Here is a 57,671-nt window from a genome sequence, read left to right as displayed (position 1 = left end):
ATTATATAATATTTTTATTGCTACTTATATACTATATTTTATAATAGTGTTTAATTTAGCTATGTCTCTTGTACTACATTAACCTATGACGTTATATTTTTTTGCAAAAATAGGATGCAGTAGATTTAGTTGTATATTATTTAATGTTCATATTACAAGCGATTTAACATTGATAATGTTCATATTAGCTTAATGCTTCTTTGTTTCGGAGCCAGTTAAAGTTAGTGCTATAGTTTTAATCATCTTAATTATGATGCTGCAAATAAACTATAATGCTTTGAGAAATTTAAACTTAAATGATGAACGGGTAAATATAGATGATGTAATGCGTTTATAGAATGTTGAGTATAAAATATCTTACTGCTAATATTTATTTTCTGGTTTTATATCTATTTATTTTACTGATTTATAAGGTTAAAAAAAATATTAAAGTGATAATATTCCATTTCAATAACGCAACAATGTTGCGTTATTGAAATGGAATTTATAGCTTTGCTCTGTATTAAAATATGATTATATATGAAGAATGCTGTTATTTTTTTAATGGGGAGTTGTTTTATTTCATACTCTTCTAACCTGAAAGCTCAGGAAAAAACTACCGTAAAAGATCCGGTGAAAAATATTGAGTCAGTCAATGTCTCCGGAAAACAAAATCTGGATGCCTTAACTGTTCCTCGGAAAACTCTTGATTTTATACAATCCGGAACACTTGGTGAAACTTTAAGTAAAATTCCGGGAATTCAGAATTCTTATTATGGACCTAATTCCGGAGCTCCCGTAATTCGTAGTCTTAGCGGGAATAGGGTAAGAGTATTGGAAAATGGTGTTGCAGTGAATGATCTCTCGGGAATTAGCCCGGATTTGAATATTGATACTGAGATTAATAATGTGCAGAGTATTACAGTATATAAAAGTTCGGCGGCAGTATTGTACGGAGGTAAAGCTATTGGCGGAGCGGTTGATTTGGAAACAGATTATATACCACGACAGCTCCCTGCAAAAGCTTTCGAATTCAAAGGGTTTTTGGAAGGCGGAACTAATAGCGGTCAGAGGCAGGGATTTTCAGCCAAAGGTAAAGTTGGAAAAAACTGGGCATGGACGGTAGGTGCAAACAATTATAAACAGGATGTTGTACGGATTCCCGGATCGTCCAAAGATCCCCGTTGTTACGATCCCTAGCTGGTAGGATTTGACAGTGGACTACAGGCAATGTGCCAATTGGATGTGCGTTCCAGAAATGTACTGAATAAAAGTCTTTTTCCTTATATAGACCAGTTTGCAAAAGACCATTTTGTGGAATATGAACTTTCAGAAGATGATCTTTATACTTTCAGACCAACCTACAGGAATTCGAAAGACGGAAAGGATTATCCAAATCCTAAAAATGATCTATACATCCCCGGACAAGACGCTACGAAAGACCGTTACAGAAGAGAAGTAAACAGTATAAAAGATTTAGGTCCTGTAAAAGACGGAGAGATTACAAACAGCCATTCGGAGAGAAACTCTTTTCATATTGGTACCGGTTATGTTGGGGAATCCTTTTATGTAGGAGCGGCTTATCAGAATTCTTACTCCTACTTTGGTGCTCCGGGTTATGCAATGCCAAAGATGCCGGAACATTCACATGGTAATAAGCCTCAGGAAAAAATAGACTATCTTCCGATTAATGTAATGAGCTTAACGCATAAGGCCATGCTGGAATCTGCTTACAAATTCCGAAACTTTCCTTTGGCCGGTATAAAACTGAGCTATATGGGTGTTTTTTCTGAGAATACAGAAATGTTGGGCAGACGAAGAGCTAATCAGCTTGATGTAAATCAGCACAACGGGCGTGTAGAATTAGTACAGCAAAAGATAAAATTCTTAACAGGAACAACAGGTGTAGAAGTACAATACCGTGAAATGGATGGGAGTGGAAATCTACGTTATTTACCCAATAATATCAGCCGTGAAATAGGATTCTATACGATGCAGCACCTTAACTTCAATTTTCTTGAATTCGATTTAGGTTACCGCAATGATCATGTACAGCGAAGAGCGGATGCAGATAAAAACTATGTGAGAAGTCGTGGCATGTCTGGTGGAAAACTTTCTGACAGAGATTTTACCCTAAATCAGTATCATGCAGGAATGACTTGGAATATATTTAAAAAAGGCTATTTAAAAGCACAGTACAACCACTCTGAAAGGGCTCCCGAAATAAATGAGCTTTATGCAGGAAACAATCATTATGCACTAATGGTAGAGGAAAATGGAGATGACAGACTAGATAAAGAAGTTGCTAAAACTTGGGAAATTGGCGGCGGACTAAATCTAAAGAATGTGCGACTGGCAGCGAGCTGGTATCATACAAAATATGATAATTATATTTATCTGGCCCATACAGGTATCTCCAGAGCCGGAGGATTTTCGGTAAAAGAATGGCGTAGTGATAACACTGAAATCAATGGTATTGAAGCAGAAGCAGCATACAAATTTGACCTGACTAAATTTGGAAAATGGGAATTCGGTTCTTATTTCGATTTGGTACGGAATATAAGTGTAGCGGATTCTTCCATCAGAAAATGGAGTGATGGAGATTATATGCCGAATATGCCTACCAGCAGATTCGGATTTAATCTGGCGGGTACTATTAACAGGTTTAGTCTCAATGTGTCTTTGGATCATTATATGAAACAAAAATATCTTGGTAAAAACATCAATCCGGAACTTCCTATGCCGGCATATTCGCTTTTAAATACCCGTATTTCTTATGAAAGTACCTTAAGTAATTTGAATATTGAATATTATGTTACCGGAAATAATCTGCTGAATAAAGAAGCCAGACCACAAAATTCACCTCTGAAGTTTTTGGCTCCATTACCAGGTATTAATATTTCTGTAGGTGTAAAGATAAAAGTGTAATATACAACACTTTATTTAATGCTATAGTGGCCTTTACTTAATCTGGTAAAGGCCATTATATTTAGTGTTTAGGACTTTAGGCTTTATCAGATAATACCATTATCTAAAAATGTTCAATTTTAGCCTTATCTATGAGATTAGTTTTTAATTTTTATTCAATAAACAATAAAAAATGAATATTATAAGACTTATTAGTTTAATTATCAGATAATTTTATTAATTTTCTATATACTAATTAACTAATAACATGGACGAACGAATTGAAAAGCTTAAAAATATGCAGACTGGTTTGCTAATTGATGTTGTGAAGAACCATAAGAAGCACGGATATCCCTTAGAGCTTCGTGAAGCTGCAATTGAGATCCTTAAAGGCAGAGGCATAACTTCTGAAGAACTGAAATTATCAGGGAATCTTTATAACCTGCAATATGAATAAGTGATGACTGAGTATAGAAAATTTAATATAAACTCTACTCTTGGTTTTATTTTATATATACTTGCCGTATTAACAGCATTTGGAAGATCAGGAATATCAATTATTATTTATTTGGCTGCAATGCTGTTTATTGGTCTGGCATTTAATAACTCGAAGAGAATAGCACAAATAACAAAAGACGATCTTCCGGATTATTATATTGTTTTATTGCCAAGTTTTTTCTTTTACTTCATTATGTTTTTTATCACAAGAAAACAGGTAAAAGAAAGAATCGATCTGATGACATAGATCCCGATAAAGATAAGAGTGTTAAATATTTTTATTATTTAACACATCTCGGGCAAACGCCAGATAGGACAAAGTTCATATCCTGTACTTTATATTCCTTTGGAAGTTTATAAACAGGTTCTACATCTTCCAGACAAGAAACTGTCCCACACTGTGTACAGCTAAAGTGTGCATGGTTATGATGGTGCTGGGCATCACAATGATGACAGGCAGCAAATTTCTGATGACCGTCTATGTTGATAAACCTATGGATGTGTCCTTCTTCCGTTAATCTGTCTAGTACACGGTATATGGTAACTCTGTTGCACAATCCTTCCGTCAATTTTTCTATTTCAGAATGAGACAGCGCAACCTCAGAATGATTAATCAGTTCCAGTATTTTTGCTTTGGCAATCGTGTTTCTCATTTTTTTGAATATTTAATCTGCAATAGTATTGCAAATATAAAGATAAGTTTTATTTTTCACAGATAAATGAACATGAAGCAGTACTTACTTTTGAATTATTTCAGAAGCAATTAAAATTGCTTTACAAAGCCTATCGTAAATTGTTTATTACTATATCCGGGAAACAAAAAGGCCTGATGTTTGGCATTTCCGCCAATATGGATTTTATCATAAAGCCAGTAAGAAAGAGTAGTGGAAAGAATTCCTATTCCAGCTCCTGCTGCAACATCACCCAGCCAATGCTTATTATTATACATCCTTAGAATCCCTGTTCCTGTAGCAACGGCATAACCTGCAATACCTATCCATGGAGAAACATTCCAATATTCTCTGCGAAGAAATTCGGCGGAAGCAAAGGCTAAAGCTGTATGTCCTGATGGAAAAGACTGATTATTGCTGCCATCAGGTCTTTCCTGATGTGTTAATTTCTTAGTGGGTACTACAATGGCTGTAGAAATTCCTAAAGACATTGCATATACAATTAATTCTTTTTTTACCGAGCTTTCCCCTTTTACTCCAAAGGCCTGAAGAGCAAAGACTGCAGCGCCGGGTACAAATTGAGTATAATTATCGATTGTAGTTCTAAAGGTAGGATGGTCCTCAGTTATTTCGTTTCGGGTATCAAAGTTTATTTTTTTAAACCATTTGGTTTCTGTAGCCAATACGCCATAGGTAATTAAGACCCCGGGTATGATAAACTGTTTAGGTTTTAACTGAAAAGAAGGATGTACAGACAAACTATCTTTGGCTATGCTGCTATGTGTTATGCTAACAAGACTATCCTTAGCCTGTGTATTAAGGCTGTCATTCTGGGCAAATATTGCTAATGGCAATAAGAGAAAGATTAAGAATTTCATTCTTCGGTATGTTTTGATTGAATTTTGTTTAATAAAGTCGGAAATACAATAAGTAAAAGTGGCAAGGCTACCAGAAATCCACCAATTACAGCAATGGCGAGCGGCTGGTGCATTTGTGCGCCTGTACCAATGCCCAACGCCAAAGGCATTAAAGCTATAATAGCACCTAAAGCAGTCATTAGTTTTGGTCGGAGCCTTGTACTGATAGCATATATAATGGCCTGCTCTTTTGTTTTGGATGCAAGGCTTTCATGAAATTGTAAGTATGTGAAAATAGCATTCTCTCCAATAATTCCCACCATCATAATCAATCCTGTATAGCTTCCTACATTAAGCGGTGTATTGGTAAGGTATAAGAGCAATATCCCTCCGGAAATACCCAAAACAGAAATAAATAAAATAAGAAAGGCTACAGTAATATTCCTGAAGAGGAAAAGCATAACTGAGAATACTAGCAGACAGGAAACCCCCAGTATAACGAAGAGTTCTTTGAATGATCTCTGCTGCTCTGCGTATGCCCCGCCATAAACGATATTGTATCCCGTCGGTAGTTTTATTTTTTGATCAATTTGCTTTTGGATTTCTTTAATCGTTCCACCCAAATCTCCATTATCCAACCTGGCTGTTACGATTCCTAAAGTTTGTAAATCTTCTCTGTTGACTTCTGCAGAACCACTGGTAATATTGACTGTAGCAAACTCACTTAATGGTTTCAAAGTTCCGTTGGGTAATGAAATCATGCTGTTATTAATGTCGCTCAGGGACTGGTTAGTTCTGTTGTTGTATAACAGTCTGATAGGCGTGAACTGAACTTGATCAAAAATATTGCCGGCAATATTCCCATCCAAATTGGCCTGGAGCTGGCTTTGGAAATCTGGCAGAGAAATCTGATACTGAGCCAGCACTTGTAGTTTGGGAGTAACAATCATTGAAGGACCAGCGATAACAATTCCATCAAATACATCGGCAGTACCATTTACTTTTGCGACAATATCAGATACTTTTTTTGAGTAATTTTCAATGACCTTTTGATCAGTACCAAATATTTTAATTTCAATAGGCTGAACACTACTCATCAAATCACCCAGCATATCAGAAATTACCTGCCCGAAATCTACCGTTAAAGGAAGTCCGGAAGCTTCTATTTTTGAACGGATTTCATCTGTAACTTCTGCAGTAGTCTTATTTCGGTTCTTTTTTAGCTGGATCAGATAATCTCCGGTATTCGGCTCTGTAATAAAGAATCCCATCTGGGTTCCTGTTCTTCTGCTATAAGCCGCAACAGCAGGGTTCGCGACGATTATTTTTTCAACTACTTTTAGCTCCCGGTCTGTTTCCTCCAATGAAGTTCCTGGTGGCGATTTATAGTCTAATACAATACTCCCTTCATCCATTTCCGGTAAAAAACCTGTAGAGATGTTGGGCAAAATAAGAACAGTACTTATGATAAGCAGTGATATAAAAGCATAACTAAAGACAGGTTTATGGATAAAGAAACCTACCCATTTTCTTTCTTTTACATCGTGATGCTGAAGATTTTTTTCTTTTGTTTTTCCCGTAGAAAGAAGCAAATAAAGAATTGGTAATAACAGCCATGTAGCAAAGAAAGAGCAGACCAAAGTGATGATCATTGTGTTTGTCATTACTTTAAAATAAGCTCCTGCAACACCACTCATCAGGATGAAAGGTAAAAATATAACAATAGTACTCAACGAAGAACCTATCATTGCTTTTAATAAATAATTAATAGCCTTTTGCACCAGTGTTTTGGATGACTCTTCAGGGTGTTCCTCATGTGTACGATGTATCTGTTCCACTACGACAATAGCATCGTCTATAATAAGACCTATTGCTGCGGCAATAGCACCTAAAGTCATAATGTTGAAGGTTTGTCCGATGGCATATAGTACCAACAGGGTAAGACTTAGGGTAATAGGTATTGTAATTAATATGACAGCACTCGCTTTCCAGGAACGAAGGAATATAACGGCTACAATAATAGCGAGGAGAAGGCCTATCCAGAGTGCATCTGTTACACTCTTTATAGAATCATTTACAAAATCTGCCTGAACGTAATAAGGCTTTAGTACTACGTCTTTAGTCAGCGTTTTTTGCAGATCATTAATTTTCGCATCCATTGCCTTTGTCAGTTCTACAACATTTGCATTGGGCTGCTGAATAACAGCAATTAAAATACTTTCTTTTCCGTTAGCATTGACTTTAATATACTGCTTTGCCTGATGAATATTAATCTCGGCAATATCTCCTAATAATACAATTCTGTTTCCGTTATTGCTGATAACCAGATTCTTGAGCTGGTTTTCATTGCGTATTTGTGCATCGGTAAGGGTTAGGTATAAATATCTGAAATCAGAGGAATACCCATTAGATTTAATAAAGTTTGTATTGTTTATAGCCTGTTCAACCGAAGCCGAGGTAATTCCTAATCGGGCCATCATTTGCTGGTTCATCAGCACCCGAAATTCTTTGTCTTGCCCACCTATTACCCTTATCTCACTAACCCCGGGAACCTGAGAGAGGAAAGGCTTGATTGTATAAAGCGCAAGTTGTTTGAGTGCTATAGGATCTTTGGTATCAGAGTTCAAAGAATATCCTATTACCGGTAGAATGGAAGGATTCATTTTTTCTACCGTGATATTGGTCTCCGGAGGTAATTGATTCCGAACTTCATTAATGCTGCTTTCTACCTGTTGTTTTGCAAGATCAACATTAGTGTTCCAGGAAAGAAATGCTGATATTTCACAACTTCCCCGGCTGGTTGTGCTTTTTAGAACCTGCAGATCAGGAACTTTCTTTATAGCATTTTCCAATACCTTTGTTACGCCTACGCTCATCTGACTAACAGGTTGTTGTCCTACGTCTGCAATGATCTTTATTTTCGGAAAAGTAACCTGCGGAAACAAGGCAGATTGAATTTTGGTGTAAGAATAGATGCCACCTGTAAGGATGAGAAAAATCAGAATCAATAAGGGGCTTCTGTAAGTTACAAAAAATGACTTTTTCATCTGATTACTGTTTTTTTATTTTTACAGTTGCAGTATCACTCAATCCAAAGTTTCCGGATGTAATAACCCTGTCTTTTGTTGAGAGATTCCCCGATACTATTTGGATATATTTATCGGTTTCTGCTCCTTTTACAATTGGTACTTTTACAGCAGTTGTATCACCAAGCATTTTCATTACCCAAAAAGAAGATTGTGTTTCATCACTCAACACAGCCATTTTAGGTACGGCTAATCCGTAGGCTGTTGATTTGGAAAAGCTGACTGTACCAATTAAATTTTCCGGAATATTATCACTGTGAGGAACCTTTAAAAGAACCTTTACTGTTTGGGATATAGCATCTACTGAAGGCATTACTTTAGCAATTGTAGCAGGCAGGCTGCTGCCATCAGGTAATTTTATTAATAGGGCGCTTTTATCTTTTATCAGCTGCAGATATTCATAGGGCACATCTACTATAAAGCCGAAGCTGGAAGCATCGGTAATTGTTGCCAGAATTTCTCCATCCTGTACATAATCACCGATCTGATGGTTTAACATGACGACATATCCTGTTGCGGGGCTAACGACAGTTGTTGTTCCATTAAATCTAAAAGATTTATCCAGTTTGTTAATGGTATTGCCTAAAGCCCTGGCTTCTTTGGTTTGCAATCCAAAAAGTACAGAGCCCCGGGTTATTCGATCACCAAGTCTTACCGTCATACTTGTGATATAGCCGGTACTATTGGCCTTTGCATCCGATTTTAACAGATAAGTTGCTGTTGCATTCAAGGTTACATTGTTATCGAGATGGATGGTATCGGATGGATAAGCAATAACCACTTCTGTTTTAGATTTTGCTTCCGTTTTTGCTTCTTCAGTAGTGGTTGCATCATTTTTTTTGCAACTCAGTACGGAAGAAATAACTAATATGAGGTATAAAAACTTTTTCATGGCTATTGGATGATTAAATACTGCATTTGGTTCTGCAGATTGAATAAAGTTGACTTATACTGTATGACATTGCCTTTAAGGCTGAGTAAATTATTGATGGATAAAATAAAATCTACCATGCGTACATCCCCTGTAGGTAATTGCTTGGCATTAGCTTCCACCAGAGTTCTTGCATAATTAATCTGTTGATTGGCAGTTTTTATCATGTTATAGTATTGATCCATTTGATTCTGAATCTGAAAGATTTGCTGTTGGTACTGTCTTTCTGTTTGTTCCAGATATTTTTGACGTGTCTGTAAAGCCAGTTGGTTTTGTTGCAGGAGCATTTTCTTCTGATGGCCATCATATAGGGGAATGGAGACTCCCATGCCAATTCCTAAACCAAAATTTTTATAAGAGGTTTGGGCAAATGAGGTCTGATATCCTCCATCGGAAAATGCAGTGATTTTTGGTTTATAGTTGTATTTTATAATTTCACTGTCATTGGCAATTTTCAGGCTGTCGGCTTTAAAAGATTGAGTATATACACTTTTTCTAAAATCAACAGGAGAGAGTGCTTTAGTAATATCAGGAGCTTCTAAAGTTGGAAATTGAGTATCTACAATACCACATAGATAATTGAGTAGTGCATAATTGCTTTGCCATTCGGCTTGTTGCTGTTGTAAGGTAAGCTCATTTTGCTGTAAAGTAACCTTAAAAGTGAGGTAATCTGTTTGTTTAAAAACAGAACTTTGGGTTAGTTTTTTCAGAATTATATCTTCCTGATTGAGCAGGCTTATTATTTCCTGACTTAATTCATAGTGTTGCTGACTGGTATAAGTAGCTATATATTGATCTGTAATCTGTTTATTGAGTGTCTGGATGCTCAGATTTTTTTGTGCTAAAATTTGCCCAATGTTTGCATCATAGGCTTTTAATCTTGTGTTAAGGTTATTCCGGCTTATAAATTCTTTTACAACTCTTACACCTGCAAAAAGGGATTGCCCATTGGTTAGAGCATTGTCATATCCCCATCCTTTAATATTAGGCGAATAACCTGCGGTGGCTTCTCCGGTAACAATAAAACCATAAGTAGCTTTTAATTTCAGACTGTCGATTTTATTGGAAGTTACCTGATTGTTGTAATCATTGAGCAAGGGGCTATTTGCCTGTGCCGTTTTAATGAAATAGGGTAGTGCATGCCCCGTTTGTGCTTTTACAGAAAAACAGAGTGATAAAGCAATAAGGGCCAAAAACCACCAAGCGGGATATTTATTAATAGTGTCCATACAGACCATTTCAAATTGTTGATTCAAAGATGAGATCCAATTCTGTTGAGATTCTGAATTTTTGGACTTTAGATTGTTTTTTTATGAGAATATAACAACAAAAAACCGGCTGCTTCCAACCGGTTCCTTATCAATATTTCATTTTTCTATAAGATTAATCTTTTTTCAACGTAACAAAATTACCTTTAACATCAAATAATGCATCTCCGGATTTTACCTCGGCTTCGTATAACACTGTACCATTTGCTTTGGTAATTTTAGCTGCTTCTTTTATAGGGCCTAGCTTGTGCTGGGTAATGTATTGAGGAACTGAAGCGGGAAGTTGATCAGCTGCTATTTCAATTTCACTTTCTTCCATGGTACCGGCTGCAGTATATAACACGCTCATTTTTTTTCCGTTTTGCTTAAAGCCAGCTTCGTATTTTCCATCCTCTTTTTCCCATTTTGCTTTAATGTTCGGATGTTTTTTCTGAAATGCCTGCTCTACAACCGCAGGAACTTTAACATTTTCGTTTTTCTCTTTTTTTTCTTGTGCTAACGCCACTGTGCTGAATCCCGTTGCAAATACCAACGCTAAAATTGTCATTTTCATTTTACATTTTTTTAAATTGATTTTGTAAAACTCAGTAGACATTCTGTAGAGATCCTGAATTTTTTCTAATAAGTAGAAATTAATTAAAATTAATACTAAATAAGTGCATATCATTAATAAACTGGTATTGAATGTCGTAATGATACAAGTCACATATTTTTTTACTCATTTCAAGCCCTAATCCAATACTATTGGTGTTTTCAGATTGTTTTTTAAAACGTTGGAACAAATCCGTTTGATTGAGTTCACTATTCCCATAATTGGCAATAACAAGCTTTTGGTGGGATGTTCTTACCAAAACTTTTCCTGCATTTTCGGAGTGTCTTATGGCATTGGACAAAATATTGCCAATTAAAATATCGATGAGAATAGGATTGGCAATGATTTCAATTTCATTTTCTATATGGATTTCCCATTGTATATCTTTTTGTGCAGCCGGCTCTTCATATTGGCTCAGAAGTTTTTGAATACTGGTATTGATTTTTAATTTCTCGGTATCCGGAAACTGATTGTTTTCAATTTTAGTCAGTAATAATAGCGTACGGTTGAGGCGCTGCATTTTGTTTCCGGCAACAGAAATTTCTTCTATCAGGTCAGCTTGCTCCTGAGAAATTGGAGAAGTCTGCATCAGCAGTTCCAGATTGCTTTGCATTACAGCTATCGGAGTTTGCAATTCGTGAGAGGCATTTTCCGTGAATTCTTTTTGTGTTCTGTAAAGCTTCTGATTACGTTTGATGAGATCTTTAATGGAGTTTCCTAAATTTTTAAACTCTTCTATATTGGTGGGTATAAACTGATAATCGTCGTTGCTGTCGACTCTGTAAAGACTTAATTTATGAACAATATCATTGAAAGGTTTCCATAATTTTTTAGAGAGCTGGAAATTAATAGCGATCAGGCCGGCCAATAATACAATAACCAATACTAATTGAAGTACCAGTATGCTGTTGAGGAGGTCTTCATCCTCTATCATAGATTTCTGAATCCGTATTTCGTACGGTTTTCCATTTACAATTGTATTCGATACAGAAATCCGATGCATCACTGTTTCGTTATCATCGGGTATAAAAACTGGTTGATTGTATAAGGAATCAAAAACTTTGGGATTATTAGACGGACGGACAATAATGCTGTTTTCAAAGGAAATAAAATTGTCAGGTATTGTCGTTTTTAACTGCTTTTCAATCCATGCTTTCTGATGACTTATATTTTCATCCAGACTCTTCAGCATCAGGTACCGTAAGGAGAAATAAAATGCAGGAATAGCTATTAACAGAATAAGAATAGCATATATGATATAACGGCGCGATATGTAGCTGATTAATTTCATTTAGTACTCAAATTTATAACCCATTCCGTAAACAGATTTTAGATAGTCATTACAGCCGGCTGCTGCGAGCTTTTTTTTCATGTTTTTAATATGGGCATATATAAAATCATAGTTGTCATAGACATCTGCATTCTCCCCGGAGAGGTGCTCAGCAATTGCTGTTTTAGAGAGAACTCTGTTCTTATTAATCGTAAAATAAAGCAGTAAATCGTATTCTTTTCGGGTAAGGTCAATAGTCTGATGGTTAGCTGTAACCGTTTTAGCCAGTGTGTCGATGGTAATTTCATGGAATACCAGAATATTACCGCCATTAAACCGTCTGCGGCGTATCACAGCAGCTATACGTGCACTGAGTTCTGATAGATGAAAAGGTTTTGGAATATAGTCATCAGCACCCAGCGTTAATCCGGCTATTTTATCATCAATGGAATCTTTTGCAGAGATAATAATTACACCATCGGTTTTGTTGTTTTCTTTTAAGATTTTTAAAATACTCAACCCATTACCGTCGGGTAATGAAATATCAAGAAGAATACAGTCATAATCATATGAGTCTACTTTCTCAATTGCAGTATTGAAATTTGTAGCTATTTCACAAAGGTAATTTTCCTGCTTTAAGTAAGTGACAATACTTTTACTCAATGCAATTTCGTCCTCAATGATGAGTATTTTCATGCTGTCATTTTATTCAAAAATAAAATTAAAATCTGAAGGAAAACTGAATTTATAAAAATATTCAATATAACTGGCAGGAATTGTAAGAATCCCCTACAATTGTTTTAGCAAACCGACTTTTCTGTTTCTTTTAATCACGACTGCAATACTTACGGGATTTTCCTTACTTTTAGGCTCTGAATTTTCATTATGGATTCTATCTCTGTACTTCACATGGGCCTCTTTCAGGAGAATAATGCGTCTTCTGGTTTTTATTTTAATACCATGAAGGGACATTTGAAGAGTAGTCATAAACATATTGAAAAACCCCATCGTCATGACTTTTATGTAACTGTACTATTTACACAGGGAAGCGGAGTTCACGAAATAGATTTTCAGAGCTATGATGTACAGGCAGGTAGCCTATTCTTTTTGTCACCTGGCCAGATACACAGTTGGGAGCTTTCTGATGATACGGATGGTTATATCTTCTTTTTTTCTAAGGAATATTATAATATGCATTATGTAAATCAGAAGCTGAAAAACTTTCCATTTTTTGCCTCGGTATCTTTCCCCAGAAAACTTCAGCTGGATGATCAGAATCTACAAAAGATTAATTTCTTGTTTACAGAAATTCAAGAGGAAAGTTTACAGAAAAATCTGATGCAGAAAGAGAGTATTCTGGCTCTTATTACGAGAATCTATATTCAGTCAATTAGATTGTTTTCAAAAGATCAGCAACTACTGAACTCAGGTAGTGTTTTTTCATATATTCGCCATTATCAGGAATTTGAATCGCTTTTAGAAGAACATTTCCTGGTGCAGAAGTCCAGCTCTTATTATGCAGATTTGTTGGGAATTACGGCGAAGCATCTTAACCGTATCACTCAGACTGTGGTACAAAAAAAGGCTTCCGATATTATTACCGAAAGGGTAATACTGGAAGCCAAGAGAATGTTGATTTATCTGAACGAAAGCCTTACAGATATTGCTTTTAAACTGGGTTTTGAAGAGTACTCCTATTTCTCAAGAGTATTTAGTAAAAATACAGGGGAGACTCCTTCGCATTTCGTTCTGAGACATAAATCATAGAAAAACATAGGAATATAATTATAAAGCAAATTTGAAAGGACCTTCGAAAGTTGTATTGTAAGAGGTAATCATTTTTCCTTTTTCATCAAAGATGCCTATTGTAATATTTTGCTTACTTAGTCGCATTTCTTTTTCCGGGAAGGCTATACTGATATTCCCCTTTATAATTTCATTTTCTTTCAATACTATTTTTACAGGGCCATAATAGGTAATAGTTGCATTGGCCGGGTTCAATACCTTAATTGTGATAAGCTTTTTAGAGTTTTCCTTATTCAGGAAGGTATAAGTATAAAGGTTATTAATTTTTCCATCAGTTATCTGGAACGTAGTTCCCGGAACTTTCAGGAACTTGGCTTCCATGCTTCCTCTGTCGTACATCAGGTAACCTACTAGACCTACTAATAAAGACAATGCAACAGTAGTAGCCTTCATCCTTGGTGTAAATTTAAACTTTGTACCGGCTTCTATTTCCTGTTCAGTAGCATAGCGTACCAATCCCTTCGGTAAGCCTACCTTTTCCATGATTTCGTCGCAGGCATCGATACATGCTGTACAGTTAATGCATTCCAGTTGTTGTCCGTTTCTGATATCAATCCCTGTAGGGCATACAACTACACATTGGTTACAGTCTATACAATCTCCTTTTCCCAGAGCTTTCCGGTCTTCATTATTCCTCCATTTCGAACGATTTTCACCCCTTTTGTAGTCATAATAAACATTAATAGTCTGTTTGTCAATAAGTACCCCCTGTAATCTTCCGTATGGACATATCAGGGTACAGACCTGCTCTCTAAGCCATGAAAAAACAAAATAAAACAGCCCTGTAAATACAATCATTACGATAAAGTTTACAGGATGGGCTGCCGGACCTTCCTGCATAATTTTAAAAACTTCTTCATAACCAACGATGTACATAAACATAAAATGTGTAATGATAACTGCGATAAGTAAAAACACAGACCATTTCAGAAGACGTTTTCTTATTTTTTCGGCATTCCATCCCTGTTTATCCAGTTTCATCTGTTTGTTACGGTCTCCCTCAATCCAGTATTCTATTTTACGGAAGATCATTTCCATAAAGATAGTCTGTGGACAAAGCCAGCCACAAAAAATTCTCCCGAATACGATACTGAACAACATCACGAATATTACGGAGGTTACTGCTCCAATAGCCAGGATAAAGAAATCCTGAAGATAGAAAGGCTGTCCGAAAATAAAGAAGTGTCTGTCCAGGATGTTGAATAGAAAGAACGGATTATTATTGATTTTCAGAAAAGGAAGTATGAAAAATATAGCTAACAGTGCATAGCTGGTATAATTCCGGTAATTGGTAAATTTTCCTTTTGGCTTTCTGGGAAAAACCCATTTTCTTTTACCGGTTTTATCCATTGTTCCGACTTCGTTACGGAAACTTTCTTCCTGAAGATCTACAGGTGCCTGGAATTGAGTATTCATTACTTTTTCTTATTTTCTGAATTCAGAGAATAGGGAAGTGTTGGTAATAAATTTACCGGATTACTCCCTGTTTTTCTGATATTATTGTTCCTTATGCAAAGCTCTTAATTATAGGGTCAGAGCACTAACATTATATTCATCTGAAATTGTACAATTCGGACATTTTAACAAAATTAGATATGATATAGATCATGGAAGATTTCTTCACGGAAATAAAGGGTAGAACTTCATGTTGAAATGATTGAAGTATACCTGTTTTGTGAAGTATATGAAAGGAGAAAAACCATAGTAACGGCAGCTTAATATTAAATTTATTTTAATTTTAAAATATAAGGTTTAGTCCCATTCATAAGTTTCGTAAATATGTCTTATGAAAAGAATAAGCGTCTTAACTCTCGGTACCTGTTTACTAATTGTCTCCCAATTGGTATCAGCTCAGGATAGAATTACTGCTGAGCTGGAAAGCCATAAGGTAGGGCTCCCCAACGGATGGACATTAAGTCCTGTAGGAAAGCAAATTGAACTGGGTGATCTCCCATTGAATTTGGTAATTAGTCATAATAAAAAATTTGCTGCAGTTAGCAATAACGGACAAAGTACACAGACTATAGACCTTATTGATCTGTCTTCACAACAAAAAATTGATAGTATAGAGATCCCTAAATCGTGGTATGGGTTGGCATTTTCTAGTGATGATAATACATTGTATGCTTCTGGTGGTCATGATAATATGATCAGGACTTACAACATTAAAAATGGAAAGCTTGCCCCAAAAGATTCTATTGTACTTGGAAAACCCTGGCCAAACCGGATCGGTATTGCAGGTTTAGCAGTTGATGATAGAAAACAACAACAGCTGTATACTGTTACACGCGAGGACAAAAAACTGTACGTTATAGATCTGAAAAGTAAAGCTGTAAAATCTAGTTTCGATCTTGGTGCCGAAGGCTATGCCTGTTTGCTGACTCCGGATGCGAAACAGCTTTATATCAGTGTGTGGGGCGCAGAAAAGATTCTGGTTTGGGATGTGTCTTTAAATAAAGTAACCAAAGAAATTGCGGTAGGCAATCACCCCAATGAAATGACTTTTAGCAAAAATGGCAAATGGATGTTTGTAGCGAACGCAAATGACAATTCAGTTTCTGTTATTAATACCAAAGAGGGAGCAGTTGTAGAAACATTGAATGCAGCATTATATCCCAATGCACCAAGTGGGTCAACAAGTAATGGTGTTGCTTTGTCTGAAGATGGTAAAACCTTATATATCGCAAATGCAGACAACAACTCTCTGGCTGTATTTGATGTAAGTAATCCCGGGAAATCTGTTTCAAAAGGTTTTATTCCGGTAGGCTGGTATCCTACAAATGTGAAGGTTGTGGGAAAAACAATTTTAGTTACCAATGGTAAAGGACTATCATCAAAGGCTAATCCACATGGACCCAATCCAACGGACCAGAAAGAAAAAGTAGATCGTCACTCGGGAGATCAGAGTAAGCCTAAAGAGATACAGTATATTGCGGGACTTTTTAAAGGAACTTTAAGTTTTATTCCAGATCCGGATCCGGAACATCTGGCAGTATACTCCCGTGCAGTGTACAAAAATACACCCTACTCAAAAGATAAAGAACTGCTTACTGAAGGGGAAGTGGGAAATCCTATTCCGATGAGGGTAGGAGAGGCATCACCTATTAAGTATGTTTTTTATGTTGTTAAAGAAAATCGTACCTATGATCAGGTGCTGGGTGATGTAAAGCAAGGGAATGGTGATCCTTCACTTTGTTTGTTTGGAGAGAAAATAACACCCAATCAGCATAAAATTGTAAATGAATTTGTGTTACTGGATAATTTCTATGTAGATGCAGAAGTTAGTGCAGACGGACACAACTGGAGTATGGGGGCATATGCTACCGATTATTTAGAAAAGACCTGGCCTTCAAGTTATGGTGGCAGAGGTGGTACATACGGCGGAGAAGGCGAGCGTGGAATAGCGAATAATAAAGGAGGCTTTATATGGGACAATGCCAAAAGACATCAGGTATCTTACCGTACTTATGGAGAATTTGCAGACAAAGGAAAACCAAATGTAAAGTCTTTGGAAGGTCATGTAGCACCAGGTTATACAAGTTATGATCTGAGTGTAGCTGATACCACGCGTTTTAGCCAATGGAAAACAGATTTCGACCAGCTGCTTAAAGAAGGTAAAATGCCGCAGTTAACGACAATCCGTTTTAGCAATGATCATACGGAGGGAATGCGTGGCGGCAAGAAAACACCTTATGCCCATGTTGCAGATAATGACCTCGCTGTAGGGCTATTTGTTGACTATATAAGTAAAAGTCCTATTTGGAAAGAATCAGCTATTTTTATTCTTGAGGATGATGCCCAAAATGGTCCCGATCATGTGGATGCACACCGTAGCCCTGCTTATCTTATAAGTCCGTATGTGAAAAGAAAGTCTGTAGACCATACCATGTATTCTACATCAGGTATGATCCGGACTATAGAACTCATCTTAGGTATGAAACCGATGACGCAGTATGATGCGGCAGCTACTCCTATGTGGAGATCATTTACAAGTCGGCCTGATTATACAACATTTGACCATCTTGCGGCAAATGTGGATTTGAATGAAAGAAATCCGACAAAAGGAAAGTTAGCAATACTAAGTGATAAATATGATTGGTCCAAAGAAGATGCCGTTCCTGATTTGGTATTCAATGAAATCCTCTGGCAAGGTCTAAAAGGAACCTCGGCACCATCGCCTAAAAGAGCAGCTTTTCTAAAAGTAAATAATAAAAATGAGGATGACGATGACTAAAAAGCCAAAGACCATCCTCAGTTAGTTTATGAGCAGATAAAAATCTGCTTATTTTTTTAGTGGAATTTCTACAAAACTCTCATTGTACCATCTGATTTCCATAGGTACTTCTGCGTCTTTTATGGTTTCGGTACTTATGTCTTTTCCGGTACCATAATTAATCTGCCATGCCGGGCTTTTCTTGATTCCAATTTTCAGCAATAATTTACTGCCCTTTTCTATTTTTTTACTTACAAAAGGTGTATCTGTTACAGGAATTGTTTCTTTTTTACCAGGAGTCAATAATTGGCGCTTACTTCTGTCTTTAGCATAACTGGCTCTGGTAAGATAGCTGGAAAGAAGGAAATATTTTCCGTCAGGAAGAACCTGATATAGCTCTGCAACAATGTCACAGTCTTTTTTATTGATTGAGAAATTTAAGCTGGCTGAAAAAGAACCGGTTAACTCAGTGTCTTTATCAAAAGCTTCTGATATAAATATAGTACTGTTGTCTTTTTCCTGTATTGCAGTACTAATAAGCTGAGGTTCGTCCGTTAGTATAAATTTATCGACATCACTTCTGTCTTTAAGATTTACATTTAAAGTAGTGAATGCAGATTTATTTGCTTTGTGTTCACCAAGTTTTAAATCTTCACCTAAATAGTATTTTATCTTTGTCTGGTCAAATTCCTGCATTGAATTGGCACTTTTCCAGATATTGTCACCCATTACTTCATAATTGATTTTTCCTTTCAGAAAATCTGGTTTGTTTTTACCTTTTAGGGTATAATCAAACCACTGATAGCAAATTTCATTTAATTCAAATTCTGCAATCGGATCTATTTTTACACCCATAACTTCGGATGTAATATAACCCTGAGGACCATAATGATCATAAGGTCCTATAACGACATAGTGATCAGCATTTGGATTGTACTTTATATGATTTTTATAATAATACATAGCACCTAGCTGGTCGTCGTCGAAATAACCTGTTGTGGTAAGAATAGGAATGTTTATTTTTGAATATTCCTTTGGATCAGGAGTCATGCTCTGCCAATAAGCATCATATGAAGGATGTTTTAACCAGCGCTGGAAGATTTCATTTTTTTTGCCATTAATGGAATCTAGCTTATTAAAAGCTAAACCACTAGTGTACCATTTTTTATAAAGATCATTCCATTTTTTCTCATTAGTGAACCCTGCGCTATCTGTGAGTTTGTTTACTGTAACATAGTCAATCCATCTTAGCATATAGCTCATAAAAACATTACCACTCATGGGATAGTCTATTCCTATGCCTACAGGAGCTTGCGGGATAATTGTTTTAAGTGCCGGATGCAATTTCTTTGTAGCTGCCCATTGGCTGAATCCCAGGTAACTGCCGCCAATCATTCCTACTTTTCCGTTGCTCCATGGTTGCTGAACAATCCAGTCGATTACATCGCTAATATCCTGATATTCATGTTCAAATGGTTCTATTGTTTCCTTACTGTGGTATTTGCCTCTTGTATTAATGTATACACAAGAGTATCCATTACTAGCCAGCTGCTTTGCGGTACCTATATTCCCGGGAGAAGAGTAAATAGTGTTGACAATGATTACAGGTCTAGGATGCTGTATTTTTTTATTGATAACCGTGGATATACTTATTTCTTTTTTATCTTTTGTGTAGACAATAACACTGTCATTTACTGTATAGCTTTCCTGATCTAATTTTTCCAGAAGGGGAAGACCTTTGGTATATGTTGCTTCAGCAATAAGATTGGATCCGTACTTTCTGAATAGTAATAATGCAGTTTTCAGATCGATACTGCTTTTACCTGCAATATCACTTTTGATGAAGCTGCTAAGATCTTCTTTTGTTTCTTTTGGTGTAAGACCAAAGAAAAATGGCATAAAGACCTGAGTGCTGCTCGCCAAGGAATTATATTTTTTGAGCAATTCCGCCTGATATGTTTTATTAAAATCCTGTTTGTTGTTTAAATGCTGTAAGGTGTTCATGTACACCTCATACTGAGCTCCCATAGCAGCGGCCATTTTGGGATTACCTTTCATGAAGCTATTTCTTACAGTATTAAGCTGCTCTAATGATGTTTTATAATCCCCCATAACGAAATTCATCCGGAACAAGTTGTCATTATCAGAAGTATCCTTATTATTAGTAGTCTGTTTTTTTACGATAGGACCCAGATAGTTTAAAAGAGATTTTATATTGGAAGAATCTACTTTTTTAAACTGACTAATCGATATGTTTTGGGAAAACAGTAACAGACTGAAAAATAGCGTAGCAAGGCTTAGTATTTTTTTCATAATATCTTTTTTGGCGGGTGGAAATTACAAAATAAATTCCTTGCATAGTGAAATAGATGTAATTATTTTCTGTATAGACAGGCTATAATAACCATGGTAATACTAATTACTGCTGAAAAGGTTCTTACCGTATTCCAGAAATTCCAGGAAATTTCGAAACTGTCCCGCATTTCTCTGATTGAATTTTGCGAGGCGTTGGAAAGGTCCAATAGATCCAGCTTATTATTTAAAGGAACATTAAATATCGAGGTGATTCCAAATACTCCTATGATATAAAAAAATGATGCAGACAATAACATAAAGAATGCAGTTTGGCTATGATGGTATTGCTGAAAAGTTGCTATTGGCAACGTAATTAATGCCCCAAAGAAACATGCGAAAAATATTGGGTTTAGTATTTCCCGGTTAATGCTTTGCATCGCCTGTAAATATTCATGGTCTGCTAATTTTCCTAATCCCCAACTAACAGATACAGAATAAGAAAAAAATAGACCGGCCATTAGTGCTGTGGTTATACCGGTTAGTATAAGTGTGATGTCCTGAAATTTCATTGTATATTGTTTTTAAGTTTACAGGACAAAGTTGTACAATCAGAAACTTAAAAAATAGAATAAAAACGACACTAAAAAATCAGGATGAATAAGATTTGGGTGTTTTGCCTGTGAATGCTTTGAAAACCCTTATAAAATGAGACTGGTCTGAAAATCCGTTTTCATAGACAATATCCGAAAGTTTATTGTAATCTTTAGAATTGAGTTGCTGAAGAGAAGTCTGAAACTGGATTATTTTGGCAAATTGTTTTGGAGACAAGCCGGTTTCGGTAAGAAATCTTCTTTCAAAAGTCCGGATATTAAAATCCAATTCCTTAGCAATTTGTCCGATGTTTTCTGTTCCATTTCCGGCGATAATTATTTCTAAAGCACGGCGGATTTCAAAATCTAAACTATCTTTTTTCTTTTCAAAATGGTCCAGAAGATAAGTTTTTATCAATTCCATACACTCATCAATAGTAGCTGAAGATCGTAAGCTATTGAGTACTTCCTGTGTATTATCGGGAATATAGCAGTTATCATTAATGCTTTGTGGATCTATACCATAAAAAGACCTCAGAACAAATGGATAAAGCTGGAAAACAATAACGGAGTAGGAACCTTTTATTTCTAACTCAACAGGGTTAATGGTTTGTCCGTAAATAAACAGATCCGGCATTTCTTTTTGATGCGGAATTACAGCTAAGCCTCCTTCTGTCCTATGAAATAAAAATCCAGGATATCCATCTGCAAAAAAGGGTAGCTTGGTTATAACAGGTTTCCCACTATTCTCAAAGATTAATATACTTTTTATAAAAAGTGAAAGAGGCTCGCTTGGGATTAATTCCTGAAAACTATTCATAATAATTTAGTAAAGTATATTATTTGGTTTCAGTATTCAAAGTGTTAATCTTTAGCATTAAGCTCTGCATATTCTGTTGTAACGACCGGATACTAGCTTGCAATTCATTATACATATTTGACATAGTTTGCAAATCATCCGCTCGAAAAGTTCCTCCATTTCCAAAAAATAGTTGTAAGGTTTCAGCATCAGGCTTTCCATCGAAAGCATAAAGAAGCCATCTGTCTTTTAGTGTTTCACGCATCGATTTGTTCCCGGAATTGCTGAAAGATTTTTCATTGAGTATATTCCATATATCAGGAGGGAATGCCTGGTCACTATTATCATTATTCCATATATTGCGAAGCAGGTTTCTCTGAATACCCATTTGTACTTTTCTTCCTTTGGGGTTTAATGTAAGCAATCCCAATGCTGCTCCTGCAGCTCCACCACCAATATTAATAGCTTTATTGGTATTGTTGTTATTAATTAGCGAAGAAGAAACGGCAATACTTGCTCCCAGAATAATAGAACCTACCGTAAGTTTCCGGATATTTTTATTGTTGATGTCTCCAAGGTAATTCGAAAGTTGCTGGATCCTTTCACCATTACAATCTGATTCAGCAGCCATAGCATTTAATCCGGAATTGGTAATCATCAATTGATCAGAAATTTTTTGTTTTGCTATCAGTATCTTCAGAGGATCTTTTGCTTTATTATATTGAGAAAGAAGGGGAAGTATACCGATATTTTTACTTAATGCATAATCCGATGCCGGAAGCTTTTTAATCAAGGCACTGTCTTCCTGATTACCAGTATTAGTCATAATTTCAGGATACTGATAAGTGAAATTTGGTTTACAATAATCTGTAGTTAATGTTGCTGTCTTCGAGCTTTTAATTACAGAAGAGCAAGACAAACATAATAGGATAGACACTATAAATACAAGTGTATAAAAACTAAAATTATAAATACCAATAGTTTTGCCGGACATATTGTAATTCAGTTAGGATATTTTTCTAAAGTTCAGAAAATTTCAGCTGATATACAAGGTGATGAATCTTTAAATATTAGTAAAAAAAACAAGCGACAAAAATATTTCCGCCGCTTGTAAAAAACTGCTAACAAACAAAAATAGGATGAGATTAAAAATCCGAATAGATAGATAATCCGAACACTAAACAGTTTTTTGATATATTAAGTAATAAATAATTATAGATTTTAAAAAAGGACAGTCAATATAGCATTGACTGTCCGTAACCTATACAGGTTTCTCACACTATACTACTATTATTTTGTTGGACAAAAGTATTCAGACTTCGGTGTATTAATATAATAAAACAACTTCCGATAGGGGGTAATGCAGGGTTCGATAACTTGTGGTTTATCAGAATAGATAATTGAGTACAGGTTCAGGCTAAAAATTATATGCAATTAGAACAATTATGCTATAAGTTCTTACTAATGAAATAAAGATGATATCAGAAATTATATATTCTGATATTTTAATAATATGCTTACATGTATGGTTCTAGGCTTGTCGTAAGTAATCGTATCTCTTGGCGCATAGAAGTATTACTCTTGTTTTGTTTTTTTCTTTCCAGGGAATTGTAATTTTATTTAAGGTAACAAGGATCAGTATATTTTCGTAGGATATGATGTATAGCCTTTGTATCAACAAATATTTTTTACAGCTTTTATCTGTTCATTGTACATCTCGAATCCCTCATTCTCAAAATGTTAATTATACAAGCTTATGCTGAACTCTTGTTGCCTTTTTTTAGATATAAATGTGAAATCAGATATATTCAGTACGGGGGTAATACAATGTATAAGACTTTCTGTACTGTTGGAATTAACCAAAATACCAGATAAATATGCTATAGAAAACCATTAATCAATTCCTTTTTTATTCTTAGACCTTACTTTTAAAGTAAGGTCTTTTTTAGCATCAGAACTTTACTATAATATCAATGTTTATAGGTTTTGTCTGTAAGATTTTTAATAAAGGCAGAGGGCGAAATATTCTTTTCTTTTTTAAAGACCTGAGCAAATTTGTTCTGTGAGGAGAAGCCGCACTCCTCTGCAAGAGTAGCAATTTTGAATTTCCGGTACTGCGGATTAGTTTCCAGTTTTTTGATGATATAATCAATTCTCAGTTCGTTAATATAATTACGAAAACTTTTGCCTTTGTGAGTATTGATAATATGCGATAAATATCTTGAATTGGTTTCACAAAAAGTAGCCAGATAAGAAAGAGAAATAGTTTTCCTTGTAAACTGTACGGTAGATTCAAATTCCTGTAATTTAGATAATAATCTGGCCTCTATTTCAGACGTCATCACTATTTTTTTTTCAGAAAAAGGCTCTGTTAAAGAATCAGAATCAAATAAGATGTTGGAATTCCTATATTGGATAGTATTGGGTATTGATCTCAGCTTTTTTATGGTTCTTTTTTGTTTACGGATGTAAAAAAAGAAAAAGGCAATGATAGTATAACAAGGTATAATAGTGAGTAGTATAGAAAACATTATTAATAATCTATTTTTGGGGTTGGTATAAAATTTATTTGTTGTAATGTTTTGAAAAAAACGGGTGACCAGTATACTGGTCACCCGAAAAACGTTAACGTTTTTTACACAAACAAACGACGATGATCTCGTATTTCTTTTATTTAATCATTTTTTCTGTAGTCAGGTAAGCGGCTAAAGCCCCGTTATACTCTTTGATCCTCCCGGAAGCTATTACTACAGGTGCTATAGCACGGATATAATCCTCTTCTTTCTGTTGGGTAAGGTAGTAAGCTGTTCTCCCTGCAAAATCAGTATAAAGCTCCGGAGACTTAATCTTTGAACTTAGTTTTTCCACATCACTGGCAAAACCTTGTTTATTTTTTAATACCTGGGTGTGTATACTAACCCATGCGTCGATTATACTGCTCCAGTGTCCAGAAGTATACAAGTAGTTCCAGTCCATTTCATTAACGATATACCGGGCTATGCTTTCGGCTTTATCTTCTTCTCTTTCTGAAAGCAGAGGGGCTATTCCCCGGGTAATATTTACAATCTGCAGAAACTGGCTGATGTAATCCGGTTTTCTCTTAAGCCCATCCTGAAAAGTCGCATAACTTTTAGTCTGATCCTGAAGTTCTTTTGTAAAAACAGAATAGTTCTTATCTGCTTTAGAGAATACTTTTGTAGCCTGTAACATGGTTTCATACTGCAAAAGTATTTTTTCCTGTTTTCTATAGAGTTCGCTTAATTCTTTATTGCCGTTATTATTCTGGTAGATCACATTCTTTTCCGTTGGATTGGCCTCAGTACAACTTACAGAGAAATCTTTCCCGGGGATATACATATCCAGTCCGCCACCTTCCCGGGTACCGGTAATAAGCCATCGGCTCATTCCGGTATAGGGAGAATATCCTTTAGGGATACTCAAAGTAAACTTACCATCCGAAGGAATAGTGCCTTGATGCAGAGTTATTTGTTTATCGCCCTGAAAAATAATAAAGTCATAGTTTTTTCCGGCAAAGTGAGGGAAGTTCATATCAATAGACTGGGCTTGTAAAACAAATCCACCTGCAATCCACAATAATAACATGAATAAATTTTTGTTCATCATTTTGTTGTTTTTAATCCACTTTAATGCAGCGAACAGAATTACCGTAAGTATAGATCAGTTTTCTTACCTCTTGCGTGTTTACCTCTTGCGTGTTATTACCAATTGTTATAGCATATGCATGGTGTGTATAAAGGCCAAGGACTAAAGGAGGTGTTTGTTCAACAATATTTGAAGAACTCCAATAGACCCCGTTTATATTATTAGGTGAACCATCAAATGCTTTGGTTAATTGAATTCCACCCGTTTGATAACGTTGGCCAGCGGCAATTAAAAATAGCCCTTTTCCAAAAAGGAAACCTGAATTACTCGCTGTATAATCAGGAGACCACGTTCCTATGCTGCTTATCGGATTGTTATCTATTACACCCTGCCATTGCTCTTTGCTTGGTACTTTGTATCCGCTGGGGCAAGGGTCCTGATCTGTTTTAATATTATCATTCCATGCAGTATCCCATGGGAGAGAGGGAATTGTATTTAGTGTTTCTCGGTTTGCAGGATACCATTCAGGGTTGGCGGTAAGGAGCTGATGACTAGTTAAATCCTCCGCTTGTGAGAGATATTGTTTTTTTGGAGAGCCTGCAAGATCTCTTGTAGCATTAGTCAATACACCCCATTGGTATTTAGCACCCCGGATAGCTTGCGAAGGTGCAAATGGATCGGCAGAGTAATCAGCGCCCAGATTATGACACATAAACTCTTTCCATACTCCCGGTGCGATATAGGCTCCGCAATGGGTTAAATTAAGAGTAAAACTCTGTGTATTCCCTGGTGTAATACTCAAAGCATTTGGTACATTGATGGTACGGGGATTTCCGCCAACAATTGCATTGGCCGAGAATGAAGCTGTAACAGCTCCTCCTGTATCGGCATTTACAAATATAGGTGCTGCAGTTATTGAAGTAGCTTCAGTCGACAAAAAGCTAAAATCAATAGCCGCACTGGCTGCATTGGTACGTCCTGTAATATTCCCTGAGGCCAGAGGTATTGTACCATTGGTAGCATGTGGGGTAATTGCAGCATTGGTGATTGCAGTAATGCCATTACCAGGCATGTTGGATATAATAAAGGTGGTAATCTTTGCTACTTTATGCCTTAAGGTAATATCCAGGGTATTTTGTGCATTTGCTGGAGTATAGCTGATATTCTGGTACATAAAATCCCTGTTGTTGTCATCATAATTCACTACAGCGCTATTAAGATCAGTAGTTTCTCCGGAGCTTATAGCCGGAAGGGTAGAGTTTCCATAGGAATAAGCCACCATATTGTAGGCAGTTCCACCATCCAGCATAAGCGGAGCAGCAGGCTGTCCTACAGTGTAATCCTGATGTGTTTTGTATTGCCCGCTTCCCTGATCATAAGCAATGACACGGAACTTTATCCCCGATCCTAAAGGGTCACCGGGAACAGCTGCCGAAAGATTTTTTCCGACAGAAGCCTGAGGACTGAGGGATTCATTAACTGGAGCTAATCGTGCTATGATAAAGGTACTGGGGTTAATCATAATACTTTTGGATTGTATTCCGCTACTTCCTAAATCTAATCCTTGTCTACCAACAGAAGCTGTTGGTTTTGTCCCTTTAGAATTAGCGAATTCGGTTCCTAAAAGATTGATTTTTACGGCAGCCGGACCGCTTGTCAGATTATTCTCGGCATCTGATGTACGGCAAGAGATCTGAGATAATAGAAATACGACACCTAAAGAACCTGTAAAATTTCTTATTGTTGTTTGTTTTGTAAATATTTTCATCATAATTTCTTTTGTTTTTTAATCAAAAAAGGGTGCATCTACCGTTGTATCACTCGTTCCTTCCCAATCCGTTTTTACAGGATCAACATTTCCGTTGGTAGTGCCCGGGGTTACACTTGCAGAGGCAGAGCCAGCTGCAATGCCTTGTTCCATTTGCAGAAATACAACTTCCATTACCGGAGGGGTATATTCACGTTTTGGTTTGTCAGGCAGCTCATTTTTTTGTTCTTCTTTTGTCATTCTGTTTTTCTTTTTAATTTGTTATTGTTAAAAAGCCGTGTGCTTTTTCACCTATCATTTGTGTTCAATTATATCGAAGCATTTGTGTTTTTTTTAATATAGATATGACAGGAAAGACATTATATTTCACACGGCCCGGCAAAAGTATTCTGGCTTTATGTTTTTGTGAAATAAAGCAGCTTCTGATATGGTCTAATGTATGGTACGATTCCTTGCGATTCGTGTAAACGCTTATTGGTATTGGGTTTATTGGGTGTTAACAGGATTGGAAAAAATTATCCGAAAACATGAAATTTAAAAAATCCGGAGCTTGTGCTTAGCAAAAAATGATCAAAACAAGAGTTTGTTTTGTGGGAAAAGAGCCGGGGAAACAGATTAAAAAAACAAATAATCTCATTCTTGTTTAATGTGATTTGTGCTGGGTACGAAAATTTTGAAAAATGCGGATAACCGGAAGGCAGAAAATCAAAAAATAAATTGGATTTGAAAAGCTTCGTGAACGGAAGCTCTAAGTTTTTTTAACTATTAATTTATTTTCTATCTTTATGGTTCCTAAATTATACGACTTCAATGATTCAAAAAATTGCCCGCATGGTAAGGTGGCGGTATGTGAAAGCACCGCGACGCTCGTATAAGCGTAGGACACCTAAGCTGTTCGGGCTTTACTATTCCTAAATTATACGTTATGAACCCAAAGAAAACAGCCGTATTCCTAAACGGCAAAGAAATCGAACTGAAAGACTGGCTGGTTTCCATCAGTCCATCTGATTTTAGCAGCAACATTACCAATATCGGGGTGCAGAACTACTCTGATATAGGCTTCAAAATCAAGTCTGTTTTGGCTGTATGTATGCAGGCATTGGAAAGTCTGGCAGAAGGTTCTTCTACTGCAGATGCTTCCGATTTTTGCAACATTTTACAGATTGCCTGTGATTTGATTCCGCATTCAGAACTGGAATTGCTGACCGAAATTCGGAAGGCTATGTAAAATCAATCTTTTGTGAAAAAGTCCGAAGCTTTTATTCAAAAGCCCGGACTTTTTTATTACGAATTAACTTTGCTAGTTATTTATCCATCAGCCAGATGTAAATATCCTCTTCGGAACTGATGTTGAGCTTTTTTCTTATCCGGTGTTTTTTACTTTCCACAGCTCCGGCAGATATTTTTTTGATAATGGCTATTTTCTTGGTATCGAAATTCATTTTCATCAAAGCACAGTATTCCAGATCGGACTGGCTAAGTTTGGAGCTTATCTCTAAAAGATTCTGACTGAAATATGGAAAAATTTCTGTGAATTTGAGATAAAAAGTCGGATCATTATTTTCTGCCAGCTGAGCGGCATGATTTATTTTTTCATGATCAGGGTCTTCATTCTGATCTGTAATATGGGGTTGTATCTTTTTCACAGTCCTGTATCGGGTAATATAATACCCTAAAGCAGATATACCCAAAAGAATAGCGATAGCGTAATAAAAAATACGGGCTTCTGTAAGGTATGTTTTTTCTGTAATAGTTTCTGTTTTTAATACAGTGTTTACGATATTACTTTCGGCTATATTTATACTGTCGTTAAATTTTTTGCTTTTGCTCAGAAAATAAGATTCCTGTTTATAATTTTCCTGATTGTGGTAGCATTCTGCAAGTGCCGAATAAAGTAATCCCATATGGGCAAACCATTGGTATTCTTTAGATATGCGTATAGCAGCATTGTATTCTTCAATTGCTTTTGCATAATTTTTCTTTTTCTGCTGTATAGCCCCCGAAGATTCATAATGAAAAATTTGCCACAGAGATCTTTCATTCTTGTCAACTTTGTCGCCAATAGACAGATATTTTTCGGCTTTATCCAGCTGATTGTCCCCTGTATACAGTTTGGCTAGTCCATATGCAACCATTGTTGTTAGCGATTTCTTTTTAGAATCATTAATGCTGATCTGCTGTAATTCTTTGTAGGAACTAAGCAGGTAAAATTCTTTTTCTTTTTTGCTGAGCGTGTGCTTCTTATCACTTGCGAAAGATTCCAGGGTTAAATAAAAGGAAGCTGCCTTAATACTATGAACTTCATTACGATCACGTTCAGGTGCTGTTTCAGCAAGCGCTACTGCTTCCTGTATTTTTTTTCTTCCTTCTTCAAAATAGCCAATACTGTATAGTGCCCTGCCTTTTAATAATAAAAATGAAGAGGAGGCTATAGTATATCTTGGATTTCCTTTGGTTAAGTCCAGTCCTTCATTGGCTTTAGCCAGTGCTTGTTTCATATTATGGTTAATAGAATATACCTGTGCCATATATTCTAAAGCTTTTACCTGACCGTCTGTATAATTTATTTCTTTGGATTTGTAATAGATTTCAGTACATACCTTTAAATTTTTCTCGGCATCGCCTCTTACATTATAAGGAATTGTACTGCTTATGGTTTTATATAGACTATCTATTGCTTTTTCTTTATTATTTTGAGCGATAATAGAAAAAGGAGTAAACAGGGTAATCAGTGAAAATAAAATCTTATACATGATTCAATTAAGATGTTTCTTTTTTTATATTGTTTTTAAGTACGAATTACGAATTACGAATTACGAATTAACTTTGCTATTTGCTAATTATCTATCCATCAGCCATATGTATATGTTTTCCTCAGGACTTATATTCAGTTTTTTTCTTATTCGGTGCTTTTTACTTTTTACAGCTTCTGCTGACATTTTTTTGATAACAGCTATTCCTTTTGTATCAAAATTTATCTTCATCAATGCACAAAATTCCAGATCAGATTGTGTGAGCCTTGGATTGATATTTAAAAGATTCTGATTAAAAGCCGGAAAGACCTCTGCAAATTTAATAGAGAAAGCCGGGTCATTGTTTTGTGCCAGTTCGGTCACCAGACTCAGTTTTTCAAAATCAGTAATTTCCTCCTGTTCAGGCTGAGTGTTTCTATGAGTTTTATTAATAATTCGTGGAATAATCTGCTTTATGATATAAAAACTAATTAGGCAGAGAATCAGAAGAACGGCGATGATATAATAAAGGTTAATTTTTTTATTGGCGGTATTATTTTTTACTTCGTCTTTTAAAATATTGCTCACTGTATTTTTATTTACCAGAGCTATGCTGTCGTTATATCTTTTGCTTTCACTGAGGTAATAAGATTCTTTTTCATAGTTATGCAGCGCATGATAGCTTTCAGTTAGCCCTGAATATATTATATCACGATCGTATATAGCTTTTAGTAAATCATATTGTTTCGATTGTATTAATGCCTGCTCATAGTGTTTTGTAGCGCTTGTATAGTTTTTCTTCTTTTCTGCTATGGCGCCTAATATAATGTTGCGGGATAATGGCCAAAAAGAGCCTCCGCCTTTGTTGATAACCTCTGCCTGAGCCAGATATTTTTCGGCTAAGTCAAGTTTATCCTGATCGATATATGCCAAAATAAGTCTCTGAATACATAAGGTTGATACAAACTTCTTCTTAGGGAAATCATTATTGATTTGTTGTGTCTGTTTATAGGCATTCAGCGCATAATATTCAATCTCCTTATTGCCTAAAATGTGATTTGTATCTCTCTCATAAGACATTAATGTACAGTAATAGACATAAGCTTTGGCGTAATGTATAGAGTCGCTTTTGTGTGGGGGTACTTTGTCTATAATTGCCGATGCTGTCTGAAAATCTTCTCTTGATTTTTCGAAATAGCCCATCTGAAGAGAAACAATACCTTTTGCCAGTAAAAAATTGACCCGCTGCAGGGCATATTTTTCTTTTCCTTTAGTCAAAGATAGCCCTTCATCACACTTAACAATGGTATTGTCTATATCTCCACGTATGCAATAGGTTGCTGCCATATAAAGCAAGGCGTTTACTTGTCCTGTTGTATAACCTATCTCTTTGGACTGGAGATAGAGGTTTTCGACTAATGCTAATTTTTTATCTGTTTCGTTTTTAACATAGAAAGGGACTTTATTAATCCTTATTGTGTCGAGTGCATAATTTATTTCCTTCTCTTTGCTGTACTGAGCAGAGATACTAAATGAGTAAAGTATTAATAGAAATAATATTTTTCGCATGATTAAATTATTATTTACTATATATCCAAAAGTGTGAAACAGGCCATAGAACAAGCATATTTCCTTACTGTTTTAAACTGATATTCTTTTATGAAATACTTATATAAATTTAAAAAATAAATCTTATATCTTAATGGTATAAGGGTATTTGTTGTGATGTTTGTTTGCATATGTTTTATTTTATATTGTTTTACTATAAATAATTGCGATATATTAGTAAAATAGAAATGATTCTGAAAAACTTAATCATACCAGTTATCATATAAGACGATATACAGGCGTGTTTATTCAACATGCTTTATAGTTATGCATAAAGTTTCTTTTCGTAAGGAATCGTATACTGATAAGGAGCCGGCGGGAATGTGTTTTTTTCTATGACTGGTATTCCGCAGCCGGACAAGTGAAGAAGATAAAATTAATAGGCATCATTTGTGAGTTTTTACAAACAAAAATATAAATTAAACAAGAAGTAACAGTTCTGGCTAAGTCTTTTTTGCTATAATGATTTATCGAAATAGTGAATACGGACAATTCAATGTATTAAAATACTGATTAATAGTAAATTTGTTTATGTTGCTGAATCTACTTGTCCATCAGCCAGATGTAGATGTTTTCTTCTGTAGAGATATCCAGTTTTTTTCTGATTCTGTATTTCTTACTTTCCACAGCACCAATAGATAAACGTTTTATAGATGCGATCTTCTTGGTATCAAAATTTAGCTTCATCATTGCACAATATTCTAAATCGGATTGTGTAAGTTTTGGGCAGATTTTCAAAAGGTTTTCGCTAAAATCAGGAAATGTGTCATTGAATTTAAAATAGAAAGAAGGATCATCCTCTTCGGCCAGATTTATTAGTTGGTTTAATGTTTCGTGATCCAGTTTTTCAGTTTCATCTTCGTTTTCAACAGGCTTTTCGGTTATAACATCAGCGGTGTTACTTTTTATAGTTTTTCGCTTCAGGATAATAATTAAAAGTACAATCAGGAAGGGTATTGCAATGATATAATAAAGTTTTGTAACGTCCAGAGAAGAATTTGTTTCATTTTTATTTTTTGATTCCTGCTTCAACACATCTCCGGCAGTTGCTTTTTCATTAATATCAATACTCTTATTTAAACGTTTGCTTTTATCCAGATACAAAGATTCATTCTTATAATCTTTCAATTCGTGGTAGCATTCCGCTATCTGGTTATAAATTTGTGATTGTTCATATTTTCGTTGATATTCTCCTGCAGTTTTCAGAGCATCATTATAAGCTTCTATAGCTTTTGTATAATTCTTTTTCTTTTTTTCTATATTACCCAGCAGGAGATTTCTTTTAATAAGCCAGACAGGGAAATCAGAATAAAGAGAATCACCTTCTGCCAAGTATTGCTCAGCTTTATTTGTATCGTTCAACTCAGTATAATACGAGATAAGAGAGCGCAAGCTGCTAACGTATAATATGGTTTTTATATCAGTATTATTCTTAATCTGTTTTACTTCCTTATAGGTATCCAGTAGATATTGCTCTTTTTGTTTTATGTTCCCAGGAATTTGGGCTTTCTTCTGTTCGTAAAAAATAATGTATGAAGCATGTTCTAATACTCTTTTATAATGCTCTTTATCAACAGAATATTCCGGAACTTTTTCTATAGTTTCCGCAGCATTATTATAATTTGCTTTAGCTTCATCGGAGTATCCTAACTGAAATAAGACAGATGCTTTGAACATAAAAAAAGAAATCCTGTATTTTTGTAACTGATTTTCTCCATTTGTAAGAGCAAGCCCTTCATTTATTTTTTCCAGAGCTTTTTTTAGTTCTCCGGTATAGATATAATTTTTTACAATGGAATGCAATGCCCTTGTTTGGCCGTCTTTATAGTCAATTTCTTTAGCCTGATAATAAGCTTCAGTACCCATTTTTAGTATCTTATCTGTCTTGTTTGCATTTGCCTCAATATGGGTTTCTGGTTTTTCCAATCGGGCAATATTGCTGAGCAAACTATCAATTTCTTTTTTCTTTTGCCCTATACCCAGACATGAAAAAAAAACAAGAAGTAAGAGTACTATTTTCTGCATAGTCCTTAGATACTGTATTTTAATAACGTTTAAAAAATGAATTTACCGGCATCAAAGATACTATTTGTTTTGATATAGTGTAGTATTTACAGAAAAGTTGACATTAAAATATTATGATTACGTTTAATATATTTCCAATTGCATAATGTAATTATTTACATATAATATGAGAAAAAATAAGTAGATGAAAATTGGATTGTGCAGAATTTTAAAGTGTATTATTTTATAATTTGATTACTAAAAAGCCTTCCCAAAAGAGAAGGCTCATAAATAATCTGATATAGAAAAATAAAGTAAAGATCCAAAATGTGTTTAATGGGATACAGCCTTTAATCCTACAATAGAGCTTACCAGTGTAAACAGGAAAAACAAACGCCAGAAACCAGCAGGGTCTTTGAAAACAAAAATTCCCATGAGAACAGTTCCTACTGCTCCCAGGCCAGTCCATACGGCGTAGGCTGTACCTATTGGCAATGTCTGCGTTGCTTTGATTAACAATGCCATACTTATAGTAAGGCAGGCGATAAATCCTCCATACCACCAGTAAGATTCAGTTCCGGTTGTTTCTTTTGCTTTTCCGAGACATGATGCAAAGCCTACTTCGAATAATGCAGCAATAACTAAGATGATCCAGTTCATATGTTTATGTTTTGTACAAAAATCAGGACTTTACAGCAGATTGTATTTTACATATGATAAAAAATTAGACAGTCGGAATATTCCGACTGCCTATTAAAACTGTTAACAAACCAAATTTATTGTTATTATGATAGAATTACTCCGCTGAAATAAATTAACAGTTTTGTAGCAGAATATGCTTTATAGTATTGTAACTGTGTTTTTCTAACTTCTATCCGATAGGGCTGTGGCTTCCAGCATGAGGTAATGTAAATCAGTATTCTTGACAAAAGGTTTCAGAAGTTCGCTTCCCGGGCCATACATGGCTAATTCTACGTAATCTCCGGAGTGATCCATACTGATCCAGCCTACAGAATTGTGTTTTTTCTGAATTTCCGAATAAGCTTTGAAAGGCATTTTTTTATAGTTATACAGACCCTCTTCCTGCTTCTCCGCACCTGTATAGAAGCTGAGTAGATGTTTTGCTTCTTCGTCGGTAAGGCTGAACTTGTTGGTTTCAAAAATCCAGTCTTTCATCTGTTGAAGGTTGAAGTTCTCGTTGATATTGTTGAGTATATACTCATTGGTATATTTATAGTTCGCTATTGTATTGAAATTTTTAGTTGCTTCGTTACCATATATAGTTCCGGGATTGGCGTTCCCGTGATCGGTGGTTATGATGACCAGGGTATTTCCATCTTTTTCAGCAAAATCTATTACTGTTTTTAGAGCTTCTTCAAAAGCTAACTGATCATGGATAAGTGCTGCAACATCATTAGCATGGGCTGCCCAGTCTACTTTTCCGCCTTCAACCTGTAATACAAAACCGTCTTTGTGATCTTTAATCTGATCAATTGCAGTTTTAGTCATCTCAGAAAGAGTAGGGGTGTTTTGCAGTCCGGGGATATTATTTCTGTCAATGGTATACGGAAGAGCACCAGTACTAAAAACACCAAGTAATTTTTTTCCTTTTTCTGCTTTTTGTAAATCAGAGCGATTCTTTAGAATTTGGTAACCTTTTTTCTGGTATAAACTGTAAATATCTTTTTTGTCTTCTCTTTTTGCAGCATTAAAGAATTCGTCTCCGCCCCCCATCATTACATCAAATCCCTCCTGTGCATATTTTTCTGCAATCTCCGGTTCTGCATTTCTTTTCTCAGAGTTGATACAAAATCCTGCAGGCGTTGCATGGGTGATAGTAACTGTAGTTACACAAGCCGTTTTCTTACCGGCTTTTTTAAATTTTTGCCATATCGGGGTATGTATTTCACCATTAGCACCAATATTCAGAACGCCGTTTTTTACCCGTTTCCCGCCACCAAAAGCTGAACTGGCTGCAGCAGAATCTGTAACAATAGAACTGGCAGAGGCTGTATCCATCAGAGCACGGCTTACTTTATTTTCCAAATAAAGCCCAATCCAGTGGCTGTTTTTTCCAAGTGTGTTCAGGGAATACTGATTTGCCATAGCCAGAGTTCCGGAGCTCATTCCGTCACTAATCATAAAAATGATGTTCTTGGCTGTCTTTTTACTTACTGAATTAGAATTTGTATTACCTGCGAATAAACCGATAGGGTTTATCGTCAGAAATCCTGAAAGTACTGCTGTTCCTTTTAGAAACCTTCGTCTGTCCATTTTGTAATTGATTAACGGACTGCAATATAAGAGTTAAATTTAATTAATGCAATGTTGTTGCGTTAATTAATTGTAAACGAATATTAATTTTTATGTTGAGCTATTGTTGTAAGGCCCATTAGGAATACCAATACTTCTTTTTAAAGTTTAGTAAGAGGAAAACTACGGATATAAAAGAACCCGGCTGATAAATGAGCCGGGCTAAAAGATTATCTTTTTGGATTAATCATTACTATGTTAATAGAGTACTTTTAAGCTTTCTGCAGAAAAATCGGAAAGTTCCTCTGTATTTCCGGCTTTAATTTTTTGAACCCATTGGTAGTCACTCAATATAGCCCTTCCTACTGCCACAAGGTCGAAATCCTGTCTGTCCAGCCTTCTTAGTAATTCAGAAAGGTCGGTTTTTTCAGTTCCTTCACCTGCAAAAGCAGAAAGGAAATCACCCTTTAAGCCTACTGATCCTACTGTGATAGTTGGCTGGCCAGTGATTTTTTTAGCCCATCCGGCAAAGTTAAGATCCGAACCTTCAAATTCAGGTTCCCAGAAACGGCGCTGGGAGCAATGGAAAATATCTACACCGGCATCTTTTAGCGGTAATAGCCATTCTTCCATTTCCGCAGGTGTAGTTGCTAATCTGGCTTTGTAGTCCTGTTGTTTCCATTGGGAAAGACGGATAATAATTGTGAAATCTTCACCAACAGCTGCTCTTATAGCTTTTACAACTTCTACAGCAAAACGGTTTCTTTCTTTTAATGTTTTTCCGCCATATTCATCGGTTCTGGTATTGGTACCTTCCCAGAAAAACTGATCGATAAGATATCCGTGTGCACCATGAATTTCCAGACAGTCGAAGCCAAGGTCTTTGGCGGCTTTTGCAGAAGCAGCAAATTGTCTGATCGTATCTTCTATATCAGCAATGCTCATTGTAGCAGCAGCTTCCATAGCGACTTCAGGATATTCTTTGTTCATTCTGGTATCACCTACATGCCATATTTGTGGTCCCATTTTCCCGCCTTCTGCATGCACCTGATCAATTACATTCTTCCAGCCCTGTAATGCTTCATCACCATAAAAATTGGGAATATTCAGTAAATTTTTAGATGCAGGCCTGTTGATCACGGTTCCTTCGGAAAGAATGAGCCCGACTTCTGAGGCTGCTCTTCTGGAATAGTAACCGGCCATTTCAGGAGTAGGGATTCCTGCAGCTGACTGCGCACGGGTCATTGGTGCCATTACAATTCTGTTTTTCAGATGAAGGTTTTTATAAATAAAAGGACTAAATAATGAGTCTGTATTCATTTTTTGACAAAGTTTTTATAAGGTTGATTTTACTTTTGTTACACAAAGTAACTAATAATAATTCATTTTTGTACCTATTAACTAAAAATAGTGGTAACTTTGCTGTAACCAACAATAGTAACAAAGAGGTAACTTATGAAACAGAAACGAATGGCAGAGTGTGATTGTCCGCTGGTAAAGGCAATGTCGGCACTAGGAAATAAATGGAAACCAGTAATCGTAAGGGTTATAAAAGATCGTACACTGCGTTTTGGAGAAATTGCAGCGCGTATCCATGTGATATCCCGAAAGGTGCTTACCGATCAGTTGAGAGAAATGGAACAGGACGGACTGATTACCAGAGCTGAATTTAAAGAACTGCCTCCAAGAGTGGAGTATACCTTAACTGAAAAAGGGCTGGCGCTGCTGCCTATTCTGTTTATGCTTGAGGATTGGGAAAAACAATATGAAACTAAAGAAATTCCTGAAGTAGCAGAGGTGTAATATTTATCTCTTAGTTATTTATTTCCGTTCTGGAGTAGTTCCTTTCTGTAATTAATACCCCACTTGGACATAGTGTCGATAACATCATGAAGGCTTTTTCCAAAGTCTGTAAGTTCATAATCGACCGTCACCGGCATGGTATTATTCTGGGTTCTTGATACAAGGTTGTTCATTTCAAGCTCTTTCAGCTCTTTTGAAAGTGTCTTTGCCGCTACTTTTTCCAGTTGTCTTTTAAGGTCCATAAACCTCATTTTACCGGTAAAGTATAAGTGGCTGATGATAATGGTTTTCCATTTTCCGCTCAATAAATATACCGTATCTTCCACACCACGCAGGTGCATTTTGCAGTCCGGACCCAATTCAGTTCTTTGCTTTTTCATAACTTAAAAATGAAATGACAAAATTAGCTGTTTCATTGTACAAAAATTTACCCTGTTACTAAGAGGTAACTAATTGCCGGGTATATATTTACTATAGCCTTAATTCAGTTTTTGATTCATCTTTGTGACAAAATCCATCCATTGCTTGTCCAGATAGAGAATAGCCTCTTTCTTTTCTTTCTCGTTTAAGGAAGAATAATTAACCGAATTATAGACTAACTTTTTCAATGCCTTTACATCTAATTCCCAGTATACAAAAGCAACCCAGAAATCATAACTAAGTCCTTCGTAACCATATACTCCCGGATCATCACTATTAATAGAGCATTGTACTCCGTTGCTTAACAACACTCTTGCAGGGTGATTTCTCATATCGCTGACATATCCCAGAATCTGATTGCTGATCGGGCTTACCTCAACCAATTTGTTTTGTTTTTTAATCAGTTCCAGTGTTTTTGGAAAATAGATGAGATTAAGACCATGGCCTATTCTTTTGTTGTTGAGTAATGCAAGATCCAGAACATTTTTATTAAAAACAGAATTGCTTTCACCAGCATGAAGGAAAAGTGGCATGTCTACACCATATTTTTTTGAAAGGTCATTTAGTTTCATCCAGCTTTCACGGAAGTAATAAATGCTATTTCCGGCAGCTTCATCCGCAACAAGATCAAATCCAGTAATCATGTCCGGAAACTCTTTCTTAAGTTGGAAAGCTGCTTCCAGTTGTTTATCAACACCTTTAGGGTCCAAAAACTTAAAACTTGAATAAATCAGTTTCAATGTAAACTGTGGAGCTGTTTTATGTATTTCCTTAAGAATATCCTGCAGATCTGTAATGGATGTATTTAAAGAATATTTTTCATGTTCAAAATCATAAAGCTGATCAAAAATAAATCTGATTTCTACATGCTGCACATTATCCTTTATTAAATCCTGAAATCCTTTCAGATAATATGCTTTAAAGAAAGGACGATATGATAGTAATGAACCTGTGCGCTTAAAACGTTTTTCGAATTCTATCCAATAATCCGTGTAGTTGCAAAGCTGATCCCGCTTCAGCAATAAAAGTTCTTGTAGCTGCTTTTCAAAACCAGGATCGGAGCTTAATTTCTCATCAAGATTCACAAATCCCGCCGGAACATTGTCTTTTGCAAAAAACGCCATCTGTCCGAAAATATACTGGTCATTATCCTTCTGAACGTAAACGTAGCTTTCTTTATATTTTCTCACTGTTGCAATGATCCATTTTGCATCTGTAATACCGCCACTGTGTGTATGCAAAAGCCCGCCTTTAGGCATGGACTGGATAATATCAAATAATTTGCTGTTTTCAATCAAAGGTTTTATCTGGTTGAAAGAACTGCTGTACAATGGGATTTTTTGATTTTCGGTTTCAGTAAGGAACTCTTTGCGTAGTTGAAACAGCTTTCTATCTAAAGCATTTTCTGCGTCGGACAATTTTAGATCGGAATCAAAGTTTAATGCCTGATTCTCTTTGTCCAATAAACTTATTTTCTGCTGATATGAAAGTTCCTGAGCGGTAATATGCTGATTCCCCGTAAGAGGAAGCCCTAAAAGTAATATGTAAATAAGAGTTTTTTTCATCATAATATTGTGGACGCACAAGATTGTGCTTAAAATGATTTAATTATTATTTCCGAAATAAAAAATTGTGCAAATAACGGGATTTCATATTATTTATGAAAATCTGTTCTCTGAATGCAAAAAAAACGCCATGATTTCTGCTGAGATTATATTTTTGAGAGCAGTCAAAACAACATGAGGAATACCAGATCGATAATAGCATATAGTTACTTATGGGTAACTGCTTACCTTCAGGTAACAGGTATATATAAGCAACATTTTGTCATGTAACTTTGCAGGGTAATAATGAGAATTAAAAATTTTGGATATAGAATCTCATTATATAATCTAAGAAATAAAAATAATAGAATTATGTCATTACAAAAAACACTGAACTGGAGATCTGCTACCAAAACTTATAACGGAAAAACTATAGAGAAAGAAAAGCTGGAACAAGTTCTGGAAGCAATACGCCTGGCTCCGTCCAGCTCCGGTTTGCAACCCTTTAAAGTTTTAATTATTACAAATCAAGAGATAAGAGAGAAGCTTCAACCAATTTCCTGTGATCAGGATCAGATTATAAAAGCATCTCATATATTGGTTTTTGCCGCATGGGATGAATATACAGCAGAAAGGGTAGATTCATTTTTTGAATATAGTAATAAGGTACGGAATTTACCAGATACTGCTACAAACGAATACCGCCTGAATTTGTTGAACTTACTAAGCAAAAAAACAAAAGAAGAGCATTTTGAAAATGCTTCAAAGCAAGCCTATATAGCTTTAGGATTTGGCCTTCTTGCTGCAGCGGACCTCAGAATTGATGCTACTCCGATGGAAGGTTTTGATAATAAAGCTGTTGATGAGCTTTTGGATCTTCCAGCGAAAGGATTAAAAAGTACTGTAATGATGGCTTTAGGATACAAAGATGAAGATACTGACTGGTGGAATAAGCTGGAAAAGGTGAGAAGATCCAAAGAAGAATTATTTGTTGAATTTAGTTAAGGTAGAGCCTTTACAAATAAATAAAGAAAGAAGATTTATAGTCTTCTTTTTTTTATTCTTAAGTGAAATTAAATGCAAGGACATTAGTATTAACTATAGATTTAATGAGGGAAATTGCAAGGTTTCTATTTCTCTTTTACGTGATATATGCGTATATTTGCAAAAGCTTTATGAATGAAAAAAAATGACTTTATCGGGTGGTCTATAATAGTCCTGATAAACTATTCTTATACAAATGATATTCTGTGAATTTTTAAAGTTTTAAATAATACTATTTAATTCCGGAATCCTTTTTATAAACCCAATTTCTTCCTGATCAAAGCTATAATTTGTAAAATAAACAATTAAAATATATGGATATTAAGACTGAAGATCCTAAAGGATTCAGCCTCTCTTTTTTGAATTACAAAACTAGTTTTTGGTTACTATTACTCGGGTTTTTAATCATAAGTGCCTTACTTCTTATTCAGACCTATAACAGGGCATTAAGAATTCCTGATGGTAATGATTTTACACTTTATCTTAATGCTTCCCGAAACTTCTTTGAACTAAAAAACCCATATATTATTGAGAGTGAATTCGATTTTCTCTATCCTCAGACCCTTTGTATTCTACTTTATCCTTTAACCTTGATTAATTATAAAGTAGCCATTCTTATTTGGTATTTTTCCGGTCTTATTGCTTTATACATATCTTTTAATGAATGCTTTAAAATGGCAGACAGTAATGGGAAAATAAATAAATATTCACTTTTTTTCCTTTCTTTTATAATGTTATTTGCTATTGCTCAGGATAATTTTTTAAACGGGCAAGTCAATTTTATTGTACTGTGTTTCTGTGTGTTATTTTTTAAATACCTTAGAAAATCTCAGTACATTCTTTCTGCATTATTTTTAGCGCTGGCTATTTCAATAAAAGTAACACCCTTAATCTTTTTAGGATTTCTGTTTTTTTATAAAGAATTGAAGATTACTGTTTTAGCTGTAGTGTTTTCTGCTATTTTAATTATCGGAATTCCGGTACTTCTCACAAATTTAGATTTTGTATTTTCAAATTATAAGCATTATTTAGATATTTTCATTTTGCATAGAACAACCAATTTCTCTGAATCTAATCTCCATTCAGGCTACTCTTTAACAATGTTTTTGTCTAAATACTTCGGGAAATATGCTCTTATAGTATCCGCGGCGGTAAGTTTGGTATATCTGCTTATAAAACAGCTGAGAGAGAAAACCTTAAGTCCTTTAGTTTTTGCGGGATATCTTTTATGTATACTACTTATCTCTCCAATGAGCGAACAGCACCATCTGATATTTACATTTCCGTTGTTACTTCTGCTTTTAACAAGTAACGTCAACCGTATTATTAATCTCATTGTAGTTTTATTATTTATTACATTTTCTTCTCTAAAAATAGAAATCTTTATAAGCCTTCTTATATTATATGCAGCACTCGTGCTGCAGGGAAGTAAAGAAGGTTCTAATGCTTACAGCAAAATGAGGAATGCCCAAATTCCGGTATAATTTTCTGAGAGGATATTATTTTATCTGAAAAAGGTATATGGTTGCTAATTCTTTTTGTAGAAAATGACAGCTATACCTGACCTTTTATTTAAATTCTGATCATAAATTGTAATGTGATTTTATCAATGAATAAGTCTGAAAAATTAGAGAATTTATCATTAAATTGCTGTGTCATGTTAAAATATAAAAGTAAAGTTTAAAAAAATGAATTATCAGATTCTTAAAACTATTATTGATACAGAATTAAAACGATTCGAAACTATTTCTGAAGATGAATGGTCTTATAAAGCCTCTCCGGAGAAATGGTCCCGAAAAGAAATTATCGGACATCTTTGCGACAGTGCTTTTACAAACATTCGGAGATTTGTAGTTACCCAGTATAAAGAAAACGAGAATATTGTATATGACCAGGACCATTGGGTTAAAGCTCAGAACTACCAGAATATTCCTACAGCAGAAGTTATTAATCTTTGGAAATCTCTGAACTATCAGATTGTTCATATCGTAGAAAATATGCCTGATGAAGTACTACAAAGAACCAGTGATACCTCAAAAACAACGCCTGAGATTTTGACCCTGGAAGTTCTTATCAAAGGTTATATAGATCATCTGCATCATCATCTAAAAACAATCTAATTATAACTGAAAAATCATCACAGATAACTGTGGTGATTTTTATTGATTTTTAAATCTTCGGAATTAAGAAGAACCTTTTGTTTTTCTTAAATCTGATGGTCTTGATTGGGTGAATTCATGAAAAGTATCACTAAAGGTACTGATACTGCTATAGCCGACTTCATCAGCAATTTCATTAATAGACTTATGAGATTTAAGAATAAGCTCTATGGCTTTAACCATTCTCAGCGTTTTCAGATATTGTAAAAAAGAGATATCCAGAGTGGATCTGAATAATCTCGACATGGATCTTTCACTCATTCCAAAACGATCGCTGATACTAACCAAAGTATGCTTGTCACCAATGTTAAGATCCAGATACAGAAGAATTTTATTCATCTGATAATCATCTGTCATAGGCAGGACGATAGGTAAAGCATATTGGCTGACTTTGGGAAGTATATTCTTTAGAGAAATCAGGAACTCAAAATTGTGGTCTTTTGCTTTCACATGTTTTTCATCCCATACTTCGGTATACTTAATCATCTGAATGAGAAGTTCGGAAGCCGGGTAAATTCCTAATTTAGTATAAAATGGATCTGTATCATCATCATGCGCATAAAAATAAAGTGAACGAAGCACCGTGGCAGAGTGCCCTATGCGTAAAAGATGTTCCATGCCCTGAGGAATCCAGAAGAAATGCCGGGCCGGAACAACATAAGTTTTGTTATCCGTTGTAATATAGGCAATTCCGCCTTCTACATAACTCAGCTGTCCTTTTGTATGTCTGTGAAAAGGGATCAGCTTTTCAGACTTTTCATGCATTACAAAAACACTTCTGGAGTGCTTGTCAATATCTGGTAATGCTGCAATTAGCCCCATAATTTCACTTATAAGTTTAAGAATCCAAAGGTACAATTATATTGGCCGAAATCAGGTAAAAATTGACTATTTTGGATAAAAATAATATTCCGAGAGAAAATAGCTTTGCACTCTGATAATTCATAATTTCTCAATGAAAATTTTTTCTACCCTGGCCTTTATGCTGGGGACACTATTTCCGGCATTAGCCAAGACCCAGGTTCTTAAAAATGACACACTTTATCTCTCCCTAAAGCAAACATGGCAAAAGGCAGAAGAAAATAGCCGTCCTATTCAAATGAGTAATGTGGACGCAGATATTTCAGCTGCAAGAGTAAAAGATGCTAAATTGGAGCGTCTTCCTGAACTGCGTATAAAAGGTTCTGTAGAGAAGGCATCTAATATTCCTGTCTATGAAAATGGACTGTTTTCAAAACCAACACAGCATGAAGTCATCCATACACTTTACAGAGCCGGAGCCGACTTTTATTTTAATATTTATAATGGTAATAAGCTTAATCTTAAGGTAAAGCAGGAAGAAGTTCTGCAGAAGATCAAAGAGATCCAAAAAGACGAGAGTGTTTCCGATATTCATTACAAAGCAGCTTCACTGTATCTCGATCTTCAGAAAAGTTTGATGTTCCGGAAACTTATAAAAGAGGATATCGAGGATCAGAAGTTACAGCTGAAAGAAATACAATCTCTTTATAAAAATGGGGTGATTTTGAAAAGTGATGTTCTCCGGACAGAACTCGATTTATCTAAAAGGGAAATGACTTTAATAACTATTGAAAATGATATATTAATTGCTACACAGAAGCTTAATATTATCATGGGAGTTCCTGATGAAACGGTTGTAGTTCCTGAAGATATTGATATCAGAGGAGAAAAGAATATTACATATGATGAATATCTGGAGCAGGCATTCCGGTATTCGTTTGATTATCATATATCCGGACAGCAGACGGAACTTAGTAAACTTCGTTTGAAGGAAGTTAAAGCTAATGTTAGACCACAAGTCGGCTTATATGGAGAGTTTTATTTTGCAAATCCACAGATTTTCCTGTATCCCTATAATCCCAACTGGTATTCGTTGGGTATTATTGGTTTAAAGGCTTCATTTTCTATCTCTTCTCTTTATCACAATACGCAGAAAGCTCAGGCGGCAAAACTGGAATTAGAAAAGGAAGAAATTGCACATAAAAATACTGAAGACAAAATCCGGCAGGATGTAAAAGAAGCTTATTTACGATATACTGAGGCTCTGGAGCAGGTGAAACTGGCAGAAATTAATGTTTCTCAGGCAAAGGAAAATGCACGGATTATTAAAAACACATACTTCAGTCAGACATCTCTTATTACAGACCTTTTAGATGCAAACATTCAGCTTCTTCAAACCCGGTTTGAGCTTGAAAGTTCAAAAATTATAGCTCAAAACAAATATTACTTATTACAAAACGTTACAGGAACTTTATAATACGATGAAAAAGAAATACACTGCTACCGATAAGCTTATTACAAAAATCACTGGTTGGATTACCATACTTGTAGTCCTGATATTAGCCATCTGGGGAGGAATAAGCCTCTTTAGTTATTACAAATACGAGCAGACCAACGATGCGCAGGTTCAGGAATATGTAAATCCTGTAATTGCAAGAGCAGGAGGTTTTATTGTAGCTGTAAAATTTGAAGAAAATCAGAATGTAAAAAAAGGCGACACACTTTTAGTTATAGACAACAGGGAATATATTCTGCAACAGGAGCAGACCAGAGCTCAGCTTATTAAAGCACGTGCACAGTTAAAAGTTCTTGAAAGTACTGTCCATACGATGAGTAAAGAATCTTCGGCATCCAGAGAACAGATTATGGCAAACAGTGCCAAAGTAAAGAAACAGGAACTGGATTATAACCGGTATAAAAAGCTTTATGATGAGGAATCTGCCACAAGACAGAAGCTTGAAGATGTTGAAGCAACACTGGAAGTGAACAGAAGTGACTATAAGTCTTCACAGGATGCCTATGCTGCCTCTGTTTCGAAAATAGAAGATGTAAGAGCGGAAAGGGAAGTTGTAAAGGCTGAAATCGTAAGGCTGGAAGCATTGCTTGGAAGACATAAACTGGAAACCAGTTATACCGTTGTTACGGCTCCTTATAACGGAAGAATGGGCAAACGTAGTGTAGAGGTAGGGCAGATGATAGATGTGGGGGAGCCTCTGGCTTTTATTGTTAATGATCAGACTGATAAATGGGTGGTGGCGAACTACAAGGAAACTCAGATTAGCGGAATGCATATTGGTGATAAGGTGAGAATCATTGCAGATTCCTATCCGGATAAAGAATTTAAGGGTACAATTATATCACTTTCTCCGGCTACCGGTTCCAGCTTTTCTTTGTTACCGCCAGATAATTCTACGGGTAACTATGTAAAGATTGTTCAGCGTATCCCTGTAAGAATAAGAATCGATGGACAGAGATCCGAAACAGAGATTTTAAAAGTCGGAATGAATGTGAATGTTTATGCTCCCAAAAAACACAGTAATGGTTAGAAGGAAAATTCCTTTTTTTAAGAATTGGGCACCAGACTGGTTTGTGAAGTTCTTTCTATTTCTGATGACGCTTCCGGGGATTGCAATTTTCTTTCTGCCTCTAACCAATATTGAAGCAGCTCGTGGATATTATGGATGCGAGACAGGGGATATCCAGTTTTCCGTAATTTTGTTTTATGCAGGTTATGTGGGATTTTATAGTCTTGAAAGAAGGTTTTTTAGTTTTTTAGCGGCCAGAGAATACCTCTTACTGTTTGTATGTCTGCAAATATTCAATTCCCTTATTTGTTATCTTACCCATGATATTTATATCCTTTTTCCTGTCCGGTTTATTCAGGGGGTTCTGTTTGCCTGCAATGTAAATCTCTCCCTTACCTTATTCTTTTCAAGACTTGGCAGTGAGCGGGGAAGGGAAATAAGCTTCTCGATTTTTTTTGGACTTTTAATTTGTGCTGTACCGGTTAATAATCTTTTAACAGCAGGGATTATCGACGCTTATAACTTTAATATTATCTATAAAGGCGCTATATTCTCTTATATACCCTGTCTTATTTTTCTGGTATTTGCCATGAATCATTACCGTAGTGGTAAAAGATTTCCTCTTTATAAACTAGACATTCAGAGTTTTATGTTGCTCAGCGGATGTCTTGTACTTTTTGGCTATATTATGATTTTTGGGCAGGAGTACTACTGGCTGGAAGATCAGAGAATACTCCTGAGCGTTATAGGTATTTTTATACTTTCGGTATTAATGCTTATCCGCTTTAGGGCAATGAAGCGTCCCTATATTGATCTTAGAGTTTTCAGGTACAGAAACTTCATTATAGGTCTTGTATTTCTCTTTATTCTCTATATCTGCAGATTTGCTTCAGGAATTACCAATACTTATTTTACTTCGGCTTTGCATTTTGATCCTTTTTATCTGTCTTATATCAATATCTTTAACCTTTTGGGTATTATTATAGGTGTTATTTTGGCCTGCTGTATGGTTATAAGGAAGATCGGAATACGTTATATCTGGTTTTTAGGCTTTTCACTGCTCCTTGCTTTTCATGTAGTGATGTATTTTTCATTTGATATTGAGGCCAATCCTTTTAATTATTTTATTCCTTTAGCGCTTCAGGGGCTTGGAGTAGGAATACTAATGGTACCTACTATTATATATATAATCTCTGCTGTTCCCTTTTTTATAGGCCATTCAGCTGCTGCTACAGCGCTTACCATACGCTATCTGGGGTTTTGTGCCAGCATCGGGATTATTAATTTCTTTCAGCTTCTTGGGAAAAGCAGGCATTATAATGCTTTTCAGGACCATTTGACTATACTGAATCCTGCGGTAAAAAGTATTTTGAGTAAACAAGCTGGGAAGCTAAGTGCTAAAGGTGTGAGTAAAGATCAGATAATAAGAGCATCGGATAAATTATTGTTGAAGAAAGTAGAGGAACAGAGCCTTTTAAGGTTTAGTATGGATTATTATGAAATGATGAGCTGGCTCCTTTTTGCTACGCTCCTGTTAATCCTTCTTTTTCCCTATCTGAACAAAACGATATTACACCTTAAATCCAGAAGACTTTCTCCGGCCTAAGTTTTATGACTGGCCAGTACAAATATTTCTAAAGAGGTAACGAATATTGACAGAATCATTTCAAATATTAATTCCCATAGTTGTGAAAGAGAATAATTATCCAAATTTGAAATGTAAAAGAAATGTGAAATATATTCCTCATCTAGTTATATTCCTATTCACCAAATCCTTAATTTTAACTAGAAAAGTAAAGGGAGGCCTAATAGCCTCCCTTTCTTTTTTACATAAGAGCTATGAAAAAGAATATGTATATAAAATCACTTTTTCAGTATGATTAGTATTTAAATTATCATAAGACTTACTTATCTTGGTATAACCAAAATCAAAAAATGCCAAATTGCTTAAAACTCAGACTCCTATATATAATCTCCATTTTCTCTCTGTTATTGGCCACCAGTTGTAATAAAAAAGCTAAAGAACAAAATATTGCAGGTAAACAAAATACGGATAATGACTTTATCAGCTTTGCTATAAAGACAGATGCCATTTCTCGTCAAAAGAAAGAAAAATTATTTAGTAAGCTCGATAGTATAACTAATGGTTTTAATAACAAGGATAAAGCTTTATACTATAGCTTTATGAAATATATCCTTACAACAAGAGATAGCTCAATATATTATTTAAATAAGATTGATACGATTGGAAAATCACAGGACATAAGGGATTTAGTAGACCTGTATAATTTTAAAGAAGGCTTTAAATCGGATGCTATCGGACCCAAAATTACGGAGGCTGTCTTTAGAAAGATTAACAGTGAAGAGAAAAGGAAAAGCCCTCTTCTTTTTAAATATTATGATCTAATGGCTCAGGCATTTTATATCAATAAGAATATGGCTAAATCAACTGAGTATTTCAAACTCAGCTTCGAGAACAATCCGGAAAAAGATATGCCTTATGAGAAGCTAAAATACTACGAAGTTTTATTTTTATATGCCATGGAAAGTTCCAATATAAAAGAGATGGAGGTTAATCAGAAGAAAGCAGAGCGTATAGCCCGAAAGGAAAAAAATGAATATGAGCTTTCCAGAACCATGGATTATAAGGCAATTATTTATGGACTTAAAAAGATGCCAGACAGTGGAGTCTATTATTCTAAAAAATCCTTTCAATATCTTGAATCTACCAACAGACTAAATCCGGTAGCTTATATTAATCTTGTTATCAATTATCAGATGAATAAAGAATTTGATAATGCTATTAGATATGGAGAAGAAGGAATTAAATGGTCGGTAAAACAAGCAGATTCAAGCAGAATGGCGGAGCTCTATATTGCGCTATCCGATGCCTACAAAGGAAAAAATGATTATAAGAATGCCTTAAAAAATCTGGACATCTATTATAAGCTAAAGCTAAAGAACATCAATGATATACAAAAGGACAAAGTTTATGAAATCGAACAAAAATTTAAGTCTGAAAAAAAGGATTTAACAATTAGTAATTTAAAGACCAGAAACGAGCTCAATAACAGGATTATCCTGCAGCAAAAATGGATCATGTTTATTATTGCCGGAGCATTCTTACTGGGTGGTTTTTTCCTTTACAATTTCCTGAAAAGAAAAAATCTGCAATCCAAGGCGGAGAGGCTTCTGGTTGAGAATGATAAACTAAAACTAGAGCAGAAGACCTTCCAGCTAAAAATAAGTCCGCATTTTATATTCAATACTGTGAGTAATCTTCAGGGATTGATTAGTGAGAAAGAAACGACTAAGTCAATTAGCTATCTCACCAAATTTGCAAGACTTATGCGTAATATCCTGGAATATGAAAAAGAAGATTTTATTTCTATTGAAGACGAGATCAGACTTCTGGAAGATTATATGCAGCTACAGCAAATGAGGTTTAAAACCAGTTTTGAATACAATATAACAATAAATGATAATGTCCGCCCTTATTTCCAGTTAGTTCCACCAATGCTGCTACAGCCTTTTGTTGAGAATTCTATTATACATGGATTTGGTAATATAGATTATACCGGAAAAATTAATATTATATTTGAAAATAAGACGGACTTTATGGAAATTATTATTCAGGATAATGGCAGGGGAGCAGCAGCGCAACATACAGTTGTAAATAAGCAGTCTTTATCTACATCAATTACCAAACAAAGACTGAATGTTCTCTTCCCGGGAACCAATTCTTCTGTTAAGGCTGAAGCTTCGGATAATGGTTTTAGAGTAGAGATTAATATTCCAATTTTAACAGAAGACTAATGAGAGTATACGTTCTTGAAGATGAGGAGAATATTCGTAATTATATTTTAAGTATCCTTAAAGAGATTCCTGAAATTGTAGTTGTTGGATATGCAGATCAGGTTAAGACAGCATTGGAAGAAATTCCAAAGCTGGAGCCACATTTAATTTTGGCAGATATTCAGTTAAAAGATACCATAAGCTTCCGGCTATTCGATACACTTGATATCGAAAAATATAAAGTAATCTTTATCACTGCTTTTAGCCACTATTCAATTCAGGCACTTAATTTAGGTGCTATTGGTTATCTGTTGAAACCTATAGCAGATGATGAGCTAAAAGCTGCAATACAAAAAGTTATTGAAAAAAATGAAGCATATTTAATTCAACAGTCCCAGTTTCAGTTAGCTAACGGCTATATTGAAAAGCCAAAAGAAGTAAACAGAATTGTTTTAAAAAACCGCGATTATCTTCAGATTGTACTTTGTGATGATATTGTATACTGTGAAGGAGACAAGGGCTATACTACATTTTTTCTGAATAACGAACCGGGAGTTTTAGTTTCTAAAGTTCTTAAAGAGTATGAAGCTTTGCTTTCTACCGCTAATTTCATTAGATGCCACCAGTCTTATCTTGTTAATATGAATTACGTTACCCGCTACTTTAAAGAAGGCTATTTACAATTGAAAACAGGAGTTAAAATTCCCGTATCAACAAGAAAGAAAGATGATGTTCTCCGATACTTAGAACAGCTTTTATAAGTTTTATATATGACAAAAACTATCTATATAGATAGTTTTTATTTTTATAACATAATCTTATCGTGGCTGCTGCTGTGTAACACAATGTACCATACCACCGTTGGCAAACAGGTTCCGGCAGTCGATTCCGACAACTTTTTTGTCCGGATACAGCTGTTGAATGATGTTATTTGCAACTGCATCATTAGGGTCATTATAATTAGGAACCAATACCCGGTTGTTGGCAATATAGTAATTGATGTAGGATGCACGGCCAACTTTTTTTCCATAGGTAGTTGTTACTTCATTTTTAGTTAAAGGAACTTTTACAAACCGATAAGCAGTATCATTTTTTCCTGTGGCATTGTAAAGATTATTAATGTCATTATCAGGAACCTGCCAGTAAGCAAGATCGCTAGAATTCATTGTAATAATCGTAGATGAATTGGCAAATCTGGCAAATCCATCAATATGCATGTCGGTAATATCAAGACCAGCTTTTCCTTCCAGCCATATGAATTTTGTAACACCTAGATTTTTGGTAAATATATCTTCTGCCTGCTGTTGCGTCATTCCGGGATTTCTGTTGCCGTTAAGAATAGAACTTTTGCAAGCCATTAATACTCCGTTTCCGTCAATTTCAACACTTCCGCCCTCATTTACCATTACCGAGTTGAGGTCAATTTTCGGAACATTAGTGCTTGCAGCTATTTTAGAAGGAATAGCGTCACAATTGCTATACTGAGCTTTTTTACCCCAACCGTTAAATCCCCAGTCCTGAATAAATAGCTTGCCATTGTTATCTTTTACATAAATAGGTCCGTTATCTCTCACCCAGAAATCATCTGTTTGATAAATTTTAAAATCGATATTGCTTAATGATACTCCGGCATCATTTAATAGTGTTGTTATACGATCTTTTTCCCTATTGTCATAAGCGACAATGTGCACTTTTTCACTCTGCACCAGCTCTCTAGTCATGGCTACCCAGGTTGGATCCAGACGATCACGATAAGTAGTCCCATATTGATATTCGTGAGGCCATTGGAGCCAGGTTCCTTCATGCGGAGTGGACTCTTCAGGCATTTTATAAAGAACAGCGGACGGATCGGTAGTCCCTGATGGTTTATCGGCTTTCTCATCCCGGCTGCATGATAACAGAATAAAGGGTAGTAATAACAGTACTAATTTTCTTCTTTGCATAATTGATCTTTTTTTGACAGGGCAAAATTAGATCGGGAAATATTTTCAGACTTGTCCAAAACGGACAACTTTTCTGTACAGTTTAAATTTCCGGAGACTTTATTCCAGATATGTATTTTAAATCATAATCTATTGATTTAAAGTTTTATAATTGAATTTTGAATTCAGAATCTGCATTGAATTATTTGGTAACTTTGAATAGACAACCATCAAAAATATTAAAAATGAAAAGCGATCTTTTTTTTGATTTTTCTATAAACAAGGAAAACAATACTATTGTTATCAAACGGGAATTTAATGCAAATTCTGAGCAGGTGTGGCAAGCCTGGACAAAAGCGGAATTTCTTGACAGATGGTGGGCTCCGAAACCTTACAGGGCCGAGACAAAGACTTTAAATTTTACTGAAGGCGGAATGTGGCTATATGCTATGGTAAGTCCCGAAAATGAAAAACTCTGGTGTAAGGCCAACTATCAGAAGATTGAATTCAAAAAACTTATTGTATGGTTTGACGCTTTTTGTGACGAAAGCGGAAATGAAAATACTGAAAAACCACATTCTAACTGGAGTATTAATTTTTCTACAGACGATCATCTTACAACTGTGCATATAATTCTTAAGCATGATAGTTATAAAGATATAGAGACCATATTGGAGATGGGCTTTAAAGAAGGTTTCACAATGTGTATGGAAAACCTTGATGAATTACTACTGGAAGTGAATAAGTAAATATTTTATTATAAAGCTAAAAAAAGCTCCTCATAACAGAGGAGCTTAAATTTTTATGCTTGGTTAATCAACGGAATTACCTTTTTACCAATCAGTTCTATTGATTTATAAACCTGCTCTTGTGTAAGCCCCGGATTATCCATCTGGAAGGTAAATCTTGAAATACCTCCCAATGCTTTACTGTGGCGAAGTATTTTTGCAGCTACTTCCTCAGGGCTTCCTACAACATAGGCTCCGGTTAATCCGGCCTGTGCCTCGAACTGGGATCGGGTAGGTATAGGCCATCCTCGTTCCTTACCTATTTTGCCCATCATTTCCTGATATCCTGGAAAATATTCATCTTTTGCCTGAGCTGTATCTTCAGCGACATAACCCAGAGAGTGTAATCCTACTTTTAATTTTTCCCTTGGGTGACCTGCTTTTTCTCCTGCTTCGTAATATAGATCAATCAAAGGTCTGAAATTATGAGTTTCGCCCCCGATAACAGCGACTATTAAAGGAAGTCCAAGTTTTCCCGCCCGTATAAAAGATTCTGGCGTTCCGCCAACACCAATCCATACAGGAAGAGATTCCTGATATGGACGCGGATATATAGACTGTTCGTGTAAAGGCGCGCGAAACTTGCCTTTCCATGATACTGTTTCCTTGTCACGAATAGCGAGTAGTAATTCTATTTTTTCTTCAAAAAGCTGATCGTAATCCTGCAAATTGAGTCCGAATAGAGGATAAGCATCAATAAAAGAGCCTCTTCCGGCAACAATCTCTGCCCGGCCTTTTGATATAAGATCTAGGGTAGCATATTCCTGAAATACTCTTACAGGATCTGCTGCACTCAATACTGTTACTGCACTGGTAAGCTTAATGTTTTTAGTACGAGCAGCGGCAGCTGCAAGAATAACAGCCGGAGCTTCATCTAAAAATTCTTTTCGGTGATGCTCCCCAAGCCCAAAGATATGAAGTCCCATTTTATCAGCGTGTTCGATTTTACTAAGTAAAGCTTCTATGGCTTCTATATTTTGCTGAGGATTTAAAACTCCTTCATAAGCACCGGTTGCAATAAAGCTGTCTATTCCTATTTCCATAATGTGTATTGTTTTTGGGAATTTCTTATACAAATATCGCATGTTTACATCTGGTTTACCTTGATATAGGATAAGAAATCTAATGGCAAACAACCAGAAATAAAAGACTTAAAAATGGCTAAGCTGAAATCTGAGATTTAAAACTTTTGATTTTATTATTTAATTCTTCTAACATTTCAGTATTAATCACTCCATTTTCCAAATCAAAATTTTCATAGAATTTTGGAAGGGAGAAATTTTCCATAACAAGAGCACCAAACTGTGGAAAGAAGGTCTTTGCAGTATTCATCACATTTCCTCCGCCATAGCCTCCTGGAGAAGTACTCATTAGTAACATGGGTTTGTTTTGAAAAACCTTCACGTTTATTCTTGATGACCAGTCGAATACATTTTTAAAAGCAGCACTATAAGATCTGTTGTGTTCAGCAAGAGAACAAATAATTACATCGCATTCTTCAATTTGTTTTAGAAAACCATGTGCCTGATCTGGAAAGCCTTTTTTCTCAAGATCCACAGAAAATACCGGCATAGAATAATCATTAAGATCGATCAGGTTAATTTCGTGACTTTGAAAGTCTTTTAAAACAAATTTCACAAGCTCCCGGTTGATAGAAGTGGAAGAGGTACTTCCTGCAAATGCTAATATTTTCATATTGACTGTTTTATTTTCTGTTTATAATATAAAGTGCGGTATAACGCCTTTTATAAAGGTAATTGGCGTTGTTTTCTTTTTTAGAGATATCACCTAAAATTAGCGAATTTTCCTGAAAGTTTCTTCGATATTTTATAAGTTGAATAGTTCTTGTAGAATATAAGAAATTAGAGTGCATATCCCGATAAAGAATTCAGCTTTTCCGTGTAAAAATAATCTAAATTTTAAGTTAATAAAATCATAAAACCATTGCTTTTATTGAAGAAATAGTAATAAAGTGGGATGTGTGGCATCGTATTTGTAATTTCAAGTGTGCTAAACACAATTTTAATTAACATTTAAAAATACAAGTTATGGGTATATTAACGTGGATTATATTCGGACTAATTGCAGGAGCAATTGCAAAAGCTATTCATCCAGGATCTGACCCCGGAGGTTGGATTGCAACAATTATCATTGGGATTATAGGTTCAGTTGTAGGAGGCTGGCTGGGATCAATGATTTTTGGTGTAGATGTTACAGGCTTTAATATTTCAAGCTTTTTAGTAGCAATCGGAGGAGCAGTTTTATGCTTGGCTGTCTACAGATTAATAGCAAAGTAGATTATTTTAACTTAATCAGAACTCATTCTGATAATATGCAAAGCCTTAGAATTCTAAGGCTTTGTTTTTTGTTGTGAATTTAAGTGCTTCATACTATCTTTCTTAATAAGGACTTCTTTAAATTATTATCCATAGTATATACATTGTAATTTCTACTATCCATTTTGGTGGTAATTTATAAATCAGTAATTTTAAAATACAAAAACACAATTATGGGACATCACGGCGGTTCTAATAAACACGATAGTTTTAATACTTCATCACAACATCATGCTAATAATACCCAAGGGCATAGAAAAGGGTGCACAAGGTTTTTTCTTATTTCCTTTATAGCAGGGGTAGGAGGATTATTATTGTATTTATTAAAATAATAAGTAAAATTATAAAATGAAAATATCTTCTTTTTTCAAAAAAGAAGATATTTTGTTGCTGCCATATCTAATCTTTGTAAGTTATTTTTTAAGTATCTGATAAGAGACCTTAAAGGAGTGTTACCTTTTTTTAAGTAAATTTTAAAATAGGCATTTCATTATGAATAAGAGTTTACATCTTTTCAAGAGCCAGAATTGAATAATGATTTAATAATAGAGGCACTGGATTTAGATTTTAAGTGTTTTTAGAAATTTTTTAGAAAGAGGGAAATGTTAAAATTTTCATAATGTTTTATTCACCCGTTCTTAACGTTTAGCTCTGGCTCTTACTTCTACATTTGCTTAAAAACTAATGGAAAAAAGATTACGAGATGCCTTTTGTGTTTTGGGACTTTTATGTCTGGCGGGTCAAGCAAAATCACAAAAGAAAGATTCTACATCGGTTAAAGGACTGGATATTCAGGAAGTGGTCATTACAGCGATGGGGGTTAAAAAAGAAGTAAAGAAACTTGGATACGATGTTACTGAAGTAAAAGGAGATGTGGTAAACAAGGTGCGTGCTGCTAACCCTTTAAATGCACTTGCCGGTAAGGTTGCTGGTCTTAATATAGGAGCCAATACTGAAATGTTGGGACGCCCTGAAATTGTACTAAGGGGAAGTAAAGACCTGTTATTTGTTGTGGATGGGGTTCCTATTAATTCTGATACCTGGAATCTTAGTCCGGATGATGTTGAGAGTTATTCTATCTTAAAGGGACCTAATGCTGCGGCATTGTATGGTTTTCGTGGGATAAATGGCGCTATTATCATTACTACAAAAAAGGGAACTAAAAACAAAAAAGGCTGGAGCGTAGATTTCAACAGTACGACGATGTTTGATACTGGTTTTATTGCCTTACCTGAAAGCCAGTATGAATATGGCAGGGGTACAGGTTTTAAATATACCTATGGAAATGTACTTTATGATAACGGACAAAGGCTTCCTGAGTGGGGACCCCGTTTTGAAGGTCAGCCTATTCAGCAGTATGACAGCCCGTGGGATCCGGTAACCCAAACCAGAGGAAGAACACCTTGGCTGGCAAGAGGGGTGAAGAACTTTGAAAATTTTGTACAAGGAGGAATAACCAGTACAAATAATATTTCACTATCCTCTTCCGGAGAAAACTATGATGCAAGATTATCATACAGCCACCTATACCAACAGGGTATGTTTCCCAATACCAAGTTAAATGCTGATAATTTTAATATTAATCTGGGATACAAAATCAATGATAAGCTGAGATTTGATGGAAACCTTAACTTAAGTCTTCAGTATACGCCGAATATTCCGGATGTGAACTACGGGCCGAACAGTTATATCTATATGTTCAAGGTATATGGCTCTTCGGATTATGATATCAATGATTTAAGAGATATCTACAAAGGCCCTCAGGGAGTACAGGATCTTATGCAGTATTCTTCGGAATATGGACGTTTGAACAGTGCCTGGTTTATGGCGAACGAATGGTTGAGGTCGCACCGTAAAACAGATGTCTACGGATATTTAAAAGCCACTTACAGTGTCAATAAAGATTTAGATATTAGTCTTCGCTCGCAGATTACGACATGGAACCAAACACGTACGGAAAAAGTTCCGCCTTCTACCAACCTGAATGACTATGTTCCATGGTATAGCTTCGGATGGTATGGTGATTACAGGGTAGACAAGCGTAACCTTCTGGAAAATAACACTGACCTAATGGTTAATTTCAATAAAAAACTAGGCAATTGGAATGTTTCCGCATTAGGAGGAGCTAGTATGAGACTCTTCCAATATGAATCAGACTGGGCGACAACCAAAGGTCTGGCTATTCCTAAACTTTATTCTCTTTCTAATACCAAAGCTCCGGGACTTGCTTATTCATGGGAATCACAGATGCAGGTATACAGTGCCTATTACTCCGTGGATTTTGGTTATAAAAACTACTTTAACATCAATACAACAGGTAGATTAGACAACCTGTCTACTTTAAGAAAAGGTTATAACACCTTCTTCTATCCTTCAGCATCTATCAGTTCAGTACTTTCCGATTACCTGAACTTTGGAAATACATTGTCGTACCTTAAAATAAGAGGTTCGTTTGCGGATGTAAAAGGAGCGCTTACGTCTTCCACTATTGGCTCTGCTTATATGGCATTACGGGTAATACTCTAAATTCAGGGCTTCTTCATTATGGATCAGAACTTTATACTTCTTACGACGGACCTACCTATTCCAATCAGAATGGTTACTCGAATAACAGCTATTATAACGGTACGGCTTCTGTGGACTACTCGGCAGTTATTGCCAATCAGAATCTTAATCCTTACCGAAGAGTTTCCTATGAAACGGGTATTGATATGAAGTTCTTTAAAAACAGAGTGGGACTTGACGCAACGTACTTCAGAACTATCAATGGGCCGCAGATCTATGCACTTGGGAATGCTCCTTCC

Annotated in this window: 49 protein-coding genes (1 of these 49 running past the window's edge); 20 read left to right on the top strand and 29 right to left on the bottom strand. The window is 35.5% G+C overall.

Annotated elements, in window-relative coordinates:
- Nucleotides 1-519: 519 nt before the first annotated feature.
- From AYC65_RS21060 to AYC65_RS09635, 4 genes are all read left to right on the top strand, one after another.
- A complete protein-coding gene (locus AYC65_RS21060; protein ID WP_234300285.1) occupies nucleotides 520-1,179 on the top strand; it encodes a TonB-dependent receptor in 660 nt (219 codons plus the stop codon).
- A 30-nt stretch (nucleotides 1,180-1,209) separates the two neighbouring features.
- On the top strand, nucleotides 1,210-2,907 hold the full coding sequence (locus AYC65_RS09645) for a TonB-dependent receptor domain-containing protein (RefSeq protein ID WP_234300283.1): 1,698 nt from the start codon (nucleotides 1,210-1,212) through the stop codon (nucleotides 2,905-2,907).
- 247 nt (nucleotides 2,908-3,154) lie between these two features.
- A complete protein-coding gene (locus tag AYC65_RS09640) occupies nucleotides 3,155-3,343 on the top strand; it encodes a hypothetical protein (RefSeq protein WP_034870514.1) in 189 nt (62 codons plus the stop codon).
- 3 nt (nucleotides 3,344-3,346) lie between these two features.
- Nucleotides 3,347-3,631 carry a hypothetical protein gene (locus AYC65_RS09635; RefSeq protein ID WP_034870513.1) on the top strand — a complete coding sequence of 95 codons (285 nt, stop codon included), beginning with the start codon at nucleotides 3,347-3,349 and terminating at the stop codon, nucleotides 3,629-3,631.
- A gap of 34 nt (nucleotides 3,632-3,665) precedes the next feature.
- Here the strand turns inward: AYC65_RS09635 and AYC65_RS09630 are convergent, their stop codons facing one another.
- The 8 genes from AYC65_RS09630 to AYC65_RS09595 all read right to left on the bottom strand — a co-directional run bounded on the left by AYC65_RS09630 (nucleotide 3,666) and on the right by AYC65_RS09595 (nucleotide 12,755).
- On the bottom strand, nucleotides 3,666-4,037 hold the full coding sequence (locus tag AYC65_RS09630) for a Fur family transcriptional regulator (protein ID WP_034870512.1): 372 nt from the start codon (nucleotides 4,035-4,037) through the stop codon (nucleotides 3,666-3,668).
- A 110-nt stretch (nucleotides 4,038-4,147) separates the two neighbouring features.
- A complete protein-coding gene (locus AYC65_RS09625; RefSeq protein ID WP_034870511.1) occupies nucleotides 4,148-4,933 on the bottom strand; it encodes a phosphatase PAP2 family protein in 786 nt (261 codons plus the stop codon).
- Entirely contained in the window at nucleotides 4,930-7,959 is a 3,030-nt protein-coding gene (locus AYC65_RS09620) for an efflux RND transporter permease subunit (protein ID WP_034870510.1), read from the bottom strand. The genes AYC65_RS09625 and AYC65_RS09620 overlap by 4 nt, the downstream gene beginning before the upstream one ends.
- A gap of 4 nt (nucleotides 7,960-7,963) precedes the next feature.
- The gene (locus AYC65_RS09615; RefSeq protein WP_034870509.1) at nucleotides 7,964-8,890 is read right to left on the bottom strand and encodes an efflux RND transporter periplasmic adaptor subunit; all 927 of its coding nucleotides are present in this window, start codon (nucleotides 8,888-8,890) and stop codon (nucleotides 7,964-7,966) included.
- 2 nt (nucleotides 8,891-8,892) lie between these two features.
- Nucleotides 8,893-10,158 (bottom strand): TolC family protein, encoded by a 1,266-nt coding sequence (locus AYC65_RS09610; RefSeq protein ID WP_052114745.1) that lies wholly within the window; start codon nucleotides 10,156-10,158, stop codon nucleotides 8,893-8,895.
- A gap of 154 nt (nucleotides 10,159-10,312) precedes the next feature.
- Complete coding sequence (locus AYC65_RS09605; RefSeq protein ID WP_065419778.1) at nucleotides 10,313-10,750, bottom strand: hypothetical protein; 438 nt, start codon at nucleotides 10,748-10,750, stop codon at nucleotides 10,313-10,315.
- A gap of 79 nt (nucleotides 10,751-10,829) precedes the next feature.
- On the bottom strand, nucleotides 10,830-12,080 hold the full coding sequence (locus tag AYC65_RS09600; protein ID WP_034870508.1) for a sensor histidine kinase: 1,251 nt from the start codon (nucleotides 12,078-12,080) through the stop codon (nucleotides 10,830-10,832).
- Nucleotides 12,081-12,755 (bottom strand): response regulator transcription factor, encoded by a 675-nt coding sequence (locus tag AYC65_RS09595; protein ID WP_034870507.1) that lies wholly within the window; start codon nucleotides 12,753-12,755, stop codon nucleotides 12,081-12,083. It lies immediately after the preceding gene.
- Nucleotides 12,756-12,944: 189 nt separating this feature from the next.
- Here AYC65_RS09595 and AYC65_RS09590 point away from each other — a divergent pair, with 189 nt between their 5' ends.
- Nucleotides 12,945-13,826, top strand: a complete 882-nt coding sequence (locus tag AYC65_RS09590; RefSeq protein WP_034870506.1) for an AraC family transcriptional regulator — start codon at nucleotides 12,945-12,947, stop codon at nucleotides 13,824-13,826.
- Between the two features lie 18 nt (nucleotides 13,827-13,844).
- Here the strand turns inward: AYC65_RS09590 and ccoG are convergent, their stop codons facing one another.
- Nucleotides 13,845-15,281 (bottom strand): cytochrome c oxidase accessory protein CcoG, encoded by a 1,437-nt coding sequence (ccoG, locus tag AYC65_RS09585; protein ID WP_034870505.1) that lies wholly within the window; start codon nucleotides 15,279-15,281, stop codon nucleotides 13,845-13,847.
- Nucleotides 15,282-15,651: 370 nt separating this feature from the next.
- Between ccoG and AYC65_RS09580 the strand changes: the two genes are divergently transcribed.
- A complete protein-coding gene (locus AYC65_RS09580; RefSeq protein ID WP_034870504.1) occupies nucleotides 15,652-18,099 on the top strand; it encodes a bifunctional YncE family protein/alkaline phosphatase family protein in 2,448 nt (815 codons plus the stop codon).
- Nucleotides 18,100-18,147: 48 nt separating this feature from the next.
- On the opposite strand, the gene AYC65_RS09575 is transcribed toward AYC65_RS09580, so the two are convergent.
- The 8 genes from AYC65_RS09575 to AYC65_RS09540 all read right to left on the bottom strand — a co-directional run bounded on the left by AYC65_RS09575 (nucleotide 18,148) and on the right by AYC65_RS09540 (nucleotide 27,373).
- The gene (locus AYC65_RS09575; protein ID WP_034870503.1) at nucleotides 18,148-20,391 is read right to left on the bottom strand and encodes a CocE/NonD family hydrolase; all 2,244 of its coding nucleotides are present in this window, start codon (nucleotides 20,389-20,391) and stop codon (nucleotides 18,148-18,150) included.
- Nucleotides 20,392-20,453: 62 nt separating this feature from the next.
- A complete protein-coding gene (locus AYC65_RS09570) occupies nucleotides 20,454-20,942 on the bottom strand; it encodes an anthrone oxygenase family protein (RefSeq protein WP_034870502.1) in 489 nt (162 codons plus the stop codon).
- Between the two features lie 79 nt (nucleotides 20,943-21,021).
- A complete protein-coding gene (locus tag AYC65_RS09565; protein ID WP_034870501.1) occupies nucleotides 21,022-21,783 on the bottom strand; it encodes a helix-turn-helix domain-containing protein in 762 nt (253 codons plus the stop codon).
- A 19-nt stretch (nucleotides 21,784-21,802) separates the two neighbouring features.
- Nucleotides 21,803-22,588, bottom strand: a complete 786-nt coding sequence (locus tag AYC65_RS09560) for a hypothetical protein (RefSeq protein WP_234300281.1) — start codon at nucleotides 22,586-22,588, stop codon at nucleotides 21,803-21,805.
- A 1,144-nt stretch (nucleotides 22,589-23,732) separates the two neighbouring features.
- Nucleotides 23,733-24,104, bottom strand: a complete 372-nt coding sequence (locus AYC65_RS09555; RefSeq protein ID WP_034870578.1) for a helix-turn-helix domain-containing protein — start codon at nucleotides 24,102-24,104, stop codon at nucleotides 23,733-23,735.
- A gap of 328 nt (nucleotides 24,105-24,432) precedes the next feature.
- Complete coding sequence (locus AYC65_RS09550) at nucleotides 24,433-25,386, bottom strand: alkyl hydroperoxide reductase (protein WP_234300279.1); 954 nt, start codon at nucleotides 25,384-25,386, stop codon at nucleotides 24,433-24,435.
- Nucleotides 25,387-25,396: 10 nt separating this feature from the next.
- Nucleotides 25,397-27,136, bottom strand: a complete 1,740-nt coding sequence (locus AYC65_RS09545; RefSeq protein WP_052114741.1) for a fibrobacter succinogenes major paralogous domain-containing protein — start codon at nucleotides 27,134-27,136, stop codon at nucleotides 25,397-25,399.
- 15 nt (nucleotides 27,137-27,151) lie between these two features.
- On the bottom strand, nucleotides 27,152-27,373 hold the full coding sequence (locus tag AYC65_RS09540) for a hypothetical protein (RefSeq protein ID WP_034870500.1): 222 nt from the start codon (nucleotides 27,371-27,373) through the stop codon (nucleotides 27,152-27,154).
- A 685-nt stretch (nucleotides 27,374-28,058) separates the two neighbouring features.
- On the opposite strand from AYC65_RS09540, the gene AYC65_RS09535 reads away from it, so the two are divergent.
- Nucleotides 28,059-28,361, top strand: a complete 303-nt coding sequence (locus AYC65_RS09535) for a hypothetical protein (protein WP_034870499.1) — start codon at nucleotides 28,059-28,061, stop codon at nucleotides 28,359-28,361.
- A gap of 76 nt (nucleotides 28,362-28,437) precedes the next feature.
- Here the strand turns inward: AYC65_RS09535 and AYC65_RS09530 are convergent, their stop codons facing one another.
- The 6 genes from AYC65_RS09530 to AYC65_RS09505 all read right to left on the bottom strand — a co-directional run bounded on the left by AYC65_RS09530 (nucleotide 28,438) and on the right by AYC65_RS09505 (nucleotide 37,050).
- Nucleotides 28,438-29,886 (bottom strand): tetratricopeptide repeat protein, encoded by a 1,449-nt coding sequence (locus AYC65_RS09530; protein WP_059333750.1) that lies wholly within the window; start codon nucleotides 29,884-29,886, stop codon nucleotides 28,438-28,440.
- Nucleotides 29,887-29,973: 87 nt separating this feature from the next.
- A complete protein-coding gene (locus tag AYC65_RS09525) occupies nucleotides 29,974-31,434 on the bottom strand; it encodes a hypothetical protein (protein WP_052114740.1) in 1,461 nt (486 codons plus the stop codon).
- Nucleotides 31,435-32,016: 582 nt separating this feature from the next.
- On the bottom strand, nucleotides 32,017-33,498 hold the full coding sequence (locus tag AYC65_RS09520) for a tetratricopeptide repeat protein (protein ID WP_034870497.1): 1,482 nt from the start codon (nucleotides 33,496-33,498) through the stop codon (nucleotides 32,017-32,019).
- Between the two features lie 312 nt (nucleotides 33,499-33,810).
- Entirely contained in the window at nucleotides 33,811-34,137 is a 327-nt protein-coding gene (locus AYC65_RS09515; protein ID WP_009091036.1) for a DMT family transporter, read from the bottom strand.
- 204 nt (nucleotides 34,138-34,341) lie between these two features.
- Nucleotides 34,342-35,751, bottom strand: coding sequence for an alkaline phosphatase (locus AYC65_RS09510; RefSeq protein ID WP_034870496.1), 1,410 nt, complete (start codon nucleotides 35,749-35,751; stop codon nucleotides 34,342-34,344).
- A 237-nt stretch (nucleotides 35,752-35,988) separates the two neighbouring features.
- A complete protein-coding gene (locus tag AYC65_RS09505; RefSeq protein WP_034870495.1) occupies nucleotides 35,989-37,050 on the bottom strand; it encodes an NADH:flavin oxidoreductase in 1,062 nt (353 codons plus the stop codon).
- 135 nt (nucleotides 37,051-37,185) lie between these two features.
- Between AYC65_RS09505 and AYC65_RS09500 the strand changes: the two genes are divergently transcribed.
- A complete protein-coding gene (locus AYC65_RS09500) occupies nucleotides 37,186-37,533 on the top strand; it encodes a winged helix-turn-helix transcriptional regulator (RefSeq protein ID WP_034870494.1) in 348 nt (115 codons plus the stop codon).
- Between the two features lie 14 nt (nucleotides 37,534-37,547).
- Here the strand turns inward: AYC65_RS09500 and AYC65_RS09495 are convergent, their stop codons facing one another.
- Nucleotides 37,548-37,913, bottom strand: coding sequence for a winged helix-turn-helix transcriptional regulator (locus AYC65_RS09495; protein ID WP_021346687.1), 366 nt, complete (start codon nucleotides 37,911-37,913; stop codon nucleotides 37,548-37,550).
- Between the two features lie 99 nt (nucleotides 37,914-38,012).
- Nucleotides 38,013-39,521, bottom strand: coding sequence for an amidohydrolase family protein (locus AYC65_RS09490; RefSeq protein WP_034870493.1), 1,509 nt, complete (start codon nucleotides 39,519-39,521; stop codon nucleotides 38,013-38,015).
- Nucleotides 39,522-39,869: 348 nt separating this feature from the next.
- On the opposite strand from AYC65_RS09490, the gene AYC65_RS09485 reads away from it, so the two are divergent.
- The 3 genes from AYC65_RS09485 (at nucleotide 39,870) to AYC65_RS09475 (ending at nucleotide 42,661) form a co-directional block, all read left to right on the top strand.
- Nucleotides 39,870-40,502, top strand: coding sequence for an NAD(P)H-dependent oxidoreductase (locus AYC65_RS09485; RefSeq protein ID WP_034870573.1), 633 nt, complete (start codon nucleotides 39,870-39,872; stop codon nucleotides 40,500-40,502).
- A gap of 353 nt (nucleotides 40,503-40,855) precedes the next feature.
- On the top strand, nucleotides 40,856-42,025 hold the full coding sequence (locus AYC65_RS09480; RefSeq protein ID WP_059333751.1) for a glycosyltransferase family 87 protein: 1,170 nt from the start codon (nucleotides 40,856-40,858) through the stop codon (nucleotides 42,023-42,025).
- A gap of 204 nt (nucleotides 42,026-42,229) precedes the next feature.
- Nucleotides 42,230-42,661 (top strand): DinB family protein, encoded by a 432-nt coding sequence (locus AYC65_RS09475; protein ID WP_034870490.1) that lies wholly within the window; start codon nucleotides 42,230-42,232, stop codon nucleotides 42,659-42,661.
- A gap of 63 nt (nucleotides 42,662-42,724) precedes the next feature.
- On the opposite strand, the gene AYC65_RS09470 is transcribed toward AYC65_RS09475, so the two are convergent.
- Nucleotides 42,725-43,522 carry an AraC family transcriptional regulator gene (locus tag AYC65_RS09470; protein WP_034870489.1) on the bottom strand — a complete coding sequence of 266 codons (798 nt, stop codon included), beginning with the start codon at nucleotides 43,520-43,522 and terminating at the stop codon, nucleotides 42,725-42,727.
- Nucleotides 43,523-43,655: 133 nt separating this feature from the next.
- Here AYC65_RS09470 and AYC65_RS09465 point away from each other — a divergent pair, with 133 nt between their 5' ends.
- From AYC65_RS09465 to AYC65_RS09445, 5 genes are all read left to right on the top strand, one after another.
- Entirely contained in the window at nucleotides 43,656-44,978 is a 1,323-nt protein-coding gene (locus AYC65_RS09465; protein ID WP_034870488.1) for a TolC family protein, read from the top strand.
- A 4-nt stretch (nucleotides 44,979-44,982) separates the two neighbouring features.
- On the top strand, nucleotides 44,983-46,047 hold the full coding sequence (locus AYC65_RS09460) for an HlyD family secretion protein (protein WP_034870487.1): 1,065 nt from the start codon (nucleotides 44,983-44,985) through the stop codon (nucleotides 46,045-46,047).
- On the top strand, nucleotides 46,040-47,632 hold the full coding sequence (locus AYC65_RS09455; protein ID WP_034870572.1) for an efflux MFS transporter permease: 1,593 nt from the start codon (nucleotides 46,040-46,042) through the stop codon (nucleotides 47,630-47,632). The genes AYC65_RS09460 and AYC65_RS09455 overlap by 8 nt, the downstream gene beginning before the upstream one ends.
- A 329-nt stretch (nucleotides 47,633-47,961) precedes the next feature.
- Entirely contained in the window at nucleotides 47,962-49,842 is a 1,881-nt protein-coding gene (locus AYC65_RS09450; RefSeq protein ID WP_034870486.1) for a tetratricopeptide repeat-containing sensor histidine kinase, read from the top strand.
- Nucleotides 49,842-50,582, top strand: a complete 741-nt coding sequence (locus tag AYC65_RS09445; protein ID WP_034870485.1) for a LytR/AlgR family response regulator transcription factor — start codon at nucleotides 49,842-49,844, stop codon at nucleotides 50,580-50,582. Before AYC65_RS09450 ends, AYC65_RS09445 begins: the two co-directional genes overlap by 1 nt.
- Before the next feature lie 57 nt (nucleotides 50,583-50,639).
- Here the strand turns inward: AYC65_RS09445 and AYC65_RS09440 are convergent, their stop codons facing one another.
- A complete protein-coding gene (locus AYC65_RS09440; protein WP_034870484.1) occupies nucleotides 50,640-51,764 on the bottom strand; it encodes an agmatine deiminase family protein in 1,125 nt (374 codons plus the stop codon).
- 224 nt (nucleotides 51,765-51,988) lie between these two features.
- On the opposite strand from AYC65_RS09440, the gene AYC65_RS09435 reads away from it, so the two are divergent.
- Complete coding sequence (locus AYC65_RS09435; protein ID WP_034870483.1) at nucleotides 51,989-52,492, top strand: SRPBCC family protein; 504 nt, start codon at nucleotides 51,989-51,991, stop codon at nucleotides 52,490-52,492.
- 53 nt (nucleotides 52,493-52,545) lie between these two features.
- Here AYC65_RS09435 and AYC65_RS09430 read toward each other — a convergent pair whose 3' ends face one another.
- Both AYC65_RS09430 and AYC65_RS09425 read right to left on the bottom strand, forming a co-directional pair.
- Nucleotides 52,546-53,574, bottom strand: a complete 1,029-nt coding sequence (locus AYC65_RS09430; RefSeq protein ID WP_034870482.1) for an Atu2307/SP_0267 family LLM class monooxygenase — start codon at nucleotides 53,572-53,574, stop codon at nucleotides 52,546-52,548.
- 118 nt (nucleotides 53,575-53,692) lie between these two features.
- Entirely contained in the window at nucleotides 53,693-54,226 is a 534-nt protein-coding gene (locus AYC65_RS09425; RefSeq protein WP_034870481.1) for an NADPH-dependent FMN reductase, read from the bottom strand.
- Nucleotides 54,227-54,579: 353 nt separating this feature from the next.
- Between AYC65_RS09425 and AYC65_RS09420 the strand changes: the two genes are divergently transcribed.
- From AYC65_RS09420 to AYC65_RS09410, 3 genes are all read left to right on the top strand, one after another.
- The gene (locus tag AYC65_RS09420; protein WP_034870480.1) at nucleotides 54,580-54,828 is read left to right on the top strand and encodes a GlsB/YeaQ/YmgE family stress response membrane protein; all 249 of its coding nucleotides are present in this window, start codon (nucleotides 54,580-54,582) and stop codon (nucleotides 54,826-54,828) included.
- Nucleotides 54,829-55,551: 723 nt separating this feature from the next.
- Nucleotides 55,552-57,393: a TonB-dependent receptor plug domain-containing protein gene (locus AYC65_RS09415; RefSeq protein ID WP_052114739.1), complete on the top strand. Its 1,842-nt coding sequence runs from the start codon at nucleotides 55,552-55,554 to the stop codon at nucleotides 57,391-57,393.
- 110 nt (nucleotides 57,394-57,503) lie between these two features.
- Nucleotides 57,504-57,671, top strand: the beginning of a protein-coding gene (locus AYC65_RS09410) for a SusC/RagA family TonB-linked outer membrane protein (protein ID WP_052114738.1). The gene runs 978 nt beyond the window's last position; the window shows 168 of its 1,146 coding nt (coding positions 1-168); its start codon is at nucleotides 57,504-57,506; the stop codon falls past the right edge of the window.

Origin of the sequence: Elizabethkingia bruuniana, assembly GCF_002024805.1 — a bacterium.
GTDB classification, from domain to species: Bacteria; Bacteroidota; Bacteroidia; order Flavobacteriales; family Weeksellaceae; genus Elizabethkingia; species Elizabethkingia bruuniana.
This window is presented reverse-complemented; position numbering and strand designations above follow the sequence as displayed.

Bases quoted from the DNA above. Each gene is read 5' to 3' on its own strand.
- AYC65_RS21060 (WP_234300285.1), top strand. From the start codon at position 520: ATGAAGAATGCTGTTATTTTTTTAATGGGGAGTTGTTTTATTTCATAC.
- AYC65_RS09645 (WP_234300283.1), top strand. From the start codon at position 1,210: ATGTGCCAATTGGATGTGCGTTCCAGAAATGTACTGAATAAAAGTCTT.
- AYC65_RS09640 (WP_034870514.1), top strand. From the start codon at position 3,155: ATGGACGAACGAATTGAAAAGCTTAAAAATATGCAGACTGGTTTGCTA.
- AYC65_RS09635 (WP_034870513.1), top strand. From the start codon at position 3,347: ATGACTGAGTATAGAAAATTTAATATAAACTCTACTCTTGGTTTTATT.
- AYC65_RS09630 (WP_034870512.1), bottom strand. From the start codon at position 4,037: ATGAGAAACACGATTGCCAAAGCAAAAATACTGGAACTGATTAATCAT.
- AYC65_RS09625 (WP_034870511.1), bottom strand. From the start codon at position 4,933: ATGAAATTCTTAATCTTTCTCTTATTGCCATTAGCAATATTTGCCCAG.
- AYC65_RS09620 (WP_034870510.1), bottom strand. From the start codon at position 7,959: ATGAAAAAGTCATTTTTTGTAACTTACAGAAGCCCCTTATTGATTCTG.
- AYC65_RS09615 (WP_034870509.1), bottom strand. From the start codon at position 8,890: ATGAAAAAGTTTTTATACCTCATATTAGTTATTTCTTCCGTACTGAGT.
- AYC65_RS09610 (WP_052114745.1), bottom strand. From the start codon at position 10,158: ATGGACACTATTAATAAATATCCCGCTTGGTGGTTTTTGGCCCTTATT.
- AYC65_RS09605 (WP_065419778.1), bottom strand. From the start codon at position 10,750: ATGAAAATGACAATTTTAGCGTTGGTATTTGCAACGGGATTCAGCACA.
- AYC65_RS09600 (WP_034870508.1), bottom strand. From the start codon at position 12,080: ATGAAATTAATCAGCTACATATCGCGCCGTTATATCATATATGCTATT.
- AYC65_RS09595 (WP_034870507.1), bottom strand. From the start codon at position 12,755: ATGAAAATACTCATCATTGAGGACGAAATTGCATTGAGTAAAAGTATT.
- AYC65_RS09590 (WP_034870506.1), top strand. From the start codon at position 12,945: ATGGATTCTATCTCTGTACTTCACATGGGCCTCTTTCAGGAGAATAAT.
- ccoG (WP_034870505.1), bottom strand. From the start codon at position 15,281: ATGAATACTCAATTCCAGGCACCTGTAGATCTTCAGGAAGAAAGTTTC.
- AYC65_RS09580 (WP_034870504.1), top strand. From the start codon at position 15,652: ATGAAAAGAATAAGCGTCTTAACTCTCGGTACCTGTTTACTAATTGTC.
- AYC65_RS09575 (WP_034870503.1), bottom strand. From the start codon at position 20,391: ATGAAAAAAATACTAAGCCTTGCTACGCTATTTTTCAGTCTGTTACTG.
- AYC65_RS09570 (WP_034870502.1), bottom strand. From the start codon at position 20,942: ATGAAATTTCAGGACATCACACTTATACTAACCGGTATAACCACAGCA.
- AYC65_RS09565 (WP_034870501.1), bottom strand. From the start codon at position 21,783: ATGAATAGTTTTCAGGAATTAATCCCAAGCGAGCCTCTTTCACTTTTT.
- AYC65_RS09560 (WP_234300281.1), bottom strand. From the start codon at position 22,588: ATGACTAATACTGGTAATCAGGAAGACAGTGCCTTGATTAAAAAGCTT.
- AYC65_RS09555 (WP_034870578.1), bottom strand. From the start codon at position 24,104: ATGACGTCTGAAATAGAGGCCAGATTATTATCTAAATTACAGGAATTT.
- AYC65_RS09550 (WP_234300279.1), bottom strand. From the start codon at position 25,386: ATGATGAACAAAAATTTATTCATGTTATTATTGTGGATTGCAGGTGGA.
- AYC65_RS09545 (WP_052114741.1), bottom strand. From the start codon at position 27,136: ATGATGAAAATATTTACAAAACAAACAACAATAAGAAATTTTACAGGT.
- AYC65_RS09540 (WP_034870500.1), bottom strand. From the start codon at position 27,373: ATGACAAAAGAAGAACAAAAAAATGAGCTGCCTGACAAACCAAAACGT.
- AYC65_RS09535 (WP_034870499.1), top strand. From the start codon at position 28,059: ATGAACCCAAAGAAAACAGCCGTATTCCTAAACGGCAAAGAAATCGAA.
- AYC65_RS09530 (WP_059333750.1), bottom strand. From the start codon at position 29,886: ATGTATAAGATTTTATTTTCACTGATTACCCTGTTTACTCCTTTTTCT.
- AYC65_RS09525 (WP_052114740.1), bottom strand. From the start codon at position 31,434: ATGCGAAAAATATTATTTCTATTAATACTTTACTCATTTAGTATCTCT.
- AYC65_RS09520 (WP_034870497.1), bottom strand. From the start codon at position 33,498: ATGCAGAAAATAGTACTCTTACTTCTTGTTTTTTTTTCATGTCTGGGT.
- AYC65_RS09515 (WP_009091036.1), bottom strand. From the start codon at position 34,137: ATGAACTGGATCATCTTAGTTATTGCTGCATTATTCGAAGTAGGCTTT.
- AYC65_RS09510 (WP_034870496.1), bottom strand. From the start codon at position 35,751: ATGGACAGACGAAGGTTTCTAAAAGGAACAGCAGTACTTTCAGGATTT.
- AYC65_RS09505 (WP_034870495.1), bottom strand. From the start codon at position 37,050: ATGAATACAGACTCATTATTTAGTCCTTTTATTTATAAAAACCTTCAT.
- AYC65_RS09500 (WP_034870494.1), top strand. From the start codon at position 37,186: ATGAAACAGAAACGAATGGCAGAGTGTGATTGTCCGCTGGTAAAGGCA.
- AYC65_RS09495 (WP_021346687.1), bottom strand. From the start codon at position 37,913: ATGAAAAAGCAAAGAACTGAATTGGGTCCGGACTGCAAAATGCACCTG.
- AYC65_RS09490 (WP_034870493.1), bottom strand. From the start codon at position 39,521: ATGATGAAAAAAACTCTTATTTACATATTACTTTTAGGGCTTCCTCTT.
- AYC65_RS09485 (WP_034870573.1), top strand. From the start codon at position 39,870: ATGTCATTACAAAAAACACTGAACTGGAGATCTGCTACCAAAACTTAT.
- AYC65_RS09480 (WP_059333751.1), top strand. From the start codon at position 40,856: ATGGATATTAAGACTGAAGATCCTAAAGGATTCAGCCTCTCTTTTTTG.
- AYC65_RS09475 (WP_034870490.1), top strand. From the start codon at position 42,230: ATGAATTATCAGATTCTTAAAACTATTATTGATACAGAATTAAAACGA.
- AYC65_RS09470 (WP_034870489.1), bottom strand. From the start codon at position 43,522: ATGGGGCTAATTGCAGCATTACCAGATATTGACAAGCACTCCAGAAGT.
- AYC65_RS09465 (WP_034870488.1), top strand. From the start codon at position 43,656: ATGAAAATTTTTTCTACCCTGGCCTTTATGCTGGGGACACTATTTCCG.
- AYC65_RS09460 (WP_034870487.1), top strand. From the start codon at position 44,983: ATGAAAAAGAAATACACTGCTACCGATAAGCTTATTACAAAAATCACT.
- AYC65_RS09455 (WP_034870572.1), top strand. From the start codon at position 46,040: ATGGTTAGAAGGAAAATTCCTTTTTTTAAGAATTGGGCACCAGACTGG.
- AYC65_RS09450 (WP_034870486.1), top strand. From the start codon at position 47,962: ATGCCAAATTGCTTAAAACTCAGACTCCTATATATAATCTCCATTTTC.
- AYC65_RS09445 (WP_034870485.1), top strand. From the start codon at position 49,842: ATGAGAGTATACGTTCTTGAAGATGAGGAGAATATTCGTAATTATATT.
- AYC65_RS09440 (WP_034870484.1), bottom strand. From the start codon at position 51,764: ATGCAAAGAAGAAAATTAGTACTGTTATTACTACCCTTTATTCTGTTA.
- AYC65_RS09435 (WP_034870483.1), top strand. From the start codon at position 51,989: ATGAAAAGCGATCTTTTTTTTGATTTTTCTATAAACAAGGAAAACAAT.
- AYC65_RS09430 (WP_034870482.1), bottom strand. From the start codon at position 53,574: ATGGAAATAGGAATAGACAGCTTTATTGCAACCGGTGCTTATGAAGGA.
- AYC65_RS09425 (WP_034870481.1), bottom strand. From the start codon at position 54,226: ATGAAAATATTAGCATTTGCAGGAAGTACCTCTTCCACTTCTATCAAC.
- AYC65_RS09420 (WP_034870480.1), top strand. From the start codon at position 54,580: ATGGGTATATTAACGTGGATTATATTCGGACTAATTGCAGGAGCAATT.
- AYC65_RS09415 (WP_052114739.1), top strand. From the start codon at position 55,552: ATGGAAAAAAGATTACGAGATGCCTTTTGTGTTTTGGGACTTTTATGT.